Here is a 48,051-nt window from a genome sequence, read left to right as displayed (position 1 = left end):
CTTGGCCAGAAAAATGAGTCGTTCTCGCTGTTCTAAACTAAGTGGTACAGAAACAATTCGAGGCATGTGTGAACATCTGTTAACTAAAAAAACTTTTTCGCATGATTAGTTATTTTTGTCAACTTATCTAGCCACTAAATTTTATCTACGCATCAGCCGTAAATTTTATTACAATGTTTTTATGAAAGTAATGAAAAATTAGACCTTTAGATACAGTCTAAAAAGGATAGTTATGTTTATAAAAACAAAGGCGCCAACGCATACTTTAATTTTACAGTTATTGCCAATCGTGCAGCAGGCGTGTGAAATTTTAAATCAGGAATTTCAAGATTATTGTTCAGGTGCTGCTTTTGATGTAGAAAAGAAAACCGATGATTCTCCTGTTACGCAAGCCGATTATCGAGTCAATTATTATTTAATGCAGGCTTTGGCAAAAATCTCCAATTTACCTGTGTTGTCCGAAGAAGGTGAGCAAGACCAACGTCAGCAATGGCAGCAATTTTGGTTGCTTGATCCTTTAGATGGCACGAAAGAGTTTTTACATCAACGTCCTGAATTTACCATTAATTTAAGTTTAATTTGTGGTGTGCAAACAACTTTTGCAGTACTTGCAGTACCAGGCGAGCAAACTATTTATTTTTGTCCTGAACAGGGTATGCCATTGAAATATCATATTTTAACTCAGCAATGGTATCTCTATCAGTCTGAACCCACGGTAACATCTTCAGTTCTAAAAATTGGATTAAGCCACAGTAGTCAAAAAAAATCACACTATGCAGACTATTTAAAAAGCTTGGCGCAGTTGACCAATTTTGAAGAACTAAAAGCAGGTAGTGCTTATAAATTCTGCATGATTTTGGAAGATCGTGTCGATATTTACCCACGTTTTCATCCGACTTCTGAGTGGGACACCAGTGCAGGACAATGTTTATTGGAACGAATAGGTGGTGGATTGGTCGATTTTCAGGGGCGGGCATTTTTATATAATCAGCGCGATACATTGTTAAATGGTGGTTTTATCGCCTATAAAAATACGCAGATGAAACAGATTGCCTTACAAGCACTTGGACTTATGGCGAAGTCAGATTGAGCAAAGTGCTGAACATGGTATAGTGTCAAGCAACCAAGTTAAAATTTTGGCTAGATCATGGCATTAGAACTACTCCCTGCAAGTATGCTTAAAGCAATTGATTTATTGCCTGATGCTCAGACGCCTGTGACTTTGTTTACCCGTCATTCTATTCGTGAAATTGTCGTTGGTCAGGGTTTGGCTGGCTATAATTTACAATTGACCGAACAAGGTCGCGATTTAGCCGAAGCATGGGGAGGCTACTTGGTTGGAAATACAGATCGGGTGATTCAACACTGTATTTCAAGTCCTATTCAGCGTTGTGTCGATACGGCTGCTTTAATGATTCGTGGGGCAGATGGCATTACCCTCGAACCCAATACCCATCACATTGAAATTATAGAACAAGGTTTATTGGTGGAACCAGGAAGCTTTGTACTTGATATCAAACAGGCAGGCCCATATTTTCAGAAACAGGGTGCTTTAGGCTTTATTAATAGTTTTGTGAATAATGCCTTGCCCGGCATGAAACATCCGATTCATGGTGTCGTGGATGTCCTTGAGCTGATTTATAACACCCATCCAACCAACCAATACGGACTGAGTTTAGCTGTGAGTCATGATACGATTTTAGCTGCAATTATCGCGGTGATTTCTGGACGTAATGAAGTCACGCAAGCCGATTGGCCAGACATGATGGAAGGTTTATTCGTTTGGTTTGAAGGTGATGAGTTTTTAGAATCCAAGCTAAAATGGATTTGGCGCGGTCAGATTCACACTTTAGATATCTCGCAATTTCGTCAGAAAGTTTAAGCAGAAAATTGAACGCATATTCTAGTGCTATCCATTCAGTACGATAGAATACCGTCTGTCAGAAATTAAAAAAAATAATTCAAATTTTATTCTCTTTTTTTCCTTCATTTTATGCAGTTGTGAGCGCAAACTCGATCAAATATTGTCTATCAATCTGTGTGCTGCTTTAGAAATTCGCTGATTTTTATAAAGAAAAATTAATAAAATTGTGTTGAAAATATAAAGCGATATGAAACTTGAGAATTGCATAATTTTATACATCTATTTAATATAAAAATACAAGCCATTGAAAAATATGTGTTTATTTTTATATTTTTTGTCATAAATTGACATTGGGGTGGAATAAATAATGAAAAGTGTGACTCGGTTTTCGCTTAGTCTATTAAGTGTATGTATATTATCATCCATGCTTGCTGCATGTGGTGGTGGTGGCGATGGGAAGGCCGCTGGGAATTCAAATCAAGAAAATCCAACACCATTGGAAATTCCTCAGCAACCACCTGTGGGTAATGTGGCTAATCCTTACCCTGAACCTACACAAGATGTCATCAATCAATCGGCACTTGGGTTTTATGATTACAACGCCAATTCTGAATCACGTGAAGTGCGTAATGATTTAGAAGGTGATTTTCAGGCAATGATTCAATTTGCTCAAGGGCATGTGGTTGATCCGAATGGTAACGAGGCGAAAAAAATGCCACGTTTGACCGCAGAAAAAGAAGCATTATTATTGGTTACACCAAATCAGGGCATGGACAATATCGACACTTTGCAGCTTGAAGTGTATCAAAATGAACGCTTGTTACGTCGTGTTGCTTTACTTGATCCAACCCAGATTCCTGCTTCAGACCAGAGCAATCAAGATGGTCGTGCTGAGGTGTTGTATAGTAAGCGTGCGTGGTCGGCTAAATTAAATTGGGATGAAGTACGTCCCAGTTTAAAGCTGCGTTTGGTTGATTCTAAAAACCGTAGTGGTGCACTTGACGCAGAAAAAATTGATTTTGCAGCACCGGGTGAATTGGTACTCAACAATATTCGTATTGGTCTACTAACTGCACCACCGAAATCGGGCGGGCATTATATGTTATTAGAGCCTGAAAAAGCGGGTACCGATTATTTCCAAACCATTCCTGCGGCACAAATGACCGTGGCAAAATATGATGACATTCAGCTAGATCGAGTGATGGTCGCCAACGGCACGATTTACGATACCCAAAGTGCGGGTGAAGGTGGTGTCTATTCGGGGGACATGCGGGAAAATACTGCAAAATCGACCTTTAGTGTGGGAATTAACTTAGCCAACTGGGGTGTGACCAGTGCCTCTATGCAAAGTCAGCAACAGCCACAACTTACACAAACTGTAATTGCCCATCATGCACGAGGTAAATATACAAATGGTGATCAAACGCATGGTTTAAGTGGCGGTAATGGTATGTTGACCCTGTATGATTCTGTGGGCAACGAGTTCAGCCATGAAATTGGACATCATTATGGTCTAGGGCATTATCCGGGTTCACAAGGTGAAAATATGTTCTGGGCTGCACACCATGCAGACAGCGGTTGGGGCTATATTGCGTATCGTAATAAAATGCGCGGTAACTTAGCGTGGCATACTCGAAACTTGGGTGATGGCAAAAATGGTGTGCCTAACTTCCTGAAACAATATGCTTATAGTTGGGATGCGATGTCAGGTGGTGCAACCAACAGTAGCATTTCGCGTTATACCCATTACACGGGTTACAGTACCCATATTCGGATTCAACCCCACTTTGGGGCGCGACATGTTTGGGATGAAAGCTCACCAAGTGGTTATAAAATTTGGAATAAAGACACACGCCAAATGGAAGTGGTTTATCCAAAAGTACCAAGCTCCAATCAGGTTTGGTACAACAGTGCCGATGGTTACTATTTAAAACCGCGCTTATTTGGTGTGCCTGTAATTACTATTATTGGCGGATATGATCCTGAAACTCAGCAAGGTGTGTTGTATCCTGCTGCACGCAGTAACTGGGGTAATGTTTATAATTTACCTGGGGTAAATCGTGCTGCTGAAAATGCCGCATGTTGGTTAGATGTTCAATATGCCAATCGTAATCAGAACGTGGCATTGGCACCTAACCGTATGACCAGCAATGCCAATAAACTGCATGTCAATTTAGCACTTGCTGAGCAGCCAAAACAGGTGAATTTATACTGTAAAAAAGCCAATCATGCCGAGAAGTTATTATCGACACTGAATATTCCGCAATATAGCGATAGTATTCAACCTGCGGTAAAAATTGGTCGTACACATGGCTATGAAGCTTTAAGAAAAGTTGAAATGCCTGATTTTCAGAAGCAGTTGGAAGCGCAAGCCAGTCAAGCTGTGGTGGCTTTAAAACCTGCTGCACAACTATTGTATGATTCTTATGCAGATTATCGTCAAGAGCTAAGTGCAACTGCACAGCAACAATTACAGCGTTATGAACAACAGCAAAATACGATTTATCGTTTAAACCGCTGGATGAATGTTTATCGTGCCGATTTAGAAAAGACTAAGCCTGAAGCGGAAACAGCATTGCACAATTTTGTGGAGCGATTGGGTTTAGGCAATGAAAATATTGTGGCTGAAGCAACACTAATGAAAAACAGAAATAACTGTTTGAAAGTTGAAACTTTGGCGAGTGGTCAGAAAAATGCTTACATTAGTGGAGCAAGTGGCTGTACAGGCGATGCAACTGAGCAGTGGATTTATGATGGTTTGGGGCGTATTCACAGCAAAGCAGAAATGGATCAGTGCTTAACCAACAACGGCAATGTGGTCTCACTTGCAAGCTGCAGTACATCTAAAGACAGTCAGGTCTGGGAAATGCACACAGCTTCGGGAACGATTCGTCAGGGGAATCAGTGCTTTGATTTAGAGCATGGCTACCTAAAAGAAAACCGCGCGCGTTTAATTCGTTATGGTTGCACAGGTGGTGCGAATCAGCAATGGACGCAATTAAAGGCTAATAACAGTTTGCAACTGGCTTATTTAAGTCCACAAAATTTACGACTGATGCTGAAATAATTCTTCGTCTGAATTATTCATCTTCATTAATTTAAAACACCTTTTGACCAGTTCAGGAGGTGTTTTTTATTTTATGGTGGCAGGTGTATTTGAAGTGATGTAATTGGCGTGCAGAAACTAAAGATTGCTTAATTTGATAAATTATCGAAACAGCAGGCACAAAAAAAGCCCTTAACGGGCTTCTTTTGTTTAACACTTAGTTAGAAGCTAAAGCTTTAACTTGAGCGTTTAAACGGCTCTTATGACGAGCTGCTTTGTTCTTATGGATGATGCCTTTATCAGCCATACGGTCAATTACTGGAACAGCTTTTTTGTAAGCTTCAGTAGCAACCGCATAATCACCTGCAGCAATAGCAGCGATTGTGCGTTTTAAATAAGTACGAACCATAGAACGTAAGCTTGCGTTGTGTTTACGTGCTTTAACGTTTTGACGAGCACGTTTTCTAGCTTGAGCAGAGTTTGCCACTCGTGCACTCCTTGAAATAGATTGGTCTGGGCGGGCTGCAATTACTTCCGAAAACCAACATCAGAAGAATTATCACCAGCCCGTAAACAAGTGCCATATTTTGATGAAACTAGACAGTTAAGTCAAGTCTTGACATGCTTTGACAACATTTTAGCTGCAGAAAAATCAGAAAGAAACAGGTAGATTAGCTTTAAGCCTCAGAGATTGTTTAAAAAATGACAAATTCTATTCAAAATGCAATTGTAATTGGTGCGAATGGTTTAGTTGGGCAGCAATTGGTCAAACAGCTTAATCAGCTGCCTGAATGTAAAAATATCACCGTTGTTTTGCGTAGACCTTGCTCGGAATTAAATCGCTTAGAAAAAGTCCAGACGTTACTCCTCGAAGACTTTTTATTGCTCAATGATGAAGATGTGAGCGGTTATAGTCATGCATTCAGTTGTTTAGGCACAACCTTAAAAAAGGCAGGCTCAAAGCAGGGATTTTATGCTGTGGACTATACCATCAATGCACATTTTGCCGAATTATTGCAGGCGAAGGGTACGCATTACATATTGGTCAGTGCTTTGGGAGCAGAAGCCAAATCAGCCGTATTTTATAATCGTGTCAAAGGTGAGCTAGAACAATATATTGAAAGTTTGGATTTAGACAAAGTATCAATTTTGCGTCCATCTTTATTATTGGGTGAGCGCAACGAACAACGGCGTTTAGAAGATTTAGGACAAAAGCTGTATCTTAAAATATCACGATTTATTCCCGATCATTTTACATATAAGCCAGTAAGTGCTACGCAAGTGGCTCATACTATGGTCGAGGCAGCGCAATCGCAAATTCATAAATTTCAAATTTATGATAATTTACAAATACAAAAAACCAAGTAAAAGGGGAACAACGTGTCTACAGTACCATTCGTAACTTGTGACTTATTAGATGACCATCCAGAACATGACCTTCAAGTGGTGATTCCATCTTTGGATGGTAAATTTTTCAAAAGTTACGGTGCACGTAAAACTTTTGGTGGTCAAATTGTGACTGTAAAATGCTTTGAAGATAACTCACGTGTAAAAGAGTTATTGGCAACCGATGGCACAGGCAAAGTTTTGGTGGTAGATGGTGGGGCATCTATGCGCTGTGCCTTAATGGGTGACTTGATTGCTGAATCCGCAGTGAAAAATCACTGGAATGGCGTGATCATTTACGGCTGTGTACGTGATGTCGATGCAATTGCAGCACTTGATTTAGGCGTACATGCTTTGGCTTCAATTCCACAAAAAAGTAACCGCAAAGGCGTGGGTGAAGTGGATGTGAGTTTGCATTTCGGACAAGTCACTTTTAATTCGGGCGATTATGTCTATGCCGATAACAACGGTATTATTGTGGCAAAGGGAAAATTGGTCGATTTATAAGCGGTTTGATGGCACAGCCATCAAATTGCTGAGCACATCACAAGGAAAACAAAATGGTGCATCATCAAATTAAAGTCATTCAGGCAATGGCATCTATGCTTACCGAAGGTGGGCGCGGTGTGAATGGGACAGCATTTCCCAAGCAACCCGAAAAAGCCTTAAAGTTATATGAGTTTGAAGGTTCACCATTTTGCCGTCGTGTACGCGAAGTCATGACCTTGTTAAATTTGGATTATGAGGTTTATCCATGCCCCAAAGGCGGCACAAAATATCGACCTTTGGTGAAACAACTGGGTGGTAAAACTCAGTTTCCATTTTTAATTGATGAAAATACAGGTGATCAGCTCTATGAATCACAGCAGATCATTCATCATTTATTCAAACATTATGGCAAAAGTGGAAAAACGCCAAAAAAATACGCGCATTTTCCTAAAATTCCTTATGTTGCACTTGCAGGCACGTTATTGAATGGTGCACGTGGTGTGTGGATTAACCAGAAAATTGTAGAGCGCGCTGCACCTGAACAACTGATTGAACTGTGGGGTTTTGAGGGAAGTCCTTATATACGTGTAGTACGTGGTGTATTGACTGAACTGGAGTTGCCATTCAAATTTCATAATGTAGCCAAAGAGCGTTGGCAAGATCAAGGCTTGGCAAAATTACGTTTAAAACCGGGTAAATATGTGCCACTGGCAGGTGGTAAGCGTGAGCAGGTATTAAAAGTTATGGGTGATAATATTCAAGTCCCATTTTTAATCGATCCAAATACCCAGACTCAGCTTTTTGAATCGGCCAAGATTGTGAAGTATTTACAGCAAACTTATGGCAAATAAGCTTTAAGTCATTTTTTGATTGTTATAAAAGCATCTTCAAGATGCTTTTTTGCATTTGGCAGGATGCAAAATATGCATCATTATAAATAGCCTAAGCAAAGTGGGGTTGAAACACTGACTTATAACATCAGGGGAGCATAAATCACCCTGATCAGTTGCATCTATTTTAGTGAAGCATTTAAACTCTGCAGCATTCACTTTGATTTCGCCAATTTATAGGTTCAAAATGTTCAGCAAACTTACAGGGTTGTTTAAAAATAAAGCCAATCTCGAAGAAATTGCCTATTTAGAAGCACAGAATATTCAATGGGATGCGGAACAAGGCTATATTGTCGATGGTATTTTGCTTAACGATGTTTTGGCAGAGCGTTTAAATTATTTATCCAACCGCCGTATGCAGCAGTTTGATGATTTGGCACAGCTGTATTCTACAGCTATGATTATCAATGAAAAAATTGATCTGGAAATTGCGCAACAGCGTTTTAACACAATGCTTGGTAATACCGAAGAAAACTTACTGGAATTTAAAGCGATTGTTAAAAAATTGAATGATTATTATCGACAGTTTTTACGTGATCAAAAGTAAAGAGGCGTGTGTATCAAACTTTAAAGCTCGCTGTTTTATAAAATTTTGCAATTAAATACGCTGTAATGGTGGATGAAAAAATTACGTAAAACCGTCAATTCATCGTGCTAGTATAAGCCCCATGTTGTTTAGACCCTAAAGCTATATACATGTTCCAACACGAAATTTCCCAACTCAATTTAGCACAACTGAAAGCTGGCGAAAAACGCTGGATTGGTAATCTACAAGGTTCCGCCGCAGCATTATTATTTAAAGAAATTGGTCAGCAGAATCAGCATTTATTTGTGATTGTCGCGCGCAATCAACAACATTTGGCGCAGTTAGAAAGCGAATTAGAATTTTACGGGGTAAAACCGACTATTTTCCCCGATTGGGAAATTTTGCCTTATGACCGCTTGTCACCGCATCAAGATATTGTGTCGGAGCGTTTGGCGATTTTATCCAATATGCCGCAGCAAGGTGTATTGTTGGTTTCGGCAACCACTTTGGCACAACGTGTTGCACCAACCTCATGGGTGTTAGGCGAGCATTTCGATATTCGTGTTGGGCAAAAGTTTGCTTTGGAACAACAAAAACAGCGTTTGGTACAAGCAGGCTATCATCTGGTCGATACAGTCTATGATCATGGTGAGTTTGCTGTGCGTGGCAGTATTATGGATATTTATGCTTCGGGACAGGAAGCACCCATCCGTATTGATTTATTTGATGATGAAGTTGAAACCTTAAAGTTTTTTGATCCAGAAACGCAGCGTACCACCCAAAGTTTGCAGAATTTTACGGTTTTACCCGCCAAAGAATTTCCATTAAAAGAAGGTCGTGCGATTTTCCGTGACCGCTATGCAGAAAGTTTCCCAACGGCAAACCCGAAAAAGAACCCTGTGTATCAGGATGTGTTAGAAGGCATTGCATCGCCTGGTTTAGAGTTTTATTTTCCGTTATTCTTCACTCAAGCACAGCTTGAAGGTCAAAATACATTACTTTCATACTTACCAAAGCATTGCATTGTCATTACAGATAAGGCGGTGGATGACTGTTTAACTCAATTTTGGAAAGATGTGCTGTATCGTTATGAGGACAGACGTCATAACATCGAACAGCCGATTTTGCCGCCTGAGCAATTATTCCTACAACCAAATCAATTATTAGAACAACTGAATCAATTTGGACGTGTGATTGCATCGCCCGAAGCTTTTGAGCAAAAAGCAGGTGTAGTGAACTTAAGCACACTTGTACCACCATGTTTGGCGGTTGATCCTAAACAAGAACAACCCTTTCATGCCGTTAAGCAATATATTGATGCGGCCAATCATCCTGTTTTATTGGTGGCAGAAAGTGCAGGTCGTCGTGAAACCTTAAAAGATGCGTTGCGTGCCGCTTTGGGTGAAATTCCACAAGTGGAGAGTTTTGAGGCATTTCAGCAGTCTTTACAAGCCATTGCGATTACCAATGCACCTTTAGATCGCGGCTTGGTCATTCAAGATCAATTGAGTGTAATCTCAGAAAATCAGTTGTATGAACATCGTGTGGTGCAGCGCCGTCGTAAACGTCAGCAGGAAGTTTCTGAAGAGTTTTTAATTCGCAGTTTGACCGAGTTAAGCATTGGTGCACCTGTGGTACATATTGATTATGGCGTAGGGCGTTATGCAGGTTTAATTACTTTAAATATTGATGAGCAAGAGCATGAGTTTTTACAACTTGATTATGCCGATGCTGCAAAAGTGTATGTACCTGTTACCAATTTGCATTTAATCAGCCGTTATAGCGGTGGTGATCCAGACCTTGCGCCTTTGCATAAATTAGGCACAGATGCATGGAATAAAGCCAAACGCAAAGCGTTGGAACAAATTCACGATGTGGCAGCAGAATTACTGCATATTCAGGCACGTCGTCAATCTAAACCGGGTTTTGCTTTTGAGTTGGATCATAGTCTTTATATGCAATTTGCCAGTGGCTTTGCTTATGAAGAAACCTTAGATCAAGCTAATGCAATTGAAGCGACCTTACATGATATGCAATTGGCAAAACCAATGGATCGTTTGGTCTGCGGTGATGTCGGTTTTGGTAAAACTGAAGTCGCAATGCGGGCTGCATTTGTCGCGGTACAGAACAACAAGCAAGTTGCTGTATTGGTTCCAACAACATTGTTGGCACAACAGCATTATGAATCCTTTAAAGACCGTTTTGCCGATTGGCCTGTGCGTATTGAAGTCTTGTCGCGTTTTGGTTCAAGCAAATCTCATCAAAAAACCATTGAAGATTTAGCAGAAGGCAAAGTCGATATTGTGATTGGGACGCACAAAATTCTACAAGAAAATATTCAGTTCAAGCAATTAGGCTTGATGATTGTCGATGAAGAACATCGTTTTGGTGTACGTGACAAAGAACGTATTAAAGCGTTGCGTGCCGATGTTGATATGTTGACTTTAACCGCAACGCCAATTCCACGTACCTTAAATATGGCATTTAGTGGTATGCGCGATTTATCTATTATTGCCACACCGCCTGCACGTCGTTTAGCGGTGAAAACCTTTGTGCAAGAGCATACAGGCGATACGGTGAAAGAAGCCATTTTACGTGAATTGTTACGTGGTGGTCAGGTGTATTTCCTGCATAATGAAGTGGAAACCATTGAGCGTAGTGCTGAAACCATTCGTGAATTGGTACCAGAAGCGCGGGTTGCAGTTGCGCATGGGCAAATGCGCGAGCGTGAATTAGAGCAAGTCATGCAGCAGTTTTATCATAAAGAATATAACGTGTTGGTTTGCTCAACCATTATTGAAACAGGGATTGATGTTCCAAATGCCAATACCATTTTAATTGAACGTGCAGATAAACTCGGATTGGCGCAGTTGCACCAATTACGTGGTCGTGTTGGACGTTCGCATCACCAAGCTTATGCGTATTTGCTGGTACCTTCCATTAAGGGCTTAAAAGGCGATGCTGAAAAACGCTTGGATGCGATTCAGCGTGCCTCAACTTTGGGTGCAGGTTTTATGCTGGCAACCGAAGACTTGGAAATTCGTGGTGCGGGCGAATTACTGGGTGAGCAACAAAGCGGTTCAATGCAAGCTATTGGTTATAGCCTGTATATGGAAATGCTGGAAAAAGCCACCAAAGCCATTCAAAAGGGTAAAACTCCTAACTTCGATGCACCATTGTCTTTAACTGCAGAAATCAACCTGCACATGCCTGCTTTAATTCCAGATGATTATTTGGGCGATGTGCATCAGCGCTTATTGTTCTACAAACGCATTAGTAATACCGATACTCAAGAAAAGCTTGATCATATCCGTATGGAGTTGATTGACCGTTTTGGTATTCCACCACAAGCGGTGAAACAATTATTTGCTGTACATCAACTGCGTTTAAAAGCAGAGCAGTTGGGCATCACTAAAATTGATATTGGTACAAATGGCGGTCATATCGAATTTTCACCAGATACACCTGTGCAAGCCATGAGCATCATTCAAATGATGCAAAAACATCCGACCTATTTCCGTATGGATGGTGGACAGCGTTTAAAAGTGATGGTGATGTTGGAGGAAGCTGAAAAGCGGATTCAATTTATTGCCGATCTATTAAACAGCCTGCTAAAAACTTTGCACAGCTGAGTTTAAAAATGCAAATTGATCCAAATATCATATCGGTAAATTTATGAATATTTGCTAAGAAACCTCTGATTCTATAATGAATATTATTCATGATGAATTTGGTTAAAATTGCACTTTATTTACATCGAAACATGATGGGAATCATACTCAGTTCACTAGGGATGTGATAGTATTACCCATCATTACAATTTGCGTCATTTATAAAGATATGTTTAGTTTGCATCCACAACTTGCTCAAGATACTTTTTTTGTAGGCGACTTTCCTCTGTCAACATGTCGTTTAATGAATGATATGCAATTCCCTTGGTTAATTCTAATTCCACGTGTGCCAGGGGTTACAGAACTATACGAATTAAGCCAGGCAGACCAAGAACAATTTTTACGTGAATCTAGCTGGTTATCTAGCCAATTATCACGTGTATTCCGTGCCGATAAAATGAATGTGGCGGCTTTAGGTAATATGGTTCCACAATTGCATTTTCATCACGTCGTGCGTTATCAAAATGATGTGGCTTGGCCTAAACCAGTTTGGGGTACGCCAGCTGTACCATACAGCAATGAAGTTTTGGCTCACATGCGTCAAACCTTGATGCTTGCTCTGCGTGGTCAAGGCGATATGCCATTTGACTGGCGAATGGATTAATTGAAATGAATTGCCACGCAGGATGCGTGGCTTTTTAATCCTAGATTGGAGTAGGCCGCGGTGTTCATGTACAATTGGATGGAAAGAGATCCCAAACAATTCGAATTTCTGCATCGTTTAGTCGGGTATGCAAGTTTATCCCTGATTATGGTGGTCTATCACTACACCTACGCCGATACCAATTATCAAATTTACCTTCCGTTTTTTCTTACTTTTTTATTACTGATAATTCCTAAATTTTCGCGTTGGCTGCAATATAAATATAGTCATCAAGCCAAGCGTAATATCCTGTTTATTATTGATATTGTGGTAGTCGCAGTATGTTTGTCTGCGGTACATCTGAATTTGGTACTTACTTTTGCCGCTTTATTTGCGCTGCTATATACCGCCATTTATATTAAAGTTTCTTTCTTTTTGGTGGCATTGGCATCCTTATTGGCGGTCACAGTTTTTTATTTTTGTAATATTTTTATTTTTGGTTTTAACGAATATTTTGAACAAAGCAGTACCGAACTTACGATTTTAGCCTTTTTATGTATGATCTTTTACTTTGGCATGGGCAGTGCCTATCAGGCACGTCGTATCCGCTATACCACGGCAAAGAAAGACCATTACTACACACAAATGAACCGCTATATGGAATTTGCGAATCAGCTTAGTCGCTATGCACCTTTGCAGTTGTGGCAATCGATTATGAAAGGTGAGTCGGAAGCGAAAATTGAATATAAACGTAAAAAAATGACGATTTTCTTTTCTGATATTCAAGGCTTTACTGAACTTTCTGAAACACTAATTCCAGATGATTTAGCATTCCTGCTCAATGATTATTTAAGCCACATGACCGAAATTGCCAAGCAATATGAAGCGACGGTGGATAAGTTTATGGGTGATGCGATTTTAATTTTCTTTGGTGATCCAAATACGCAAGGTGTTGAACAAGATGCTAAAACTTGTGTAGAGATGGCTATTGCGATGCGTCAGCAAATGAAATTGTTACGCGAACGTTGGGTTAAAATGGGCTATCCGCCTTTACATATTCGTATGGGTATCAGTACAGGATATTGCCACGTTGGGAACTACGGTGCAGCACATCGGATGGCATATACCATTGTTGGGCGTGATGCTAACTTAGCTGCGCGTTTGCAAAGTGCGGCCGAAGTTGATGAAATTTTACTTTCAGATGACACTTATAAACTGATTAAAAATGATTATTTGTGTGCTCCGAAAGCACCGATCTTTTTAAAGGGGATTCAAGGTCCTGTAAAAACTTGGCAAGTGATGGAAAAATATGCGGCCAGCAAGTCGGATTATCAGCGTTGGTTTGACTACGAATATAAAGGTTTTCATTTGTTGCTTAATTTGGATGAAGTGCAGAATTTTGAATATCCTGAGCTAATTACCGTATTAGAAAAAATGATTAAAAGAATTCAAACGCAGCAAAAGCTGACCAACTCACAGGGCATTGTAAAACTTAATCTTGAAGATGAAGTGATTGAACATCCACCTGTTGAAGAAATTGCCAAAACTCATATTCCTGAAAAACACTAAAATTTTTCTTATAATGTAGATCTCGTTTAACTTTTAAATCCTCAAAAATTTTAAATCTAAAGTTGTGCAATAAAAAAAACTGCGCCGTAGCGCAGTTTTTTAGAATTAGCATCATTTTATGATTAATGATTTTCTGAAGCATGGTTAATGGTGTATTTTGGAATTTCGACTTCCAAGTCTTCATTGACCACTTTAACCTGACAAGATAAGCGTGAATCAGGCTCTAAACCCCAAGCACGGTCTAATAAGTCAGCTTCAACATCATCCATTTCTTCTAGGCTGTCAAAGCCTTTACGAACAACAACGTGGCAAGTGGTACATGCACAAGACATATCGCAAGCATGTTCAATTTTAATGCCATTTTCAAGTAAGCTTTCGCATAAGTTGGCATTTTGTTCGACTTCAAACTCAGCACCTTCTGGGCAGAATTGCGCATGTGGAAGTACTTTAATACGTGGCATAATCTTTACCTTAAATTAGTTTGAGTTTGACCAGTCGTCGAGTTTAGTGCCTTTAAGTGCTGTATCAATATGTTGATTCATACGAATTGCAGCAAAAGCATCACTGTGTATTTTAAGCTGTTCAACAGCATGTTCAATGGCTTTAATGTCTTGTCCAGTCAATTCGGCTTCCAACTGCGCTTTGGCAGTATTTAAAGCTTCTAATTGTTCTGGGCTTAATAGTTGTGCATCTACTTTTAAGGCTTGTTGTAAAGCTTCAAGTTCACGTTGTGCTTCAACTTTGGTTTCATGCAAATGACGCAATTGCTTGTCTTCTTCTGCATATTTGAAACCATCTAGCAGCAAACGCTCGGTATCTGCTTCAGATAAACCATAAGATGGCTTGATGTCGATATTTGCAGTCACACCAGAAGTGGTTTCTTTAGCAGAAACACTGAGCAAGCCATCAGCATCGACTTGGAACGTAACTTCAATGCGTGCCTGACCCGCAGTCATTGGTGGAATACCATGTAGCACAAAACGACCTAAGCTACGACAATGTTCTACCAAATCACGCTCACCTTGTACCACATGAATCAACATGGCAGATTGGCCATCTTGATAAGTGGTAAATTCTTGGCGACGTGCTACAGGAATTGCAGTATTGCGTGAAATTAAGCGTTCCACCAAACCGCCCATGGTTTCTAAACCCAAAGACAGTGGGGTAACGTCTAATAGCAACGAACCATCTTTGCTGTTACCAATTAGTTGATTGGCGGTAATTGATGCACCAATTGCAACCACTTCATCTGGGTTAATTGTGCATAATGGTTCTTGATTAAATACTTCACGAACAGCTTTTTGCACGGCATAAGAACGTGTTGAACCACCAACTAAAACTACATTTTGAATGTCATCTAGGTCAAGTTTGGCATCGCGTAATACACGTTTGCATACACTAATGGTTTTATCTAAAGCAACCTGAATAATACTTTCAAAGTTTGCGCGGTCTAATTGCAGCGTGTGCTCTAACAGTTTTAATTCAACACTTTCTGCATTGCTGAGCGCTTCTTTGGCTTTACGTGCAGACACAATAAAGTGTGCATATTCTGCATCATCTAAACTTTCAATATTCAACTGTTTTTTTGCCCATTTTACAATCAGACGATCTAAGTCATCACCACCTAAAGCAGTGTGGCCGCCTGTGGCTAAAACTTCAAAAACACCTTGAGAGAAACGTAAAATAGAAACGTCAAACGTACCACCGCCCAAGTCGTAAATCACATAGTTACGGTCTTGAGCCAAGTTGGTGTCTTGATCTAAACCGTAGGCAACCGCTGCTGCAGTCGGTTCATTCAATAAACGCAATACTTTTAAACCTGCAAGCTCGGCAGCGTCACGTGTGGCTTGGCGTTGAGCTTCATCAAAATAAGCAGGAACAGTAATCACTGCACCATTTACAGGGTTTTGTAAGCTGGCTTCTGCGCGGTCTTTGAGTTGTTTAAGTAATTCTGCCGAAATTTCAACAGGTGTTTTACGGCCTTGAGCTGTTTCAAAAGCAGGCATTTGATTGTCTTCACCCACTAACGTGTATGGATGTTGAAATTTAATGTCCGCTTTAGAACGACCCATAAAACGCTTGACTGAAACAATCGTGTTTTTAGGGTCTGTAGTAATAAATGGCGCAGCAGCATTGCCATAATGTGTATTTTGCTCTGCATAATGGACGATAGAAGGCAGTAGCACGCGACCTTGCTCATCATGCAAGACTTTGGCTTTACCAGAAAGAACTGTGGCAACCAATGAATGAGTGGTGCCTAAGTCAATGCCAATCGCAATGCGATGTTCATGCGGTGCACTTGATTGACCTGGTTCTGCAATTTGCAAGAGCGCCATTATGTAAAATCCTTTGCCCGTTAAATATTAAAATACAAACTAAAATTAAAAATCATCGTCTAAATCAAAACTGTCATCATCAAGGAAACGATCTTCAGCTTTGTCTAGGTCAGCCATAACTTTCATGAAAAAGCGTAATTTACGCACAGTGTCACGCGCTTCTGCCCAATCTTCTTCGGCATAGTCAATTTTAAATTCACGGACTAAGCCATCAACCCATTGTTGTACTTCAACCTTTAATGACTGTAAGTCATCGGCACAGTTGGCATCATCCAATTGCTCACGAATTTCCAAGGCATCTTGTAAAAATTCAAAGTCATGGATGGATTGATCGAGATGATAATCTTGCTTTTTCAATGAGAGTAAATATGCAGCACGACTGTCTACCGCAGAGAGTTGTTTAAACGCCTGATTAATTTTACTAGATTTAATCAAGGCTTGATCTTTGTCTTCGGTTTTGTCGGGGTGATATTGCTGCTGTAGCTTTAAAAATTCAGCTTTTAAAGTAGCGAAATCAATATCGAGTGCAACAGGAAGATTAAACAACTCAAAATGATTCATGGGAGATGGAATCCGCGATTAGTGTGCAAAATTGGCTGCATAAATGCAATTAAAACAGTGTATTGTACACTGTTTTAAGCTAAAAAGAGGGAGGTGGCGTTATACCGTGAACGATTCACCGCAGCCACATTCACCTTTTTTATTGGGGTTGTTAAACTCGAAACCTTCGTTTAAACCATTTTTGACATAGTCCATTTCCATGCCATCTAGGTAAACTAGGCTTTTCGGATCAACGAAAACTTTAACACCAAACTGTTCAAACATTTGGTCGTGCGTATCGACTTCATCTACAAATTCGAGTACATAAGCCAAACCAGAACAGCCTGAAGTTTTCACACCAACGCGAATACCTTGACCCTTACCGCGATTCTTTAAGTAATTGCTGATATGAGTTGCAGCATTTTCAGTTAAATTGATCATGAAAACTCCGTTTGTTTTTCCACAAAACTTAGCAAATTAAGCTTTGGTCTTTTTGCTGCGATAGTCTTCTACAGCAGCTTTAATTGCATCTTCTGCCAATACAGAGCAGTGTACTTTCACTGGTGGAAGGGCAAGTTCGGTAGCAATATCAATGTTCTTGATCGCTTGTGCTTCATCTAAAGTTTTACCTTTAAGCCACTCAGTAACCAAAGAACTAGAAGCAATGGCAGAACCACAACCATAAGTTTTGAAACGTGCTTCTTCAATCACGCCTTCGTCATTCACTTGAATTTGCAGACGCATTACATCGCCACATGCAGGTGCGCCCACCATACCTGTACCAACGTTTTCAGCATTTTTGTCTAAAACGCCAACATTACGAGGGTTTTCGTAATGATCAATTACTTTATCGCTATAAGCCATGTCGCTTCTCCAAACCTCGGGGTCAGCCTTAATATAAATATGGGGGTGAAATTACCTTTATCAATCTAATGGCTTCCTGTCAAAGCCATTAGATTTGGGATGAATTAGTGTTCAGTCCATTCTACTTTAGAAAGGTCAATCCCTTCTTTATACATATCCCAAAGCGGTGAAAGTTCACGTAACTTTTCAACAGCAGCTTTAGTCACAGTTAGGACATGATCAATATCTTCTTCAGTGGTGTATTTACCAAAACTGAAACGAATTGAGCTGTGTGCAAGTTCGTCTGAAAGACCTAGTGCACGTAATACATAAGATGGCTCTAAAGTCGCTGAAGTACACGCAGAACCTGAAGATACCGCAGCATCTTTAAGAGACATCATTAAAGATTCACCTTCAACAAAGTTGAAGCTGACGTTTAAATAGTTGGCTACGTTTAGTGTTGGGTGACCATTCAGGAAAACTTGTTCCATGGTGTTCAAGCCATTCCAAAGTTTGTCGCGCAATACACGTAAACGGGCTTGTTCAGAAGCCAAGTTTTTGCCTGCAAGTTCAAATGCTTCGCCCATACCTACAATTTGGTGGGTTGCAAGTGTGCCTGAACGCATGCCACGCTCATGACCGCCACCATGCATTTGTGCTTTTAAGCGTACGCGTGGACTGCGGCGTACAAATAGCGCACCAATACCTTTAGGGCCATAGATTTTGTGTGCAGAGAAGCTCATTAAGTCTACTTTTAAGGTAGATAAATCAATTTCTACCTTACCTGCAGCTTGCGCAGCATCAACGTGGAAGAAGATTTTTTTGGCACGGGTGATTTCGCCAATTGCAGCGACATCGGTAATCGTACCAATTTCGTTATTGACCATCATCAACGACACTAAAATTGTGTCTGGACGAATTGCCGCTTCAACCATTTCAGGTGTAATTAAACCTGTTTGTGGTTGTGGCTCTAAGTACGTGATTTCAAAACCTTCAGATTCAAGCTCACGGCAGGTATCTAAAATGGCTTTGTGTTCAATTTTAGAGGTAATAATGTGTTTGCCTTTAGACGAATAGAATTGTGCTACGCCTTTTAGTGCAAGGTTATCTGATTCTGTTGCACCAGAAGTCCACACGATTTCACGTGGGTCTGCTTTGATCAAGTTCGCAACTTGTTCACGTGCATATTCAACTTTTTCTTCTGCTTGCCAGCCATAAGCGTGCGAACGAGAAGCGGCATTACCGAAAGTCCCATCAAAAGTCAGGCACTCCATCATGCGTTCTGCAACTTGAGGATCTACAGGAGTGGTTGCTGCGTAGTCAAGATAAATTGGACGTTTCATGTCAAATACCTGTAACCGATAACAGAGCTGAATCAAACGGTGCTGTGTTCTGGCGAATGGCAACAGTTTGTACGTTGTCACGCGCAACTAAATCAGCAAGTGAGATTTTAGCGAGATAGTCGGCAATATGATGGGAGAGTTCCTGCCATAAGTCGTGAGTCAAGCACATTGCACCATTTTGACAGTTGCCTTTATGGTCGCAACGCGTTGCATCAACAGTTTCGTTTACGGCTTCAATGATTTCTAGCACAGTGATTTCATTTGCACTACGTGCTAAATGGTAACCACCGTTAGCACCGCGAACACTAGACACTAAGCCGTGGCGCTTAAGTTTTGCGAATAACTGCTCAAGATAAGCAACAGAAATAGTTTGACGGGCTGCAATTTCAGCAAGCGTGATCGTTTGTTCAGTTGGCTGCAAAGCTAAATCAAGTAGAGCAGTCACTGCGTAGCGACCGCGAGTTGTTAAGCGCATGATTCGATACACATGATTAGACTAGATATGGGTATTCTATGAATCCCGACTAAATTAGTCAAGTATTTTATTGTGATATTGTGCGCGAGGATTTACGCTGTTTTTCTTGATATTTTAATGCGTTTAAACGATCCATAAATTATACACTAATAACGTAATTAATAGTACTGTTATTACACCAAAGACGATGTTAATGCGCTTTTGACGACGTTCAATCCGACGAATACGGTTTTTATGCTGTTTAAGCTCAACTTGTAGGGTGTTGATCTTAGAGCGTTGTTCATCAATTTTGTCTAAAAGTGGGGCAATGCGCTTTTTAGAACCAATCACTTCTTGTTCTTGCGGTGCTTCTTTCAGCCATTGTTTCCAGTCAGCTAAAACTTTGGGTGCACTAAAATGCAAAATTAGATCACGAAACTCATCTTTAAGGGTAATGTCACCATCTATACGCATGTGTTTAATACTGCGACGATTACCTAAAATAAAGATTTTAAATAAATCTATGAGGGTGGTGCGCACATCTAAATCGACAGCTTGTTCAGGTGCTTTGCTGTCAAATAAGATGCCGTTTGGATTGAATTCCACGTAAATGTCGAAATAAGGAATATAGCTATTAATTTTAATGGTGATTTTCTGGTCGACAAACTTTTTAGCCTGCAAAGCGACCACACGATCATGTTTTAGAATAAAGCTAAAAATTGTTTCCAGCACAATCATGAGCATGGTCAGCAACAAATGTGGATTACTTTGTCTTTGTTGCGAATCACTCATAAAATCAAGTCCCTAAATCTAAAGTTGAATTCCTTGTTTTGCGCTTCGTTGAGAATACATTCTAAGAAGCGCAGCGAATAATCTTGCTTTGTAGAACAGTTTAGCAAAACGATCAAGTATTTAATTTGCTATTATGAAAGCATTTTGTAGGTTTATTACATTTATGTGCGCATAAAATAAGCAGGAGAGAGGTTCATGGAAAAAACGACGGATAGCGTAGAAGAGCATTTGCTTGAATCAGAAACCACATTGAAAAATAAAGATAAATTACGCTCAGGACGTAAATCATCACTCGATTTTCGTAAATATACCAAGCAAATTTGGCTAGCAGGTTTAGGTGCATTTTCACGCGCAGAAGAAGAAGGCAATAAATTGTTTGACTCTCTGGTCAAGGTGGGTGAGGAATTAGAATCTAAAACTACAGAAATTGCCGATCAAACAGTTGAAAAAGTGTCTGAAAAAGCCAAAGAGTCGGTCATTGATACTAAAGATAAAGTTGAGCGTTTAATTGACCATAGCGTCAATCATTCTTTAAATAGAATTGGCTTGGTGACAGCAAAAGACCTACAACATTTGGAGCAATTGGTACTGCAATTACATGCCAAAGTCGATGCGTTGATTGAAGAAAATAAACAATTAAAAGAAGATGTCGCGAAAAAGTAATTCTGTGGAAAGGGGGCTTAAAGGATGTTGCTTTATTATACATCGGGTATTTTAGGGCAAAACTGAATAGAGGCTAACAGTTCCATCGTTTTTACCATTTATTTTGCATAAAAGCGTGCAGGGAGTATTGCTTTTACCCTCAAAGCATTGCTATAAAGGCGTTACGGTAATTTAAATTAAATCTCTGGACCTTAAATAAACGATATTAAGAGGACGTAATTTTCATGAATAAATCAGAATTAATCGATGCAATTGCAGAGAAAGGGGGATTGTCTAAGACTGATGCAGGTAAGGCCTTAGACGCAACAATTGCTTCTATTACTGAAGCGCTTAAAGCGGGTGATACTGTAACCCTCGTTGGTTTTGGTACATTTAATGTGAAAGAGCGTGCTGCTCGCACAGGTCGTAACCCACAAACAGGTGCTACACTTGAAATTAAAGCAAGCAAAGTACCAAGCTTTAAAGCGGGTAAAGGTTTAAAAGATTCAGTAGCATAATCTTTTAAAATGCCAAGAAAGCGCGCCAATTGGCGCGTTTTTTATTAATAATGTCAATAAACGGCTTCAACGCATTCATTCGTTGAGGGTTTTCAGTTAAAATCTCGCACAAATAAAATATTGGAATACTTATGGAATCTTTTCGTAAAGTTATTAAGGGTTGGTTGGGCAAAGTTTTGCTCGTCTTGTTCTTGACCCCTTTAGCACTTGTAGGTATTGAAGGATATTTTAGTGGAGGTCAGTCTGAAGACACTGCACAAACAGTCAATGGTCAGCAAATTTCAAAACGAGAATTAGATAATCTGACCAATTCCTTGAAAGAACAATACTTGGCCTATACCAATGGTGATGAAACACTATTGAATCAAAATTATATTCAAAACAAAGCCAAAGATACGTTGGTTGCACGTACCTTGTTATTACAACAAGCTGAGAAATTAGGGATTTCTTTGAGCGATGCACAAATTGAACAAATGATTGCACAGCAACCGAATTTCCAACAAGATGGCAAGTTTTCTGAAAGCTTGTATGCGAACTATCTGCAATCTGTAGGCATGACCAATCAGGCGCTTGTGGCAAATTTACGCCAAGACCATGCGTTAAAAATGCTGAGTGCTAGCTTTACCGATTATGCTTTAGTTAGCCCGTCTGATATTCAGCAAATTGCCAATTTACAAACCCAGCAACGTACTTTGCATTTATCTAGCATTAAGTTAGATGACTACAAGAAAAACATCACCACAAATGCACAAGAGATTGCTGCGTATTATGAACAGCACGCCAATGCCTTTAAACAGGTTGCTAGCGTTGATGTCGATTACATTGTGGTGACTCCAGCCAATATTGCACCTGCAAATACGGCTGTCACTGACGCAGAGTTACAACAGGCTTATCAAAAGTTTGTCGAAACTCAAAAAGGTGCTGCTGTACCGACAGTGAGACATATTTTAATCACCACCGATGCGCGTGATGATGCCGCAGCTAAAAAACTTGCAGAGCAAGCCGCAGCTGAAATTAAGCAAGGTACAAGCTTTACTGCAGCTGCACAAAAGTATTCGGATGATCCTGAGTCTAAAGCCAAAGGTGGTGAGGTTGCAGGTTATGAAGCAGGCGTATTTGGCGATGCCTTTGACAAAGCCGTGGGTAGCTTAAAATCTGGTGAAGTATCACAGCCGATTAAAACTCAATATGGCTATCATGTGATTCAAACAGAAGGTGCTACAGTTCAAGTCCCTGCGTTTGAAACTCAAAAAGCACGTTTAATGGCAGAGTTGCAAAAAGCCAAAACTGAAAATGCGTATACCGATACCATCAACAGCTTAAATGAATTGGTGGTGAGTAGTGATGCTTTAGATGTTGTGGCAGAAGAAGTGAAAACGGCCAAAGTCGAATCTGTTAATGGTTTAACTTTGGCGGCGCAGCATCCTGTTTTAAGCCAGCCATCTGTCAAAGTTAAATTGTTTAATGATGATGTGAAAAATGGCGATCGCAACGCATCGAGTAACATTACTTTAGCCAATGGCGATGTGGTATGGGTGAAAGTGCGTAATTACCATGCCGCAGGTGTGCAAACTTTAGAAGAAGCAACACCCCGCGTAAAAGCTAAACTGATTGAGAAAAAAGCCTTTGATGCAGCGAAAAAAGATATTCAAGCTGCGTTGGATGCCTTTAAAACTCAACCTGCAGCGACCGTTTTGGCGAAAAACCAAATCCGTTTTGAAAATGCAGGCACATTCACCCGTGCAGATGGTTTGTTAAAGCGTGAAATTGAACGTGCTGCATTTAGTGTGCTTGCGCCTAAAGATGGTATGTGGTCAGTAACAACAGCATCTATACCAAATGAATTGGTGGTGGTAGCTGTATCAAATGTAAACGATACTACATCGAATGCTTTAACGCCTGAGCAACTGAAAGAGTTAGCGCAGTTGTATCAACAATTACGTGCTCAACAAGAGCTAGATGACTATACGCAATATTTGAAATCGAAAGCGAAAATCAAATAAGTGATGAACATCTACAAAAAAACCAGCAAATTTGCTGGTTTTTTTGTGCATCTAAAATGATTAAGTAAGCAGTTTCAAGATTTATTCAGCGCGAATTTTTAGCTCATAACCTGTGTATTTACGAATGTTGATGACACCTGTATCCAAGATTAAATATTGCCCTTTAATTCCTTGCAGTTTGCCGCGAATGATTGGGGTTTTATCTAAGTTATGCGATTTAATTTTCTCAGGATACTGTTCTACAGGGTACACAAATTCACGCGGAAGTTCCTGATCTAAAAGCTCTACCGTTTCGTTGAATTCAAGGTTTTGACTAAACTCATCACGAATGGTCTGAATTTTAGGCGCAAACTCTTCAATCAGTTGTTCACGCACTTCAATTAGGTTTAGCGGCTCTGCTTCGCCTTTGAGTAGTTTGCGCCAGTCGGTTTTATCTGCGACTTGTGTACCAAACATAACTTCTAATTGCCCAGATAAACGACGTGAGCCGACTTTCATAATTGGTAAGGCTTGGGTTGCGCCCTGATCTAACCAACGTGTAGGCATTTGACCTAAACGGGTGATTCCCACTTTTAAAGCACTTGAATTGGCTAAATATACGATGTGCGGTTGAAAGCAGACTTCTTGAGCAAAACTATCTTCACGACAGGTACCTAAATGATAGTGACAGGTTTCAGGCTTCATGATGCACATATCGCAAGATGCTTTGGTTTTAAAACACTTGAAACAATGTCCTTGCGAATAAGATTTTGGTGTTTTTACGCCACAAGAAACACAATAAATATTGCCCGTCCACTCTAGTTCAAGCTCTTGCCCAAGCTGAAAAGGTAGATCAATTTCTGAACGGTCTAGAATAAATTTATATTCAACATTTGCCTTGTGTACCTGTTCATCAGTTACACTATGGTCCTTAAGACCTGCGTGCATTTTATGGCAAATGCCTTGTAGTTCCATAAGAATACTCTCTCAAAAATGAAGGAATGCAGTGATGGCTGAAATGCGTTTAATTCAAGCATTAATTGATGATTTATCTCAACAACAGCCAATTTCTACTGCATTGTGTATAGGGCAAAATATTGAAGCAAGCCCGAAGTATAACAATCAAGCGGCTGATGAGCAGCCAACTATCCAATGGCAGTATTTTAGCGCATTGGCATTTTTAAATCTGCCTTTTACCCAACGTTTTGATTTGGCAGTTGTATTTTTAGATGCTGCAGATTTTGCTGTGCAGACGCCACAACACACTTCGCAAATTTTGGTGAAGCTACGTGATTTATTGGCAAAACGTATTGTGGTGATTGCTGCGCGTGAAGATGAGCAATTGCTTAGAGCGCTTGGTTTTACGCAATTGATTGAACATCGCTTTGAGCAGCATCATTTGTGCTTATGGCAATTTAATATTTTGACTTATAAGCACGTGCCTGATTGGTTTAATTCTAAGTTTTGGGCAAACCCTGAAAATTGGGATAAATTCCGCTGGTAAGTGCTGAATTACGATCACAAAATTCTAATAATGATAATTAATTCACATAAATTTAGGATATTGCAAAATTTAACAATTTCAAGCGCGCAATTCAGTCAAAACTTCGTATGCTGTCATAAGGGCATTATGAGGAAAATAAAATGACCAATTTAAGCAATATTGTTGAAATTTTAGCAAAGCAGGCATTGGGCGCGAATCAGCAATCTAATCAATCTCAAGGCGGATTGGGTGGTATTTTAGGTTCGGTTTTGGGGCAACTTGGTGGTAATAACCAACAATCTGCGCAAGGCGGCTTGGGTGGCATTCTTGGTTCGGTACTAGGTCAGTTAGGTGGGCAACAACAGCGTTCTGCTACAGGTGCTTCAGGTACACAAAGTTTATTGATTGCAGTTTTGCCTTTGGTGTTGGCATGGATTCAAAAACAGGGTGGCTTGCAAGGTGCTTTGGATAAACTCAAAGGACAAGGCTTAACCAGTCAGGTGGATGATTGGGTGTCTACAGGCCCAGGTGAAAATGCGCATGTAGGTGCTGAACAAGTACAAAGTTTATTTGATGATGCCGATGTAGAGCAGGTCGCACAGCAAACTCAGGCGCCAAAGCAAGATATTTATAATGCGATTTCTGCAGTATTGCCGCAAATTATTGATTCATTGACACCACAAGGTGAGCAAACTAGCAAACAAGAAGCCAATGATGATATTCAACAAGTGATGAATTTAGTGTCTGGATTTTTAAAGCGTTAATATTGAAAAATTCAGCTTTGCAAAACTGACTTGAATAAACTAAGCCAGCAAGTTTGTTGGCTTAGTTTTTATTTGGTTTTTTAAGTATGCAAAAAACACGCCGAAGCGTGTTTTTATGTTTTAAGTTTGGTTCAGACTTAGAAGTCGTAACGGAAACCTAAAGAAAGAGCTGTTGAGTTTTCGTCTTTAGCACCTTTTACGGAGTTACCAAAGCTACGACCTTCTTTCCAAGGAGTAAGATCAGCATTTTTATCATTTAACATGGTTGCAAGGTTTGCGTATACACGTACAGCCTTGTCTAAACGATGTTCCACGCCAACTGCTAAAAGTGTAGAATTTGCATCTTCGGTGTCAACGTCACGGTGGAATACCTGACCACGTACATAAGTCTTTGGTGCTACTTTATAGTCTGCCGCTACACCAAATACTTGTGCATCAGCATATTTGGTTGCAGTACCTTCCAAGTCATGTGTAAGATATTGGTATAAACCACCTAAGTTTAGTTCTGGTGTGATTTTGTATGCTGCTGCGATACGGAATCCATCACGCTCACCCGAGCCAATTGCAGAGTTTTCTTCATAGCGTTCATAAGCAGCTGCAAAGTCAACAGGACCTTCTTTATAAGTTAAAGCCAGATCGTAAGCTTTATTGTCGTCCTGACCTTCTCCGGTCGTTGCATCTTTGGGAATTGAAGTGCTTGGATGTAATGATAAAGCTGCAAGTACGTTAAAACCACCACCGAATTTAGGAGATTTATATTCAACGGTATTTTCATTTCGTTCATCAAACTTATTATCACTAACACGTGTTACGTTACGAATGTCACCAACCATATCACCAAAGAAGTTCACTGGACCACGAGCAACTTTAAATGGGCTGTCAAAACGACCTGCACGTACTTGACCAAAGTCACCTTTTAAACCTACGAAAGTATCACGAGTAGCAAAGTCTACGCTTTTACCATCTTGGCTACCGCTAGCAAAGTTAACTTCTTGTTCAACTTGACCAAAAACAGTCATGCCGTTTTCTAATTTTTGTTCAGCTTTGAAGCCTAAACGTGATGAGTTAGAAGAAAGACCAACTTCGTTATAGTCTTTACCATCATCAAGATAGTCTAAAGATACGTGTGCACGACCATAAACTTTAACATCAGCAGCCATAGCTAATGCTGGTGTTAAGAAGGTTGCCCCAACTGCTAATGCGCAAAGCGTTTTTTTCATGTGTAGCTCCAATACAGACTATTGTTTTTAGTCCTAAACATTGTTCAGAAGTAGGGTAGATCTACTGCTGTTCTCTATTGGTGCTAAGTATTCCTTACAAATGCGACAGTAATATTAAGGAGATATTTCAAAATTATTAAAAAGAACAAATTAGATCAAAAACTTACTTTTATTCGCATTTTTTTAATGATTACATTTTTATTTATAGAAAAATATGTGAAATAAATAACTTAATTGCAAAGGGAAAGACATCTTAGTGTCATAAATGGTGATATAAATGAATGAAGAAAGCTGAATGCAAAAAAATGGAGCAGCTGCTCCATTTTTTTTGTATGACATTTTTGAAATATTTAAAGCGCTGCTTTAATTTTTTCCGCTTGAGCTTTAATTTTTTCTTGGTCGCCCATTTGTGCAGCATGTTTCCCAAGTTGATGAACCGATGTTGGAATTAAGTGAAAATGCACGTGGGGGACAGTTTGACCTGAACTTGCACCAGACAATTGCATTAACACGATACCATCTACACCCAAAGCTTGCTCCATTGCTTTCGCAATTTTTTGCACAATTTGAATAGTATAGGCTGCTGCATCTGCGGGTAAATCCAATAAAGTCACTGCAGGCGTTTTAGGAATCACGAGAGTGTGACCATCGGCTTGCGGCATGATGTCCATAAAAGCAAGCACTTGGTCATCTTCATACACTTTAATTGCAGGAAGTTCGCCACGTAGAATTCTTGCAAAAATATTTTGATCATCGTAAGCCATTATGATTCCTTAAATTCAGCTTTGATATTTCAGAACGGTTATTTACAGTTCAGTTCTTTTTGACGTTCTTTGATTGCGTCAAGACGTTGTTGTTCTTTTTCAGAAAACTTAGGTTTGGTTGTATAGCAGTTGTCATTACCAAAACGTGCTTTAGCTTCTGGGTCTTTGAAGCAGAACCCTTTAGATGCATAAATAACATCGTGGTCATTTTTCAGTTTCTGACATTCTTGTTCAGATGCAAAAGTAGTTGAACTTGCCCCAATTAAAGTTGCAAGGCTTGCAAATACGGCAATGCTAAACTTGTTCATAAGAGTTTCCTCTACTTAATGATGGTGTGACTAGCCACTTGATACACATTATTGGGTTTATGGCTGTATATTCAATGGCGAGTTCTTACTCTAGGGTAATATTACTCCATAATTCATACATTTTCACAGCAGTGGAAAAATCACTGTCTTTTTCTGCGGTTAAATTCGCTGCTTGAATCAGGCTTTGGGTTAAAGCCAATACAGGTGCAGGCAAAGCTGCTTCATGGACTAAATCTAATGCGATACCTGTGTCTTTAGCCAGTAAAGGGAGTGCAAAAGTATTTGGAAAAGCGCGATTCAGTACTCGCTGCGGCAAAATCATTTCCGTTACTGCGCTTTTACCACTTGAAGCATTTATGCATTGCAAGGCCTGATTTAAGTTTACGCCATGTGCTTTTAAGGTGGTAAAACCTTCAGCTGCAGCACACAAACTCACTGCCATTAACATATTATTCACCGCTTTTACGGCAAAGCCAGCACCAGGTTCACCCACATGCTGAATCACTTTACCAAAAGCCTGAATTGCAGGTAGGGCTTTTTCAAAAGCAGCAGCTTTACCGCCAATCATGACTGTTAATGTGGCATTTTCTGCACCAATGGTTTGTCCGCTTACAGGTGCATCTAAAAAGTCGATCTGTTGTGCTTCAAGTTGTTGTACCAATTTTTTAGCACTTTCGGGTACGCCACTGGTGCAATCGACCCAGACTGAACCTGCTTTAAGTTGAACTTGTGCAATCAGGTTTTCAACTTCGGTACTGGTGGGCAAGCAAGAAAAAATAATATCTGCTTGCACCGCTTGAGCCAATTCAACCGCTTGTGTGCCATATTCAGCAGCATGTTGCTCGGCTTTGGCAAAGTTACGATTCCAGACATAGACCGTATCAAAATGTTTAGGTAAATGGGCTGCCATGCGGTAGCCCATTGCGCCTAAGCCAATAAATGCAACAGATTGAATCATGTTTTTGCTCTCTTTATGCAATTTTGCTAGATCGTTGTTCTAACCAAGTGGTCAGTTTAGGCCAGAATTCATTGGCACTTTTTTGACTGGACATTAAACCCAAATGTCCACCTGGAATAAGAGTAAACGTGACATCGGTACTACTTGTCAATTCACATAAAGGTTGAGCAGCTTCAGCAGTGACAATTTGATCGCTATCACCCGCACCGACCAAAAGTGAACAATGAATATTTTTAAGGTCTATCTGATGTTGTTTGAGTTGAATATGACCTTGTTTGAGTGGGTTTTGCAGCCATACATTCAATACCATGTCCTGATTAATCCCACCCGGATAATCAATCATATTATTTAAAAAATTGGCTAAAGTTGCGTTTTCATGCAAGGTTTGTAAGTCGTGCAGATTCGACAGCATCTGTTTATTGCTTTCCAGCCATGCTCTAGGGTCTAAAATCTTAAAACCAATCGCATTGATTAAACCCGGTGTATGAATTAAATGCTTTGGAATTTTTCCTGAATAAAAGGCATGTTGCAATTTGGGATATTTAGAAATCAGTTGATTGGTCAGTTGAAAGAGTTTACCAACCCGCCCCGAAGCATAGCTATCTACAGGGCTACCCAAAACCATCAAGTTTTTAATATGAGTTGTTTGTTGGTCGGCGGTATAAAGCATGGCAAAAATACCCGCCATACTCCAACCATGTAGTGAAATTTGTTCGACTTTGGCGTGTTGTAAAATGAGTTGAATACAATTAGGGATTGCATCCTGAATAAAAGCCATAAAATTTAAATGACAATGTTGATAGGTCAATTGTCCCCAATCAACCAAATACACATCAAAACCGCTATGCTGAAAATGTTTCACTAAAGAGCGATAAGGATATAAGTCATAAATCGACATGGTAATTGCTAAAGGCGCAACAAAAACCAGCGGCTCTTTATATTGCTTATCTGGCGAAGCGTAATAGCGAATCTGCGCATACTTATAACGTGCCACGATGTCGTATGGCGTGGTCTGAGATAAGATCAAATCACGGCTTTTAAATAAGCGAGTGCTGAGGTTTTTAAGCTTTTTTCGGTGCGGATTAAATTTTCTTTGTAGCTGATTCATGAGGTGTTCCATCACACGTGGCGCCGATTTGAATGAAGTCTAAGCGATATTTATACATTTTACCTTGACCTTAAATGCGCTTGGCGCTCAAAATGTTGGCAATTATTTAACAAACAGGTCTTAGGACTAAGTTTAGGGCTGAGCAGTAAAGATGAGTCAACACGACGACATTGAATATCAATTAGATACTTTGGCAATTCGTACTGGACACAACCGTACAATTGAAGGCGAACACAGTGAGCCAATTTTCCTGACTTCATCATTTGTTTGTGAAAATGCTGCCGATGCAGCTGCAAAATTCTCAGGTGAAATTGAAGGCAATACCTATTCACGTTATACCAATCCAACTGTACAGGCTTTTGAAAAACGCTTGGCAGTATTAGATGGTGCAGAACGTGCGGTTGCGACAAGTTCGGGTATGGCGGCCGTTCATGCGATCACTTTGGCTTATCTTAAAGCGGGTGATCATGTAGTCTGTTCACGTGCTGTATTTGGCTCGATCATTTCACTATTTGAAAAATACGTGATGAAGTTTGGTGTCGATGTCACTTTTGTTGATTTAGAAGATTTAGACAGTTGGAAGCAAGCGATTCGTCCAAATACGCGTTTGTTATTTATTGAAACACCATCAAATCCATTGGCTCAGGTGGGTGACTTGCAAGCGATTGCCGATATTGCACATGCACATGGTGCGTTATTTGCGGTAGATAACACTTTCTGTACGCCCGTTTTGCAACAACCACTAAAATTTGGTGCAGACCTTATTATTTATTCATCAACCAAATATATTGATGGTCAGGGGCGTGCTTTGGGTGGTGCGGTTGTTGGTAAAGACAAGTTGGTCGAAGAAATCAACAGCGTTATTCGTACCTTGGGCAATTCATTAAGTCCGTTTAATGCATGGATTTTCTTAAAAGGCTTGGAAACATTAAGCCTGCGTATGAAAGCGCATTGTGCCAGCGCACAAAAACTTGCAGAGTGGCTAGATGCACATCCAAAAGTTGAAAAAGTGTATTATGCAGGCTTGCCGCATCACGCGGGGCATGAGTTGGCGAAAAAGCAACAGTCTGGCTTTGGCGGTGTTGTATCTTTTGTGGTGAAAGGCGAGCGTGAAGGCGCGTGGACTGTGATTGACAACACACGCTTCCTATCTATCACCAGTAATTTGGGCGATGTAAAATCAACCATTACTCATCCTGCAACAACATCGCATGGCAGAATGACCCCAGAAGCCAAACAAGCAGCAGGTATCAGCGAAGGTTTAATTCGTGTTTCTGTTGGCTTGGAAGATATTGATGATATTATTCGCGACATCGAGCGCGGTTTAGACCTCATTTAAAAACTAGGGTCTGTTGGCATTTCATAAATGGCTTGCGTTGTCGCAAACATAGACGAATTGTCAACAGACCCTCAATAGATCATTTGTTCGGAGATTTTTATGAACATTAATATGTTGATGCAGCAAGCGCAGCGCATGCAAAAAGAAGTGGAAAACAACATTAAAAAAGCCAAAGAAGAACTTGCGCAAACTGAAGTGCATGCAGAAGCGGGTGGTGGTTTAGTGAAAGTGACTATGACTTGCCGTAATGTGGTCAAACGCATTGAAATCAATCCTGAATTATTGCAAGACGATGCAGACATGATTGAAGATTTGATTGCCGCTGCAATGAATGATGCTGCCCGTCAAGTTGAAGCAATTGCTGAAGAAAAAATGAAGTCTGCAAACTCAGGCATGGGCTTGCCACCAGGCTTGGCAGGTTTATTCTAAGGAACGGCGTATGTTTAGTGATCGTTTTGATCAACTGGTACAAGCGCTACGCATTTTGCCAAGTGTTGGGCCAAAATCGGCTCAACGCATGGCATTGCACCTGATTATGAAAAATAGAGAAGGTGCAGTCGGTTTGGCTCATGCTTTGAACGAAGCCACTAGCTATATTCATGAATGTTCGATTTGTCACTCATTAACGGAAGATGAAGTCTGCAATATTTGCGCCTCACATGATCGTGATGCACACTTGCTTTGCGTGGTGGAATCTCCAGCCGATGTCATGGCGATTGAGCAAAGCGGCAGCTTCCGTGGTAAATACCATGTTTTAGGTGGGCATTTATCGCCATTAGATGGCATTGGGCCTGACGAAATTGGTATTCCGTATTTGGTTCAGCGTTTAAGTGATGGCAACATTACTGAAGTCATTTTGGCGACCAATGCAACCGTAGAAGGTCAAGCGACAGCACACTATTTGGTAGAAGCAACCAAACATTTGCCTGTGCAGATGACCCGTATTGCGCAAGGTGTGCCGCAAGGTGGTGAACTTGAATATGTCGATAGTCATACTTTAAGTCAGGCGGTGCATAATCGGATGCGAATGAAATAAGCATTTAGGTGCTTATTTCATGTGAATAGTCATTTGATAAATCATCCACAAAAATGATTACTTGCCTTTAAAGCCAATAAAAAATCAAATTAAGATAAAAAAACGATAAAAAATTTAAATTTTCACTGTATCGACTTAGAAATAAGATAAAAATTGAAAATACTGGACATATTTTTATAGCTAAATGCTATTTAATGTTTAAAATGAACCCCTAGAGAATCCTGTTTTACCTGCTCGCTATGTTCCAATTTATTCACCAACAAAAAGACTTTGAAAATGTCTTGGCATTAATGAGCCAAAACAGCATTTATGGTTTAGACACCGAATTTATTAAGGTCGATACTTTATGGCCAAAATTGGGTGTATTCCAAATTAATGTGAATGATCAGGTCTATTTGTTAGATGGCACTTCTTTAAATTTAAGTGCATTTTGGGAAAAACTGTTTCAAGCGCAGCAAAATATTTTTCATGCCTGCGGTGAAGATATTGATTTAATTTATCATTATGCGCAGCAAAAAAACTTAGATAACGTGTTTGATACCCAAGTTGGCATGTCATTTTTAGGGCATGGTTTACAAGTCAGTTATCAAAACGCTTTAAAAACCATGCTCAATGTCGATATTGATAAAGGGCAAACTCGCTCAGACTGGCTTGCACGTCCGTTGTCCGATGAGCAGTTAAATTATGCTGCCAATGATGTGCTGTATCTAATGCAATTGGCAGATAAGGTACAAACCGACTTAAAACAAAATTATTTACTGGATTTTGCACAAGAAGATTGCCGCAATTTAACTCAGGAAATTGGTGAAGAAACACCTTTAGAGTTGTTGTATCAGGATGTGGGCAACTATCGTCATTCACGCCGTCAACTCATGCAATTGCAACAATTGGCCGTTTGGCGTGAGCAAATGGTAAAAGCCTTAAACCAACCACGTAGTTTTATTTTGCGTAATTCTACTATGCTGGACTTGGTCGAGAAAAATCCTAAAAATCAGTTCCAGCTCAGTACTATTAAAGATTTACGTGCGCATATTGTGCGTGAACATGGCAAAACTATTTTAGATTTAATTAAATATTTGCCTGATCAATCACAATGGCCATTACGTATGGCGCGACCAATTCGTCATTCTTCAAAAGAAGTGGGCGAAAATGTAGAACAGGTGATTCAACGTGCCGTACAGGAAACTCAAATTCCAAAAGAAGTTTTGCTGCGTAAAAAATGGCTCAATGCGCTTTATCAGCATGTGGTATTTCATAACGATGAGCAAGATTTGCCTAACTATTTGTTAGGTTGGCGTTATGAATTACTCACCAAGCCTTTAATTGAAGTTTTACATGCCGACGAGCGTTATTTGTCTGGTCAGATGAAAGTTGCTGAATAAATCAAACCGATCCACATTTTAAATAAAGCCGTTTTTCACCTGAAAATGGATGAATTTTCACGCCATTCTTTGTTTGAGTGTAAACATAGACCAATGCGTTAATAATGGTTAATGTATCTCGGTTTTTTTTGTTGTATCCTTTGACTGAGTTTTTAGAGTTTTGTTGTTTATGCACTGTTCAATTTATAAATCGAGCAAAAAAGATGAGATGTATTTATACATCGCCCGTCCTGAGCAAACTGAAGATCAAGCAGAAGCGTTTAACCCGCTAGAGGTTTTACCTGAGCCAATGCGAGTTGCATTTGGTCGTGCGACATTTGTAATGGATTTGCAACTGTCTGAAAGCCGTAAGTTGGCACGTGTGAATGTTTTGCATGTCATGGATTCTATTCAAACACGTGGCTTCTTTATTCAAGTGCCACCAGAAGGCTTAATTAACCCAAATGCCGTTGAACCAGAAGGTTTACGTGGTGCTTAAGCTTTATTCAGGAGTTGAGAAATGAATAGTGTGATGACTGGATTGGATTCAATTCCTGAAACTGCAATTGCTGTTTCTGTTTATTTGTTGGGGAGTGCCATTATTTTATGGTGCTGGTACGAAATTGCCAAACGCTTGCCCAATCCGTTAGGTGGTATCACTTGGATTGTGCTGTTTGCAATTTTACTTACCCCAACAGTATCAGAAGGCAGCAATGCAGCACTTGCCCCAGCCATCTTTGGACTTCTTTTTGGTGTTTTAACCAAAGAAACCCCATTGGTTTGGTCTAATTTATCTGCCATTTTATTTGTGATCGGTCTTGGCTTATTGATCGGTTATTTCTGGTCAAGATACTATCTTAAACAAACGACTTATAAAGCCAAGAAAAATACCTCACCACTGTAACTAAAACAATTAAGGTAAAATCATGTCTGTTGATGCGCAACAATTTTCGGGTACAGATCAGTACATTGCGACTGATAGTTTAAAACTTGCGGTGAAAGCCGCACGTGCTTTGCAAAAACCGCTTTTGGTGAAAGGTGAGCCAGGTACAGGTAAAACCTTATTGGCAGAGCAAGTTGCTAAAAGTTTGGGTTTAAAGTTGATTACATGGCACATTAAATCGACCACCAAAGCGCAGCAAGGTTTATATGAATATGATGCAGTGTCGCGTTTGCGTGACAGCCAACTGGGCGATGACCGTGTGTATGACGTTAAAAACTATATTAAACCCGGGAAATTGTGGGAAGCATTTACCAGCGAAGAACGCTGTGTGTTGTTGATTGATGAAATTGACAAGGCAGATATTGAATTCCCAAATGACCTGCTACATGAACTCGATAAAATGTCGTTTTATGTTTATGAAACAGGCGAAACCATTACGGCAACACAACGTCCAATCGTGATCATCACATCAAATAATGAAAAAGAGCTGCCAGACGCTTTTTTACGTCGTTGTTTCTTCCATTATATTGATTTCCCAGATGAAGCGACCATGCGCGATATTATCGATGTGCATTTCCCGAATATTTCAAGCACATTGGTTTCAGAAGCTTTACAAGTTTTCTTTAAATTGCGCCAAGTTCCGGGCTTAAAAAAACCACCATCTACGTCTGAATTAATTGATTGGTTAAGCCTATTGATGGCAGATGACATGCCGGAAGATATTTTGCGTAATAGCGATAAAAGCAAAGCCATTCCGCCTTTATACGGTGCATTAATCAAAAATGAACAAGATGTGCAATTGCTTGAGCGTTTAGCCTTTATGTCGCGCCGTTAAGGGAGGACAACGCCATGTTCGTGCGCTTGTTTTATACCTTGCGACGTTACGGTGTACCTGTCACCACACGTGAATTGATTGACTTAAATCAGGCGGTGGCATCGGGTCTGGTTTTTGCAGATCAAGATGAATTCTATCAACTTGTTAAAACCGTCATGGTCAAAGATGAGCGTTTTTTTGACAAGTTTGACCGTGCCATGAAAGATTATTTTGATGGCATTTCCACTTTTGATTTAGATGATTTACTGCAGCAAGTTCATCAATTGCCTAAAGACTGGTTCGACTTAGAACTATTAGAAAAACATCTCACGCCAGAACAACGCGAAGAGCTGAAAAAAGCAGGTTCTTTAGAAGAATTGATGAAAATGCTGGAAGAGCGTTTACGCGAGCAGCATAAAAAGCATCAGGGTGGCAACCGTATGATTGGTACGGGCGGTACATCACCGTTTGGTGCTTTTGGTGATCATCCTGAAGGTGTACGCATTGGTGGGCCTGGACGTAAGCGTTCAGCTGTTAAAGTCTGGGAGCAGCGTCAGTATCGAAATTTAGACGATGAACAGATTTTAGGTACACGACAAATGCAATTGGCACTGCGTCGTTTGCGTAAATTTGCCCGTCAAGGTGCAGCTGAAGAATTGGATATTGATGGCACTATCCGAGAAACTGCCAAACAGGGCATTTTAGATGTGCAATTGGTGCCAGAACGTCGTAATCGCGTCAAAGTGTTGATGTTGTTTGATGTGGGTGGCTCGATGGATGCACACATCGCCCAATGTGAAAAACTGTTTAGTGCGGCCAAAACTGAGTTTAAAACCCTCGAATATTTTTATTTCCACAACTGTTTATACGACTATGTTTGGAAAGACAATTTACGCCGTAGCAGTACCCGTATGAATACGTGGGATTTGTTGAATACCTATGGACGCGACTATCGGGTAATTGTGGTCGGTGATGCGAGTATGGCACCTTATGAGCTGAATTCGATTGGTGGTTCGGTAGAATATATGAATGATGAGGCAGGGCAAGTTTGGTTACAACGTCTGCGTCAGCATTTTGAAAAAACCGCATGGCTGAATCCTGAACAGGAAGGCTATTGGCATTACACACATACCATTGGTTTAATTAAACAAATTTTTGAACATCATATGTATCCAATGACTTTAAAAGGCATTGAAGATATGACTAAATATTTGGCGCGTTAATCGTCATTTTCGTCAATATCACTCAACTTTTGAGTGATTGTTAGGCGAAGACTAAGTAAGTGCAGACACGATAGGCAACGTGAATTTCAATCTGAGGGGATCGATATGGATCATCAAATCAATGGCATCGCATTACCGAATGAAGACGGTTTTTTCGGGCAATATGGCGGGCAGTTTATTCCACCACATTTAAAAGAAGCCATGGATGAAATTAACGTTGCTTATGAGGAAATTCGTAAAACGGCAGAATTTCAGAATGAATTAAAAGATTTGTTTGCTCACTATGTTGGCCGTCCAAGTCCTTTATTCCATGCCAAGCGTTTATCTGAACAGTTAGGTGGTGCGCAAATTTATTTAAAGCGTGAAGATTTAAACCATACTGGTGCACATAAAATTAACCACTGTTTAGGCGAGGCATTACTAGCCAAATATATGGGTAAAACCAAAGTCATTGCAGAAACTGGTGCGGGACAGCACGGGGTAGCCTTGGCGACGGCATGTGCGCTAGTGGGAATTCCGTGTGAAATTCACATGGGACAGGTGGATATTGAAAAAGAACACCCGAATGTGGTGAAAATGAAAATTCTAGGTGCCAACCTGATTTCAGTGACCCGCGGTACAGCCACTTTAAAAGATGCAGTGGACAGCGCTTTTGAAGAATATTTAAAAGACCCAAAAAACTTTATTTATGCGATTGGTTCTGTGGTTGGGCCACACCCATTTCCAAAAATGGTGCGTGATTTCCAATCTATTATAGGTGATGAAATTAAAATGCAAAGCCAAGAACGCTTTGGAGTAAATCCAGATTATATCGTGGCATGTGTGGGCGGTGGTTCAAACGCAGTGGGTGCATTTACCGCATTCTTAAATGATGCAGAAGTGAAACTTGTGGGTGTTGAGCCTGCAGGGCATGGTTTAGATACAGATCAACACTCTGCAACCCTAACTTTGGGTAAACCAGGCCAGCTTCACGGTATGGCGTGTTATGTACTTGAAGATGAACATGGTGAGCCATTGCCAGTGCACTCTATTGCCTCTGGTTTGGATTATCCAGGTGTGGGGCCGCAACATAGCTTCTTAAAAGACATTGGTCGCGTGGAGTATTCAACGGCAACTGACCAAGAATGTTTAGATGCCTTTATGACGTTGTCACGTGTAGAGGGTATTGTACCTGCTTTGGAAAGCTCACATGCGGTGGCGTGGGCATTACGTGAAGCACCAAAAATGGCAAAAAATGTGAAAATTGTGGTTAATCTTTCAGGTCGTGGTGATAAAGATTCAGACTATGTAGCAGAAAAATTAGGTTTGAATTAATTCTACTGAATATGAAAAACCGCCTAAATGTGTAAGTTTAGGCGGTTTTTTTATCTTTACTTTATATTTGGCAGGTTTTATAAAACAGTGTCTTAGCTTGCAATATATTGTTGTAACTGCTCGATCAGTTTGCGCTGATCATCCATAGTCGCTTTCACCAAGTCACCAATCGACACTAAACCTACCAACTGCTCACCTTCAAGTACAGGTAAGTGACGTAAATGATGGTCAGTAATTAAGTTTAAGCATTCTTTCACACTGGTGTTTTTGGTCACGGTCAGTACTTTAGCAGTCATAATTTCACTAACCGTTGTGCTTTTAGAAGTTCGTTCCATCAAAATAACTTTACGGGTGTAATCACGCTCAGACAGAATACCAACCACATGATTGTTTTGATCGGTAACCACCAACGCACCAATGCCTTTTTCAGCCATTAAACTAATTGCTTCTAAAACCGTTGCTTCTGGGCGAATTGTGTAAATTTCGTGATGTGCTTTATCTTGTAAAACGTGAGTTACCTTGGTCATATTCTGTGTCCTGATTTGTTGTTTATTGTTTGACTTTTAAAGTAACGTGAATTGTAAAAATTGCAAATACTTTAGAGTCACGATTGTTGATTTTTACGTCAATTCTATTCAGTTTTTATTTAAGCAATATTTAACGCAGGTTCATTAAAAAAGAAATGCTTCATTTGTGAAGTGGTCAGTTTAATTTTTTGACTTGACGAACCAAACAAGGTTGGCGTGACATTTAAACGGGTGAGCGTTGGTAATAAAAAAGTTTCAAAATCCTGCGCGGAAATTTTACGAGGACTATATTGTGGCCAGTGTTTAGCAGCATATTTATGCGCTTGTACCGCATTTAACCAAAAAGGGAAAATATAATCATCGTGATCTGAACTCATTGCCCAACCTTGATGGAATAAACCCCAAAGTACACCGCAGTACATCATTGATTTTAATAGTGTAACTTTAAGCAGAAAATCCTTTGGTAAAGGGTGGAGTTGGTTAATCTGATTCATAATCAAGCAAGGTTGTAAAATTTGGCTATATTGTAAAAAGAATTGATGAATATACCGTTTAAGCTTTGCTTAAAATCGTAAACAAATATGTATTTATGGTTGGAGCATCTAAAAAAAGGGTCAAAAAAAACGCCACCTAAGTGACGTTTTATTATGCTTGCATGGTGGCCATGTTTTGCCAGTATTGCGCTTTCAATGAATCACGTTCTACGCGGAAACCTTGATAATACAGTTCTGCTAAGAACATTGCCGCTTTACCATGTCCTGCACGTGCAGCTTCTTCGAGTTGTTTTACCGCGTCTTGGAAGTTCATTTGTGAATGAATCGTGTTTACTGCATTTGCATAAACATGCTCTAAGTCATGGTGAGAGATCGTTTGAATCATATTAAACTCCTTATTGTAATTATGATTACTTATTTAAGCCTACCTTTTAGGCTTCATATCAATTTAACGCTTTATTGTTAAACTAATATTACAATTTGATTGAATTGTCAAATAATTATCGGGGTTAATGAGCATATTTCAAGTTTACATGATTAAACATTGAACAAGTTTAATTTTGATTAAACTAAAGCTCTAAGCATGATAAAAAAGGAGAACAACATGACAAGATCCGTAGACGGATGTGCTTTTGATGTACCTCCATTGACTTCTCAAATTATTGAGTTGGCACATCATCACCGTAAAAAACTAGATGAGGTAATTTTCCGTCGAGATGTTCATTTAGGTGAATACTGCTTGGCGCAACGTAAACGTGTGGCTGACTTTGCTAAAACTTTAGAGCGAAGCGATCGTATAGAGTTTTATCGTAATTATGATGGTGAATTACTCCGTATTGCCGATGAAGATGAACTGCATCCTGCCGAAGCAGAGGGCGGTGTCAGTGTATTTGCTATTTTCTTGGTGCTTGCAGTCATTGCATTGGTTTTATACTTTGCGGTAATTCGTGGCACGATTGGCTAAAGCTAAATCCTTTGTAGAATTTGTAGAAAAAGGCTCAATTTTTACTGTGACGATACAGTAAAATTGAGCTGTTTAACTTGTACATCTCACAAGGGCATCCTACACTAAGGCGATTAGAGGTAGGTCATGCACAACGCAATTCAAAAAACGATTCAATTTATTTCTCAACTGAAACTCGAGCAAATTTATAATATTGTTGTGCTGAGTATCATTTTTATTATTTTAACTTTAGCAAGTGTTGCGCTTTATCGCCCAGTTGGCGTGCAACAATTTCAAAATGTTGAGCGTTTGTCACAACAATCTATGTATGCCAATACCCAAGACATGGCAGTTCATGTACTCAATCAACGTCCGATTCGTTATGTGCATTATTTAAAGTTGATGCAGGCACATCAAATGGAGCAAGATCGGGCTCAACAACTTCCTGCCTTGGTGCAAGAGTAATTTTTTCTGTTGGCATGTTATTCATATTGTGCGGTGTCGGTGTTAAAGATGTTGGTGCGAGTAAATTGTCCTGCAGCATTTTTACCAATGCGGCTTTATCTAAATGTTCGCTCACAATTACTAAAGTTAAACGATCAGGATGCAAATGTTTGCGAATTGCACGTTGCACATCTTCAGCGGTAACTTTTTCCACTCGTTCTGCATAATCACTTAAATAATTTGCAGGAAGTCGATAAAAACCGATGTGCCCAAGCTGGGCATTAATACTGGCATTGCTGCTGTATTGATTCGGAAATGCACGAATTAAACCTGCTTTGGTTTCTTTTAATTGTTCTAAATTCATAGGTTGTTGTACAAACTGAATTAAGCTCTGGTGAGCGACTTGAATACTATCGAGTAACTGATCTTGGCGCGTAGAATAGCCTAAGCTAAACAAACCCGCTGCTTGGGTAAAACGAAACGAACTGCTAACACCGTAAGTGTAGCCACGTTTTACTCGTAATTCTTTCATCAAAATTGAATTGAAACTGCTGCCGCCCAGCATTTTATTGGCAATTTCTAAAGCCAAATAGTCAGGATCATCCCGTGTAGTCGCAAGTTGTGCAATACTGACATGCGCCTGTTGTGACCGGTAGGGAATATGCTGGATGTTGAAACGTGTTGCAGGTGTAGGCTGTGGCAAAGCTGTTGCTGCAACACCTTGGGCAATATGTGCGCTGATGGTATTGGCAAGTTTTTCTGCTTCTTTTAAGGTTAATTTGCCTGTAATGGCAATGTTCATATTTTGCGCGACCAGAAACTGATCTCTAAATTGTTGTAAGTGCTTTGGTTGAATCCGTTTGATGCTGCCATTGGTGCCTGTAATGGGTTCTGAATAGGCATGTTGTCCGTAAATTGCGCGATATAAGCGAATATTCATTAAACGGCTTGGATTTTCTTGCAGTTGTTTTTGCCCAATTTGTGTATTGCTTTGCACACGCTGGATATTAGAACGCTCAAAAGTTGCATGTTTCAGTATTTCCAGCATCATTTTGACGGCAGTTTGCATTTTCTGCGGATCAGACAGTGTTCTTAGCCGTACCACAAACATATCGCGGTACGCCGTGGTACTAAAACGTGCGCCTGTGGTTTCAAAGGCTGCGGCAATTTCCTCTGCCTTATAACGCTTGGTGCCTTCATCAATCAGTTGGGCTGCCATATTGGCAACGCCAAATAAACCTTTTTCAATTTCTGCATCGCGGGCAGAACCTGCATTAAAAGTCAGTTGGATATCAACCATTGGCAAAGCAGGATTTTCGACAAATAAAGTGCGTACGTGTCGATGATTTTTTAATTCATATACCTGTGGAGCGCGAACATCGACCAATTCATTTACGGCATTTAAACTGTGCAGCAAGCTCAAAGATTGTAAAGGCGTACTTACATCTGTTTCAGCAAAATCATGCGCTGCTCTGGTGGCAGTTTCCATCGCAAAGCCAGCAGAACATAGGCTAAAACTAGTGCTTAAAATAAGCGTGCTGAATAGATGTTTTTTCATGAAAATCACAGTTTAAGGTGTTGTGCTTTGAGGTAATAAATACAAGGTGCTAAGTCTGTCTTTGTTAAAGTAACTTTGCGCAACACGTTGCAGATCCTGGGCAGTAATCGCTTGGAAGTGTTGTGGTAAAACATCGATTAAACGGTGACTGAATCCATTGACTTCCAAATTGCCAATGGTTCGGGCTTGTCCTGCCAAATCATCCTGACTATAAATCCAATTGGCCACAAATTGAGTTACCACGCGCTCAATTTCACTTGAATTGACCAAATCCTGTTTTAGCGTATCCACTTCGTTTTGAATCGCGACCTGTGCTTCGCTTAACGTTACACCTGCTGCAGGCAATGCTGAAATACTAAACAAACTATCCCCACGTTGATACGGGTCATAACTGACACTGACTGAGCTAAGAATCTTATTGTTTCTGACCAAGCGCTGTTCTAAACGTGAAGTAATTCCACTGTCTAACAGTTGTTTGATGATAGTGAGCGCGAAGGCATCTTGAGGATTTTTAGCTGTTGCCAATGAACCGACATTCCAAGCCATATATAAATTAGGAACTTGCACAGTCGCAGACAATTCCATGTGCCGATAACCTAATTGTTCAAACTCCAACACATCATTGCGCGGTGGCGTAGGTGCTTTCGGAATATCTCCAAAATACTTTTGGACTTGCAACAATGCGGCTTGATGATCTACATCGCCCACAATCACTAGAATAGCATTATTGGGGCGATACCATTTTTTGTACCACGCCTGTACATCTTGCAGCTGAATGCTTTGCAAGTTTTTCATGTGCCCAATAATGGGTTGGCGATAATGACTGGTTGGGTAGGCAATCCATTTAAAGCGTTCAAAAGCCAAAGCCCGTGGATTATCATCGGTACGTTGCCGCCGTTCTTCCATCACCACCTTAATTTCAGGCTCAAAGTCTTGTTGGCGAAGTAACAAATTACTCATTCTGTCGGCTTCCAACTCTAAAGCCAGTGGGAAATAAGTTTTGGGATAGAGCTGATAATAATTCGTGTAATTGGTAAAGGTTGCTGCATTGACACTGCCACCATAAATACGACTTAAACGGGTAAATTCATCATTCGGCACCTTGGCTGTACCTTTAAACATCATGTGTTCAAGTACGTGCGAAATCCCAAGTGTATTTCCCGACTCATCGCTACTGCCCACTTTGTACCAAATTTGAGTCATCACCATGGGAGAACGATGGTCTTCACGGATAATGACTTTTAAACCATTGTTGAGTGTGGTTTCAAAAGTGTTATTCGCAGCTAAAACTTCAGCATGGCTAATCGAAGCTGTTAAACCCCAAAGCAACGCACAAACAGACTTCATCGAAAATTGGAACATAAGCAAGTGGAGATCAATCGTTATCGGCTTATCTTTCAGAAATTAAAGCGGAAAGGCAAGGATTGCTGTAGGTATTTTTTGTATGCGGCTATGTGGTTGGAATACGAGGTAAAAGCAATTGGTTTATGTTAGAATCCGATTTTTTAACGCAATGCTTTTCAAGGATTCGGCATGCAACAGCAATCTAATGGGCAAAATAAATTTTTGATTGATGCTGATATCGGAGATGATGATGTCACATTACCGAATTTACCAGCGGTAAATATTCCGATTGTTGAAACAACACCTCTACAACAAGCAGAAACCTCTGAACATGCTGCAGAAACATCATCAGACACGGATGCGCCTGCGAAAGGTGGTTTCTTTAGTCGCATGAAAGAAGGGTTAACCAAAACCCGTAAAAACTTTGCCGATGGCATGGTGAATATTCTGATTGGCGGTAAAGAAATTGATGATGAATTATTAGAAGAAGTCGAAGAACAACTGTTGGTTGCAGATATTGGTGTAGATGCAACGAAAACCATTATTGCCAATTTGACCGAGCGTACTGCGCGTGGCGACTTAATTTATTCACATTCTTTATATAAGGCTTTGCAAGAAGAATTAGTGGCTTTGCTTGCGCCACGGGTAAAACCTTTACATATTGATGCCAATAAAACCCCTTATGTGATTTTAGTCGTGGGTGTGAATGGTGTAGGTAAAACCACAACCATTGGCAAGTTAGCGAAACGCTTACAAGGCGAAGGTAAAAAAGTCATGTTGGCCGCAGGGGATACTTTCCGTGCTGCAGCGACAGAACAATTGCAGATTTGGGGTGAGCGTAACGATGTTGCCGTTGTTGCACAAGGTCACGGTGCAGACAGTGCTTCTGTTATTTTCGATGCGTTTGAAAGTGCGCGTGCCAAAGGCATTGATGTGTTAATTGCAGATACTGCTGGACGTTTGCATAACAAAAGCAACCTGATGCAAGAATTGACTAAAGTTAAGCGTGTGATGCAAAAAATTGATGCGACTGCACCGCATGAAGTGATGTTGGTTGTGGATGCAGGCACGGGTCAAAATGCCATTAACCAAGTTGAAATGTTTGATGAGGCTGTTGGCTTAACAGGCATCACCATCACTAAACTGGACGGCACTGCAAAAGGCGGCGTGTTATTTAACATTGCAAGCCGTAGCCATGTGCCAATTCGCTTTATTGGTGTGGGTGAAAAAATTGATGATTTACGTCCATTCTCAGCCAAAGCATTTGTTGCAGCACTGTTTGAAACTGAAAAATAAGTTTTGAATTAAGTTTTAAAGCTAAAATGTAAAATGCTGTAAGTTTCACACAAACTTCGCAAAATGCGGAGTTTGTTGTTTTTAGCGGGTTTGAGTGTTGTAAAAAGCAGCAGCTAAAAATACGAATGTGAATAAAAGCACTTTCGTCTATATAGAATAAGAAAAAATATTAGATTGATTTTGATTGATTTTTTGGGGAAGTCAAAATGACACTGTTAAATAAAATTGGTCATGTGCTTACAGCAGATATCACGAAAGACTTTAAGCTTAAGAAAAAGCCGAACTATGACGCAAATGAACTGACTTTCATCGATCAATTAAAAAAGCGCCGTAGTATTTATGCTTTAGGAAAACGCGTTCATTTTAGCCAAACTTATATGACCGAGCTGATTCAGGAAGCTGTGCGTAGCTGTCCATCGGCACATCATTCACAAAGTACGCGCGTGGTTATTTTATTTTCTGAATCACATAAAAAATTTTGGAATTTAGTACAGGAAGTACAACGTCAGTTTGTACCAGAGCAGGTTTTTGCAGGTACTAAAATGAAAATCGAACAATGTGCAGCAGCTTTTGGCACGGTATTGTTCTATGAAGATCAACAAGTGATTCGTCAATTGCAAAAGAAAATTCCATTTAATGCTGCAGAATTTCCAATTTGGTCGGAGCAAACTTCAGGCATGGCGCAATTTGCAGTGTGGACAGCATTGGCAGATTCAGGCGTGGGTGCATCTTTACAGCATTATAATCCAAACATAGACCGTGCTGTGGCAGAGCATTTTGATATTCCAGATACATGGTTGTTACGTTCACAACTCGTTTTTGGATCAATTGAAGAAGAAGTAACCGAACGGAGTCATGCACACTATCAAAATCAATTTAAAGTCTATGCTTAAATAACAGCATTTGATGAAGATTGGTCAAATCAGCTTATTATTATGTGCTACAAAGAGCGAACCGCAGCATATTTATATTGCAATAGACTATATCTATAGAATAAAAGGTAATAGGGTCTGTTGACACTTCGTCTATGTTTGCGACGTGAGAGATATATCTCGCAAGGTTTTTTAGCTGATATAAGGCATGAGGCAGGAAATTTAGTCATTCTAAATGACTGACTCATAACGCAATAGCAGCAAAAAATATGCTCGTCCTTCGCTGCGCCTTGCGCTGCAAACAAAGCAGTGCTTGTTTTTGCTCAGGCTGTGGCTAAAACTTTCTCAGATTGCGTTATGAAACTTGGCAATAGTCTCGCTATTCCCTGCGTTTCATGCCTGATCTGCTCAGTTTTAGCCTACAGCGCAAGCCATTTATGAAATGTCAACAGACCCTAAATGCAGTCACATACATTTGTCACTTTATATAACTATAATCGTTCTATACATAAAACACACTGTCGTATTTTTTGTAATGTTTATGCTGAATAAAAAGCTTAATATCGCTGTATCAATTAATTTATACAAAATTCTGCAGAGGAATTAAAAATGTCATTTTTAAATCAATTAGAAAAACGCCGTTCAATCTATGCACTTGGTAAAAATGTTTCTGTAGATCAGGCAACTATTGAAAGTACAATCAAACAAGCAGTTCGTTTAAGCCCATCTGCATTTAACTCGCAAACTTCACGTGTTGTGACTTTATACGGTGCATCGCATACACAATTTTGGAACATCGTTTTAGAAACTTTACATAAAATGGTTCCTGCAGAAGCATTTGCAAACACTGAAGCAAAAATTAATAGCTTTATTGCAGGTTTTGGTACAGCTTTATTTTTTGAAGATCAAGATGTTGTAAAAGGTCTACAAGAGCAATTCCCGCTATATGCAGACAACTTCCCAGTATGGTCAGAACATTCGACAGGGATTGCACAATTCGCAGCGTGGACAGCTTTATCTGAAATCAATGTGGGTGCATCATTACAGCACTACAATCCAATCGTAGATGAAGAAGTTGCGCAAACTTATGACATTCCTGCAAACTGGAAACTACGTGCACAATTAGTGTTTGGTTCAATTGAAGCACCTGCTGGTGAAAAAACATTTATGGATGATGCAGCACGTTTCAAAAGCTTTAACTAAGCTCTAGCAACACATACTGCACAGACAAAAAAGTAGGATGATGATTCATCCTACTTTTTTGTTTCTGGGGGTAGTGATGTGCCTTACAACTTACTTATTCATGTGCAAATGCCTAAACCCATGAATTGTCATAAAACTGTCATTTATACATTGCATAGTGCAATCAAACTTTAATAAACGATATAGAGTGAAATATGGCATTTAAATTAGGCATAGCAAGTATTACATTGATGGCTTGTAGTTCAGCATTTTCAGCAGTAACTATTGCAGTACCTGAAGAAATTAAGTTGCTCGCTGTAAATGATCAACAAATTCGTTCAGGTTTATTCAGTTCTGCACAGCAAGTGAAAGTCAATGCGGGTGAAAATGTCATTAACTTGCGTTATCAACAATATTTTGAACATCATAATGGTGCGCACGATATTTTAAAATCAGACGTCATTACACTCAAAACCCCAATTCTTCAAGATGGCGAAAACTATCGACTCGCTTTGGTAAATCCACCTAAAGACTTCGATGCTGCAAAAGAATTCAAAGATCAACCAAGCGTTGGTTTATATAATCAAAAGAATCAGTTGCTGGTACAACAAACAGGTGCTAAAGTAAACTCAACTGGTTGGTTAGGTGGTAGTTGGCTTAATAAAACTGTAGATACCACTCAAAATAGTGCTGCGGTCAATCAGCCAGCAGCAGTTTATACCGCGGCAGCAGTGTTGCCATCTGAGAAAACCACCTCAGTAACATTGCCTACAGCAAAACAAACACAGGGCAAAGAGCAACAATTGATTCAATTGTGGCAACAAGCCACTAAAGCAGAGCGACAAAAATTCATGTCATGGCTTGCAGAACAAGCCAATTAATGTTGATTTGCAACCAGCTCCATTGAGCTGGTTGTTTTTTGTTATCGCCTTAAAAGGATTTATTTAAAAACCAATCCAGTAACGTGCGAAAAAAAGACAAATTATAAGAAAAGTGTGATAAAAATATGAAATGCGTCTAAAATTTGGGCGGATGGTGCTTTTTTTGAAAAAAAACTAAAAAATATATTGCGTCTATTCAAAAACTGTATAGAATACGCAACACACCAACGCAGTGTTGATTGAATTGGTGCTGTTATTGACGAAATAACAGGAAATCATTAAGAGATTATGAAGAACAACTTGTGTGGATTTTTACTGATTGATTGATCGAAAATATTTCATTGATTGATTGGTTTAAATTACTCGAAGTTTATTTGAGCGAAATTTAAGTCAGAAAATTG

At 39.9% G+C, this 48,051-nt stretch carries 50 protein-coding genes and 1 pseudogene; 30 read left to right on the top strand and 21 right to left on the bottom strand.

The genetic code is table 11. From position 1 onward, the window contains the following. Positions 1–66, bottom strand: a pseudogene (locus tag FTT70_RS13735) (helix-turn-helix domain-containing protein); the annotation flags it as partial. Between the two features lie 166 nt (positions 67–232). Between FTT70_RS13735 and FTT70_RS11380 the strand changes: the two are divergent. From FTT70_RS11380 to FTT70_RS11370, 3 genes are all read left to right on the top strand, one after another. Then, positions 233–1,090, top strand: a complete 858-nt coding sequence (locus tag FTT70_RS11380) for a 3'(2'),5'-bisphosphate nucleotidase CysQ (RefSeq protein ID WP_131261461.1) — start codon at positions 233–235, stop codon at positions 1,088–1,090. 57 nt (positions 1,091–1,147) lie between these two features. Then, positions 1,148–1,882, top strand: a complete 735-nt coding sequence (locus tag FTT70_RS11375; protein ID WP_004976677.1) for a histidine phosphatase family protein — start codon at positions 1,148–1,150, stop codon at positions 1,880–1,882. Positions 1,883–2,288: 406 nt separating this feature from the next. Then, positions 2,289–4,931, top strand: a complete 2,643-nt coding sequence (locus FTT70_RS11370; RefSeq protein WP_257229404.1) for a M66 family metalloprotease — start codon at positions 2,289–2,291, stop codon at positions 4,929–4,931. 196 nt (positions 4,932–5,127) lie between these two features. Here the strand turns inward: FTT70_RS11370 and rpsT are convergent, their stop codons facing one another. Further along, on the bottom strand, positions 5,128–5,397 hold the full coding sequence (gene rpsT / locus FTT70_RS11365; RefSeq protein ID WP_004976669.1) for a 30S ribosomal protein S20: 270 nt from the start codon (positions 5,395–5,397) through the stop codon (positions 5,128–5,130). A gap of 215 nt (positions 5,398–5,612) precedes the next feature. On the opposite strand from rpsT, the gene FTT70_RS11360 reads away from it, so the two are divergent. From FTT70_RS11360 to FTT70_RS11330, 7 genes are all read left to right on the top strand, one after another. Beyond that, positions 5,613–6,278 carry an NAD(P)H-binding protein gene (locus FTT70_RS11360; protein WP_131261459.1) on the top strand — a complete coding sequence of 222 codons (666 nt, stop codon included), beginning with the start codon at positions 5,613–5,615 and terminating at the stop codon, positions 6,276–6,278. A gap of 12 nt (positions 6,279–6,290) precedes the next feature. After that, positions 6,291–6,803 (top strand): ribonuclease E activity regulator RraA, encoded by a 513-nt coding sequence (gene rraA / locus FTT70_RS11355; protein WP_179997450.1) that lies wholly within the window; start codon positions 6,291–6,293, stop codon positions 6,801–6,803. A gap of 53 nt (positions 6,804–6,856) precedes the next feature. Then, complete coding sequence (locus FTT70_RS11350) at positions 6,857–7,636, top strand: glutathione S-transferase N-terminal domain-containing protein (RefSeq protein ID WP_180168632.1); 780 nt, start codon at positions 6,857–6,859, stop codon at positions 7,634–7,636. Positions 7,637–7,862: 226 nt separating this feature from the next. Then, positions 7,863–8,222 (top strand): hypothetical protein, encoded by a 360-nt coding sequence (locus tag FTT70_RS11345; protein ID WP_004976663.1) that lies wholly within the window; start codon positions 7,863–7,865, stop codon positions 8,220–8,222. Between the two features lie 149 nt (positions 8,223–8,371). Next, positions 8,372–11,833: a transcription-repair coupling factor gene (gene mfd / locus FTT70_RS11340; protein ID WP_180168631.1), complete on the top strand. Its 3,462-nt coding sequence runs from the start codon at positions 8,372–8,374 to the stop codon at positions 11,831–11,833. Positions 11,834–12,041: 208 nt separating this feature from the next. Continuing rightward, positions 12,042–12,476: an HIT domain-containing protein gene (locus tag FTT70_RS11335; protein WP_004976660.1), complete on the top strand. Its 435-nt coding sequence runs from the start codon at positions 12,042–12,044 to the stop codon at positions 12,474–12,476. Between the two features lie 66 nt (positions 12,477–12,542). Then, positions 12,543–14,024 carry an adenylate/guanylate cyclase domain-containing protein gene (locus tag FTT70_RS11330; protein ID WP_004976658.1) on the top strand — a complete coding sequence of 494 codons (1,482 nt, stop codon included), beginning with the start codon at positions 12,543–12,545 and terminating at the stop codon, positions 14,022–14,024. A 122-nt stretch (positions 14,025–14,146) separates the two neighbouring features. Here FTT70_RS11330 and fdx read toward each other — a convergent pair whose 3' ends face one another. From fdx to FTT70_RS11290, 8 genes are all read right to left on the bottom strand, one after another. Continuing rightward, a complete protein-coding gene (fdx, locus tag FTT70_RS11325; protein ID WP_004976656.1) occupies positions 14,147–14,485 on the bottom strand; it encodes an ISC system 2Fe-2S type ferredoxin in 339 nt (112 codons plus the stop codon). Between the two features lie 15 nt (positions 14,486–14,500). Further along, positions 14,501–16,360: a Fe-S protein assembly chaperone HscA gene (gene hscA, locus FTT70_RS11320; protein ID WP_004976654.1), complete on the bottom strand. Its 1,860-nt coding sequence runs from the start codon at positions 16,358–16,360 to the stop codon at positions 14,501–14,503. Positions 16,361–16,405: 45 nt separating this feature from the next. Further along, the gene (hscB, locus tag FTT70_RS11315; RefSeq protein WP_180168630.1) at positions 16,406–16,921 is read right to left on the bottom strand and encodes a Fe-S protein assembly co-chaperone HscB; all 516 of its coding nucleotides are present in this window, start codon (positions 16,919–16,921) and stop codon (positions 16,406–16,408) included. 99 nt (positions 16,922–17,020) lie between these two features. Next, the gene (iscA, locus tag FTT70_RS11310) at positions 17,021–17,341 is read right to left on the bottom strand and encodes an iron-sulfur cluster assembly protein IscA (protein WP_004976650.1); all 321 of its coding nucleotides are present in this window, start codon (positions 17,339–17,341) and stop codon (positions 17,021–17,023) included. 36 nt (positions 17,342–17,377) lie between these two features. Then, the gene (iscU, locus tag FTT70_RS11305; RefSeq protein WP_004976649.1) at positions 17,378–17,764 is read right to left on the bottom strand and encodes a Fe-S cluster assembly scaffold IscU; all 387 of its coding nucleotides are present in this window, start codon (positions 17,762–17,764) and stop codon (positions 17,378–17,380) included. A gap of 104 nt (positions 17,765–17,868) precedes the next feature. Next, positions 17,869–19,086, bottom strand: a complete 1,218-nt coding sequence (locus FTT70_RS11300; protein WP_004976647.1) for an IscS subfamily cysteine desulfurase — start codon at positions 19,084–19,086, stop codon at positions 17,869–17,871. Position 19,087: 1 nt separating this feature from the next. Next, complete coding sequence (locus FTT70_RS11295; protein WP_004976645.1) at positions 19,088–19,561, bottom strand: Rrf2 family transcriptional regulator; 474 nt, start codon at positions 19,559–19,561, stop codon at positions 19,088–19,090. Positions 19,562–19,684: 123 nt separating this feature from the next. Continuing rightward, the gene (locus tag FTT70_RS11290) at positions 19,685–20,332 is read right to left on the bottom strand and encodes a hypothetical protein (RefSeq protein ID WP_004976643.1); all 648 of its coding nucleotides are present in this window, start codon (positions 20,330–20,332) and stop codon (positions 19,685–19,687) included. A 195-nt stretch (positions 20,333–20,527) separates the two neighbouring features. On the opposite strand from FTT70_RS11290, the gene FTT70_RS11285 reads away from it, so the two are divergent. From FTT70_RS11285 to FTT70_RS11275, 3 genes are all read left to right on the top strand, one after another. Beyond that, positions 20,528–20,995, top strand: coding sequence for a phasin family protein (locus FTT70_RS11285; protein WP_004976642.1), 468 nt, complete (start codon positions 20,528–20,530; stop codon positions 20,993–20,995). Between the two features lie 224 nt (positions 20,996–21,219). Further along, entirely contained in the window at positions 21,220–21,492 is a 273-nt protein-coding gene (locus tag FTT70_RS11280; RefSeq protein ID WP_004976639.1) for an HU family DNA-binding protein, read from the top strand. 131 nt (positions 21,493–21,623) lie between these two features. Continuing rightward, entirely contained in the window at positions 21,624–23,495 is a 1,872-nt protein-coding gene (locus tag FTT70_RS11275) for a SurA N-terminal domain-containing protein (protein WP_180168629.1), read from the top strand. 81 nt (positions 23,496–23,576) lie between these two features. Here the strand turns inward: FTT70_RS11275 and FTT70_RS11270 are convergent, their stop codons facing one another. Then, entirely contained in the window at positions 23,577–24,449 is an 873-nt protein-coding gene (locus FTT70_RS11270) for a DUF2797 domain-containing protein (protein WP_179996393.1), read from the bottom strand. Positions 24,450–24,483: 34 nt separating this feature from the next. On the opposite strand from FTT70_RS11270, the gene FTT70_RS11265 reads away from it, so the two are divergent. Further along, positions 24,484–24,978, top strand: a complete 495-nt coding sequence (locus tag FTT70_RS11265; RefSeq protein WP_167845983.1) for a DUF6231 family protein — start codon at positions 24,484–24,486, stop codon at positions 24,976–24,978. A 140-nt stretch (positions 24,979–25,118) separates the two neighbouring features. Continuing rightward, complete coding sequence (locus tag FTT70_RS11260; protein WP_004976634.1) at positions 25,119–25,721, top strand: YidB family protein; 603 nt, start codon at positions 25,119–25,121, stop codon at positions 25,719–25,721. A gap of 137 nt (positions 25,722–25,858) precedes the next feature. Here FTT70_RS11260 and FTT70_RS11255 read toward each other — a convergent pair whose 3' ends face one another. From FTT70_RS11255 to FTT70_RS11235, 5 genes are all read right to left on the bottom strand, one after another. Beyond that, complete coding sequence (locus FTT70_RS11255; protein ID WP_004976633.1) at positions 25,859–26,941, bottom strand: porin; 1,083 nt, start codon at positions 26,939–26,941, stop codon at positions 25,859–25,861. A 350-nt stretch (positions 26,942–27,291) separates the two neighbouring features. Then, the gene (locus tag FTT70_RS11250; RefSeq protein ID WP_131261454.1) at positions 27,292–27,705 is read right to left on the bottom strand and encodes an HIT family protein; all 414 of its coding nucleotides are present in this window, start codon (positions 27,703–27,705) and stop codon (positions 27,292–27,294) included. A gap of 38 nt (positions 27,706–27,743) precedes the next feature. Next, positions 27,744–28,013, bottom strand: coding sequence for a YARHG domain-containing protein (locus FTT70_RS11245; RefSeq protein ID WP_004976631.1), 270 nt, complete (start codon positions 28,011–28,013; stop codon positions 27,744–27,746). Positions 28,014–28,098: 85 nt separating this feature from the next. Then, positions 28,099–28,971, bottom strand: a complete 873-nt coding sequence (locus FTT70_RS11240) for an NAD(P)-dependent oxidoreductase (RefSeq protein WP_096901444.1) — start codon at positions 28,969–28,971, stop codon at positions 28,099–28,101. Between the two features lie 13 nt (positions 28,972–28,984). Then, on the bottom strand, positions 28,985–30,079 hold the full coding sequence (locus FTT70_RS11235) for an alpha/beta fold hydrolase (protein ID WP_131261453.1): 1,095 nt from the start codon (positions 30,077–30,079) through the stop codon (positions 28,985–28,987). Between the two features lie 151 nt (positions 30,080–30,230). On the opposite strand from FTT70_RS11235, the gene FTT70_RS11230 reads away from it, so the two are divergent. From FTT70_RS11230 to trpB, 9 genes are all read left to right on the top strand, one after another. Continuing rightward, positions 30,231–31,418 (top strand): O-succinylhomoserine sulfhydrylase, encoded by a 1,188-nt coding sequence (locus tag FTT70_RS11230; protein ID WP_167845986.1) that lies wholly within the window; start codon positions 30,231–30,233, stop codon positions 31,416–31,418. A 99-nt stretch (positions 31,419–31,517) separates the two neighbouring features. Continuing rightward, a complete protein-coding gene (locus FTT70_RS11225) occupies positions 31,518–31,847 on the top strand; it encodes a YbaB/EbfC family nucleoid-associated protein (protein ID WP_167845987.1) in 330 nt (109 codons plus the stop codon). Positions 31,848–31,857: 10 nt separating this feature from the next. Beyond that, entirely contained in the window at positions 31,858–32,454 is a 597-nt protein-coding gene (gene recR, locus FTT70_RS11220; RefSeq protein WP_019837914.1) for a recombination mediator RecR, read from the top strand. 239 nt (positions 32,455–32,693) lie between these two features. After that, a complete protein-coding gene (locus FTT70_RS11215) occupies positions 32,694–33,836 on the top strand; it encodes an HRDC domain-containing protein (RefSeq protein WP_096901447.1) in 1,143 nt (380 codons plus the stop codon). A 169-nt stretch (positions 33,837–34,005) separates the two neighbouring features. Further along, on the top strand, positions 34,006–34,314 hold the full coding sequence (locus FTT70_RS11210; RefSeq protein WP_004976615.1) for a YcgL domain-containing protein: 309 nt from the start codon (positions 34,006–34,008) through the stop codon (positions 34,312–34,314). 21 nt (positions 34,315–34,335) lie between these two features. Beyond that, positions 34,336–34,719 (top strand): hypothetical protein, encoded by a 384-nt coding sequence (locus FTT70_RS11205; protein ID WP_180168628.1) that lies wholly within the window; start codon positions 34,336–34,338, stop codon positions 34,717–34,719. 22 nt (positions 34,720–34,741) lie between these two features. Continuing rightward, a complete protein-coding gene (locus tag FTT70_RS11200; protein ID WP_004976610.1) occupies positions 34,742–35,593 on the top strand; it encodes a MoxR family ATPase in 852 nt (283 codons plus the stop codon). Positions 35,594–35,607: 14 nt separating this feature from the next. Further along, the gene (locus FTT70_RS11195; RefSeq protein ID WP_004976609.1) at positions 35,608–36,795 is read left to right on the top strand and encodes a VWA domain-containing protein; all 1,188 of its coding nucleotides are present in this window, start codon (positions 35,608–35,610) and stop codon (positions 36,793–36,795) included. A gap of 105 nt (positions 36,796–36,900) precedes the next feature. Continuing rightward, entirely contained in the window at positions 36,901–38,109 is a 1,209-nt protein-coding gene (trpB, locus tag FTT70_RS11190; protein WP_131261452.1) for a tryptophan synthase subunit beta, read from the top strand. 92 nt (positions 38,110–38,201) lie between these two features. On the opposite strand, the gene FTT70_RS11185 is transcribed toward trpB, so the two are convergent. The 3 genes from FTT70_RS11185 to FTT70_RS11175 all read right to left on the bottom strand — a co-directional run bounded on the left by FTT70_RS11185 (position 38,202) and on the right by FTT70_RS11175 (position 39,515). Continuing rightward, on the bottom strand, positions 38,202–38,636 hold the full coding sequence (locus tag FTT70_RS11185; protein ID WP_004976604.1) for a CBS domain-containing protein: 435 nt from the start codon (positions 38,634–38,636) through the stop codon (positions 38,202–38,204). 119 nt (positions 38,637–38,755) lie between these two features. Continuing rightward, complete coding sequence (locus tag FTT70_RS11180) at positions 38,756–39,130, bottom strand: DUF2750 domain-containing protein (RefSeq protein ID WP_004976601.1); 375 nt, start codon at positions 39,128–39,130, stop codon at positions 38,756–38,758. 151 nt (positions 39,131–39,281) lie between these two features. Next, on the bottom strand, positions 39,282–39,515 hold the full coding sequence (locus FTT70_RS11175) for a hypothetical protein (protein ID WP_004976599.1): 234 nt from the start codon (positions 39,513–39,515) through the stop codon (positions 39,282–39,284). Positions 39,516–39,734: 219 nt separating this feature from the next. Between FTT70_RS11175 and FTT70_RS11170 the strand changes: the two genes are divergently transcribed. Then, on the top strand, positions 39,735–40,094 hold the full coding sequence (locus FTT70_RS11170; protein ID WP_004976597.1) for a hypothetical protein: 360 nt from the start codon (positions 39,735–39,737) through the stop codon (positions 40,092–40,094). A gap of 126 nt (positions 40,095–40,220) precedes the next feature. Continuing rightward, positions 40,221–40,538 carry a hypothetical protein gene (locus tag FTT70_RS11165; RefSeq protein ID WP_180168627.1) on the top strand — a complete coding sequence of 106 codons (318 nt, stop codon included), beginning with the start codon at positions 40,221–40,223 and terminating at the stop codon, positions 40,536–40,538. Here the strand turns inward: FTT70_RS11165 and FTT70_RS11160 are convergent. Together FTT70_RS11160 and FTT70_RS11155 are read right to left on the bottom strand one after the other, a co-directional pair. Continuing rightward, the gene (locus FTT70_RS11160; protein ID WP_131261451.1) at positions 40,435–42,075 is read right to left on the bottom strand and encodes a pitrilysin family protein; all 1,641 of its coding nucleotides are present in this window, start codon (positions 42,073–42,075) and stop codon (positions 40,435–40,437) included. The genes FTT70_RS11165 and FTT70_RS11160 overlap by 104 nt on opposite strands. Before the next feature lie 12 nt (positions 42,076–42,087). Next, on the bottom strand, positions 42,088–43,422 hold the full coding sequence (locus FTT70_RS11155) for a pitrilysin family protein (protein WP_225530234.1): 1,335 nt from the start codon (positions 43,420–43,422) through the stop codon (positions 42,088–42,090). Positions 43,423–43,608: 186 nt separating this feature from the next. Between FTT70_RS11155 and ftsY the strand changes: the two genes are divergently transcribed. From ftsY to FTT70_RS11135, 4 genes are all read left to right on the top strand, one after another. Next, the gene (gene ftsY / locus FTT70_RS11150) at positions 43,609–44,715 is read left to right on the top strand and encodes a signal recognition particle-docking protein FtsY (RefSeq protein WP_004976589.1); all 1,107 of its coding nucleotides are present in this window, start codon (positions 43,609–43,611) and stop codon (positions 44,713–44,715) included. A 206-nt stretch (positions 44,716–44,921) separates the two neighbouring features. Further along, on the top strand, positions 44,922–45,608 hold the full coding sequence (locus FTT70_RS11145) for a nitroreductase family protein (RefSeq protein WP_096901452.1): 687 nt from the start codon (positions 44,922–44,924) through the stop codon (positions 45,606–45,608). A gap of 588 nt (positions 45,609–46,196) precedes the next feature. After that, positions 46,197–46,790 (top strand): nitroreductase family protein, encoded by a 594-nt coding sequence (locus FTT70_RS11140; RefSeq protein ID WP_004976581.1) that lies wholly within the window; start codon positions 46,197–46,199, stop codon positions 46,788–46,790. 194 nt (positions 46,791–46,984) lie between these two features. Continuing rightward, on the top strand, positions 46,985–47,650 hold the full coding sequence (locus FTT70_RS11135; protein WP_131261450.1) for a DUF2057 domain-containing protein: 666 nt from the start codon (positions 46,985–46,987) through the stop codon (positions 47,648–47,650). The last annotated feature ends 401 nt before the right edge of the window (positions 47,651–48,051 follow it).

This window comes from Acinetobacter sp. YH01003, assembly GCF_013420525.1.
Lineage (GTDB): Bacteria > Pseudomonadota > Gammaproteobacteria > Pseudomonadales > Moraxellaceae > Acinetobacter > Acinetobacter towneri.
The sequence above is the reverse complement of the archived record's forward strand: the minus strand, read 5'-3'. Positions and strand labels throughout refer to the sequence as shown.

Excerpts from the sequence above, each read along its gene's own strand:
- FTT70_RS11195 (WP_004976609.1), top strand. The coding sequence starts at position 35,608 with ATGTTCGTGCGCTTGTTTTATACCTTGCGACGTTACGGTGTACCTGTC.
- FTT70_RS11360 (WP_131261459.1), top strand. The coding sequence starts at position 5,613 with ATGACAAATTCTATTCAAAATGCAATTGTAATTGGTGCGAATGGTTTA.
- FTT70_RS11145 (WP_096901452.1), top strand. The coding sequence starts at position 44,922 with ATGACACTGTTAAATAAAATTGGTCATGTGCTTACAGCAGATATCACG.
- FTT70_RS11225 (WP_167845987.1), top strand. The coding sequence starts at position 31,518 with ATGAACATTAATATGTTGATGCAGCAAGCGCAGCGCATGCAAAAAGAA.
- FTT70_RS11140 (WP_004976581.1), top strand. The coding sequence starts at position 46,197 with ATGTCATTTTTAAATCAATTAGAAAAACGCCGTTCAATCTATGCACTT.
- FTT70_RS11230 (WP_167845986.1), top strand. The coding sequence starts at position 30,231 with ATGAGTCAACACGACGACATTGAATATCAATTAGATACTTTGGCAATT.
- FTT70_RS11370 (WP_257229404.1), top strand. The coding sequence starts at position 2,289 with ATGCTTGCTGCATGTGGTGGTGGTGGCGATGGGAAGGCCGCTGGGAAT.
- FTT70_RS11260 (WP_004976634.1), top strand. The coding sequence starts at position 25,119 with ATGACCAATTTAAGCAATATTGTTGAAATTTTAGCAAAGCAGGCATTG.
- FTT70_RS11275 (WP_180168629.1), top strand. The coding sequence starts at position 21,624 with ATGGAATCTTTTCGTAAAGTTATTAAGGGTTGGTTGGGCAAAGTTTTG.
- FTT70_RS11290 (WP_004976643.1), bottom strand. The coding sequence starts at position 20,332 with ATGAGTGATTCGCAACAAAGACAAAGTAATCCACATTTGTTGCTGACC.
- iscU (WP_004976649.1), bottom strand. The coding sequence starts at position 17,764 with ATGGCTTATAGCGATAAAGTAATTGATCATTACGAAAACCCTCGTAAT.
- FTT70_RS11265 (WP_167845983.1), top strand. The coding sequence starts at position 24,484 with ATGGCTGAAATGCGTTTAATTCAAGCATTAATTGATGATTTATCTCAA.
- FTT70_RS11380 (WP_131261461.1), top strand. The coding sequence starts at position 233 with ATGTTTATAAAAACAAAGGCGCCAACGCATACTTTAATTTTACAGTTA.
- FTT70_RS11200 (WP_004976610.1), top strand. The coding sequence starts at position 34,742 with ATGTCTGTTGATGCGCAACAATTTTCGGGTACAGATCAGTACATTGCG.
- FTT70_RS11165 (WP_180168627.1), top strand. The coding sequence starts at position 40,221 with ATGCACAACGCAATTCAAAAAACGATTCAATTTATTTCTCAACTGAAA.
- iscA (WP_004976650.1), bottom strand. The coding sequence starts at position 17,341 with ATGATCAATTTAACTGAAAATGCTGCAACTCATATCAGCAATTACTTA.
- FTT70_RS11255 (WP_004976633.1), bottom strand. The coding sequence starts at position 26,941 with ATGAAAAAAACGCTTTGCGCATTAGCAGTTGGGGCAACCTTCTTAACA.
- FTT70_RS11180 (WP_004976601.1), bottom strand. The coding sequence starts at position 39,130 with ATGAATCAGATTAACCAACTCCACCCTTTACCAAAGGATTTTCTGCTT.
- trpB (WP_131261452.1), top strand. The coding sequence starts at position 36,901 with ATGGATCATCAAATCAATGGCATCGCATTACCGAATGAAGACGGTTTT.
- FTT70_RS11235 (WP_131261453.1), bottom strand. The coding sequence starts at position 30,079 with ATGAATCAGCTACAAAGAAAATTTAATCCGCACCGAAAAAAGCTTAAA.
- FTT70_RS11330 (WP_004976658.1), top strand. The coding sequence starts at position 12,543 with ATGTACAATTGGATGGAAAGAGATCCCAAACAATTCGAATTTCTGCAT.
- FTT70_RS11175 (WP_004976599.1), bottom strand. The coding sequence starts at position 39,515 with ATGATTCAAACGATCTCTCACCATGACTTAGAGCATGTTTATGCAAAT.
- FTT70_RS11270 (WP_179996393.1), bottom strand. The coding sequence starts at position 24,449 with ATGGAACTACAAGGCATTTGCCATAAAATGCACGCAGGTCTTAAGGAC.
- FTT70_RS11375 (WP_004976677.1), top strand. The coding sequence starts at position 1,148 with ATGGCATTAGAACTACTCCCTGCAAGTATGCTTAAAGCAATTGATTTA.
- mfd (WP_180168631.1), top strand. The coding sequence starts at position 8,372 with ATGTTCCAACACGAAATTTCCCAACTCAATTTAGCACAACTGAAAGCT.
- FTT70_RS11285 (WP_004976642.1), top strand. The coding sequence starts at position 20,528 with ATGGAAAAAACGACGGATAGCGTAGAAGAGCATTTGCTTGAATCAGAA.
- FTT70_RS11350 (WP_180168632.1), top strand. The coding sequence starts at position 6,857 with ATGGTGCATCATCAAATTAAAGTCATTCAGGCAATGGCATCTATGCTT.
- FTT70_RS11250 (WP_131261454.1), bottom strand. The coding sequence starts at position 27,705 with ATGGCTTACGATGATCAAAATATTTTTGCAAGAATTCTACGTGGCGAA.
- FTT70_RS11335 (WP_004976660.1), top strand. The coding sequence starts at position 12,042 with ATGTTTAGTTTGCATCCACAACTTGCTCAAGATACTTTTTTTGTAGGC.
- FTT70_RS11135 (WP_131261450.1), top strand. The coding sequence starts at position 46,985 with ATGGCATTTAAATTAGGCATAGCAAGTATTACATTGATGGCTTGTAGT.
- hscA (WP_004976654.1), bottom strand. The coding sequence starts at position 16,360 with ATGGCGCTCTTGCAAATTGCAGAACCAGGTCAATCAAGTGCACCGCAT.
- FTT70_RS11160 (WP_131261451.1), bottom strand. The coding sequence starts at position 42,075 with ATGAAAAAACATCTATTCAGCACGCTTATTTTAAGCACTAGTTTTAGC.
- FTT70_RS11170 (WP_004976597.1), top strand. The coding sequence starts at position 39,735 with ATGACAAGATCCGTAGACGGATGTGCTTTTGATGTACCTCCATTGACT.
- fdx (WP_004976656.1), bottom strand. The coding sequence starts at position 14,485 with ATGCCACGTATTAAAGTACTTCCACATGCGCAATTCTGCCCAGAAGGT.
- FTT70_RS11155 (WP_225530234.1), bottom strand. The coding sequence starts at position 43,422 with ATGAAGTCTGTTTGTGCGTTGCTTTGGGGTTTAACAGCTTCGATTAGC.
- FTT70_RS11345 (WP_004976663.1), top strand. The coding sequence starts at position 7,863 with ATGTTCAGCAAACTTACAGGGTTGTTTAAAAATAAAGCCAATCTCGAA.
- FTT70_RS11280 (WP_004976639.1), top strand. The coding sequence starts at position 21,220 with ATGAATAAATCAGAATTAATCGATGCAATTGCAGAGAAAGGGGGATTG.
- FTT70_RS11295 (WP_004976645.1), bottom strand. The coding sequence starts at position 19,561 with ATGCGCTTAACAACTCGCGGTCGCTACGCAGTGACTGCTCTACTTGAT.
- FTT70_RS11210 (WP_004976615.1), top strand. The coding sequence starts at position 34,006 with ATGCACTGTTCAATTTATAAATCGAGCAAAAAAGATGAGATGTATTTA.
- recR (WP_019837914.1), top strand. The coding sequence starts at position 31,858 with ATGTTTAGTGATCGTTTTGATCAACTGGTACAAGCGCTACGCATTTTG.
- FTT70_RS11240 (WP_096901444.1), bottom strand. The coding sequence starts at position 28,971 with ATGATTCAATCTGTTGCATTTATTGGCTTAGGCGCAATGGGCTACCGC.
- FTT70_RS11300 (WP_004976647.1), bottom strand. The coding sequence starts at position 19,086 with ATGAAACGTCCAATTTATCTTGACTACGCAGCAACCACTCCTGTAGAT.
- hscB (WP_180168630.1), bottom strand. The coding sequence starts at position 16,921 with ATGAATCATTTTGAGTTGTTTAATCTTCCTGTTGCACTCGATATTGAT.
- FTT70_RS11245 (WP_004976631.1), bottom strand. The coding sequence starts at position 28,013 with ATGAACAAGTTTAGCATTGCCGTATTTGCAAGCCTTGCAACTTTAATT.
- ftsY (WP_004976589.1), top strand. The coding sequence starts at position 43,609 with ATGCAACAGCAATCTAATGGGCAAAATAAATTTTTGATTGATGCTGAT.
- FTT70_RS11205 (WP_180168628.1), top strand. The coding sequence starts at position 34,336 with ATGAATAGTGTGATGACTGGATTGGATTCAATTCCTGAAACTGCAATT.
- FTT70_RS11185 (WP_004976604.1), bottom strand. The coding sequence starts at position 38,636 with ATGACCAAGGTAACTCACGTTTTACAAGATAAAGCACATCACGAAATT.
- FTT70_RS11215 (WP_096901447.1), top strand. The coding sequence starts at position 32,694 with ATGTTCCAATTTATTCACCAACAAAAAGACTTTGAAAATGTCTTGGCA.